The organism is uncultured Aquimarina sp., assembly GCF_947492405.1.
Lineage (GTDB): Bacteria > Bacteroidota > Bacteroidia > Flavobacteriales > Flavobacteriaceae > Aquimarina.
Genome location: NZ_CANLMP010000004.1, coordinates 57,672 through 115,342, shown reverse-complemented (window position 1 = coordinate 115,342; position 57,671 = coordinate 57,672). Strand labels below are relative to the sequence as shown.

The 57,671-nt window shown below is 33.6% G+C and carries 50 protein-coding genes (2 of these 50 cut by a window edge); 18 read left to right on the top strand and 32 right to left on the bottom strand.

The window, feature by feature from the left end; genetic code table 11:
• A protein-coding gene (locus tag Q0829_RS15150; RefSeq protein ID WP_298544592.1) for a fibronectin type III domain-containing protein crosses the window boundary here: on the top strand, positions 1 to 3,024 show its 3' portion. The gene continues 1,953 nt to the left of window position 1, outside the view; only the last 3,024 of its 4,977 coding nucleotides appear in the window; its start codon lies beyond the left edge, outside the window; its stop codon occupies positions 3,022 to 3,024.
• A gap of 1,260 nt (positions 3,025 to 4,284) precedes the next feature.
• On the opposite strand, the gene Q0829_RS15145 is transcribed toward Q0829_RS15150, so the two are convergent.
• The 6 genes from Q0829_RS15145 to Q0829_RS15120 form a co-directional block, all read right to left on the bottom strand.
• Complete coding sequence (locus Q0829_RS15145) at positions 4,285 to 5,808, bottom strand: TROVE domain-containing protein (protein ID WP_298544590.1); 1,524 nt, start codon at positions 5,806 to 5,808, stop codon at positions 4,285 to 4,287.
• Positions 5,809 to 6,045: 237 nt separating this feature from the next.
• Positions 6,046 to 6,612, bottom strand: a complete 567-nt coding sequence (locus tag Q0829_RS15140; RefSeq protein ID WP_298544588.1) for a sigma-70 family RNA polymerase sigma factor — start codon at positions 6,610 to 6,612, stop codon at positions 6,046 to 6,048.
• Between the two features lie 490 nt (positions 6,613 to 7,102).
• Positions 7,103 to 7,768, bottom strand: a complete 666-nt coding sequence (locus tag Q0829_RS15135; RefSeq protein ID WP_298544586.1) for a response regulator — start codon at positions 7,766 to 7,768, stop codon at positions 7,103 to 7,105.
• A gap of 12 nt (positions 7,769 to 7,780) precedes the next feature.
• Positions 7,781 to 9,778, bottom strand: coding sequence for a tetratricopeptide repeat-containing sensor histidine kinase (locus tag Q0829_RS15130; protein WP_298544584.1), 1,998 nt, complete (start codon positions 9,776 to 9,778; stop codon positions 7,781 to 7,783).
• Between the two features lie 121 nt (positions 9,779 to 9,899).
• Positions 9,900 to 10,058, bottom strand: coding sequence for a hypothetical protein (locus Q0829_RS15125; protein WP_298544581.1), 159 nt, complete (start codon positions 10,056 to 10,058; stop codon positions 9,900 to 9,902).
• A 471-nt stretch (positions 10,059 to 10,529) separates the two neighbouring features.
• On the bottom strand, positions 10,530 to 10,760 hold the full coding sequence (locus Q0829_RS15120) for a hypothetical protein (protein WP_298544578.1): 231 nt from the start codon (positions 10,758 to 10,760) through the stop codon (positions 10,530 to 10,532).
• A gap of 167 nt (positions 10,761 to 10,927) precedes the next feature.
• Here Q0829_RS15120 and Q0829_RS15115 point away from each other — a divergent pair, with 167 nt between their 5' ends.
• A complete protein-coding gene (locus tag Q0829_RS15115) occupies positions 10,928 to 11,938 on the top strand; it encodes a WYL domain-containing protein (RefSeq protein ID WP_298544575.1) in 1,011 nt (336 codons plus the stop codon).
• A gap of 75 nt (positions 11,939 to 12,013) precedes the next feature.
• Here Q0829_RS15115 and Q0829_RS15110 read toward each other — a convergent pair whose 3' ends face one another.
• The 13 genes from Q0829_RS15110 to Q0829_RS15050 form a co-directional block, all read right to left on the bottom strand.
• The gene (locus tag Q0829_RS15110; protein ID WP_298544572.1) at positions 12,014 to 13,255 is read right to left on the bottom strand and encodes a sodium:proton antiporter; all 1,242 of its coding nucleotides are present in this window, start codon (positions 13,253 to 13,255) and stop codon (positions 12,014 to 12,016) included.
• 2 nt (positions 13,256 to 13,257) lie between these two features.
• On the bottom strand, positions 13,258 to 13,911 hold the full coding sequence (locus tag Q0829_RS15105; protein ID WP_298544570.1) for an ion channel: 654 nt from the start codon (positions 13,909 to 13,911) through the stop codon (positions 13,258 to 13,260).
• A gap of 205 nt (positions 13,912 to 14,116) precedes the next feature.
• On the bottom strand, positions 14,117 to 14,914 hold the full coding sequence (locus Q0829_RS15100) for a hypothetical protein (protein ID WP_298544568.1): 798 nt from the start codon (positions 14,912 to 14,914) through the stop codon (positions 14,117 to 14,119).
• Between the two features lie 12 nt (positions 14,915 to 14,926).
• A complete protein-coding gene (locus Q0829_RS15095) occupies positions 14,927 to 15,958 on the bottom strand; it encodes a Rieske 2Fe-2S domain-containing protein (protein WP_298544566.1) in 1,032 nt (343 codons plus the stop codon).
• The gene (locus Q0829_RS15090) at positions 15,958 to 16,368 is read right to left on the bottom strand and encodes a hypothetical protein (RefSeq protein ID WP_298544564.1); all 411 of its coding nucleotides are present in this window, start codon (positions 16,366 to 16,368) and stop codon (positions 15,958 to 15,960) included. Before Q0829_RS15090 ends, Q0829_RS15095 begins: the two co-directional genes overlap by 1 nt.
• Complete coding sequence (locus Q0829_RS15085; protein WP_298544561.1) at positions 16,365 to 16,583, bottom strand: hypothetical protein; 219 nt, start codon at positions 16,581 to 16,583, stop codon at positions 16,365 to 16,367. The genes Q0829_RS15090 and Q0829_RS15085 overlap by 4 nt, the downstream gene beginning before the upstream one ends.
• 2 nt (positions 16,584 to 16,585) lie before the next feature.
• Complete coding sequence (locus Q0829_RS15080; RefSeq protein WP_298544558.1) at positions 16,586 to 18,541, bottom strand: thiamine pyrophosphate-dependent enzyme; 1,956 nt, start codon at positions 18,539 to 18,541, stop codon at positions 16,586 to 16,588.
• Positions 18,542 to 18,558: 17 nt separating this feature from the next.
• The gene (locus tag Q0829_RS15075) at positions 18,559 to 18,942 is read right to left on the bottom strand and encodes a DUF2721 domain-containing protein (protein WP_298544555.1); all 384 of its coding nucleotides are present in this window, start codon (positions 18,940 to 18,942) and stop codon (positions 18,559 to 18,561) included.
• 6 nt (positions 18,943 to 18,948) lie between these two features.
• Positions 18,949 to 19,695 (bottom strand): hypothetical protein, encoded by a 747-nt coding sequence (locus Q0829_RS15070; protein WP_298544554.1) that lies wholly within the window; start codon positions 19,693 to 19,695, stop codon positions 18,949 to 18,951.
• 34 nt (positions 19,696 to 19,729) lie between these two features.
• The gene (locus Q0829_RS15065) at positions 19,730 to 21,340 is read right to left on the bottom strand and encodes a glutamate synthase-related protein (RefSeq protein WP_298544551.1); all 1,611 of its coding nucleotides are present in this window, start codon (positions 21,338 to 21,340) and stop codon (positions 19,730 to 19,732) included.
• A 114-nt stretch (positions 21,341 to 21,454) separates the two neighbouring features.
• The gene (locus Q0829_RS15060) at positions 21,455 to 24,982 is read right to left on the bottom strand and encodes a metallophosphatase (RefSeq protein WP_298544548.1); all 3,528 of its coding nucleotides are present in this window, start codon (positions 24,980 to 24,982) and stop codon (positions 21,455 to 21,457) included.
• Positions 24,983 to 24,998: 16 nt separating this feature from the next.
• A complete protein-coding gene (locus tag Q0829_RS15055; protein ID WP_298544545.1) occupies positions 24,999 to 25,679 on the bottom strand; it encodes a Crp/Fnr family transcriptional regulator in 681 nt (226 codons plus the stop codon).
• Between the two features lie 341 nt (positions 25,680 to 26,020).
• Positions 26,021 to 26,353, bottom strand: a complete 333-nt coding sequence (locus Q0829_RS15050; protein ID WP_298544542.1) for a single-stranded DNA-binding protein — start codon at positions 26,351 to 26,353, stop codon at positions 26,021 to 26,023.
• A gap of 232 nt (positions 26,354 to 26,585) precedes the next feature.
• On the opposite strand from Q0829_RS15050, the gene Q0829_RS15045 reads away from it, so the two are divergent.
• The 12 genes from Q0829_RS15045 (at position 26,586) to Q0829_RS14990 (ending at position 36,936) form a co-directional block, all read left to right on the top strand.
• On the top strand, positions 26,586 to 27,041 hold the full coding sequence (locus tag Q0829_RS15045) for a DUF1572 family protein (RefSeq protein WP_298544540.1): 456 nt from the start codon (positions 26,586 to 26,588) through the stop codon (positions 27,039 to 27,041).
• 54 nt (positions 27,042 to 27,095) lie between these two features.
• A complete protein-coding gene (locus tag Q0829_RS15040) occupies positions 27,096 to 27,668 on the top strand; it encodes a hypothetical protein (RefSeq protein ID WP_298544538.1) in 573 nt (190 codons plus the stop codon).
• 58 nt (positions 27,669 to 27,726) lie between these two features.
• Entirely contained in the window at positions 27,727 to 28,317 is a 591-nt protein-coding gene (locus Q0829_RS15035; RefSeq protein ID WP_298544536.1) for a Crp/Fnr family transcriptional regulator, read from the top strand.
• A gap of 76 nt (positions 28,318 to 28,393) precedes the next feature.
• A complete protein-coding gene (locus Q0829_RS15030) occupies positions 28,394 to 29,695 on the top strand; it encodes a M20 family metallopeptidase (RefSeq protein WP_298544534.1) in 1,302 nt (433 codons plus the stop codon).
• A 95-nt stretch (positions 29,696 to 29,790) separates the two neighbouring features.
• Entirely contained in the window at positions 29,791 to 30,627 is an 837-nt protein-coding gene (locus Q0829_RS15025; RefSeq protein WP_298544532.1) for a hypothetical protein, read from the top strand.
• A gap of 28 nt (positions 30,628 to 30,655) precedes the next feature.
• Positions 30,656 to 31,093 carry a GNAT family N-acetyltransferase gene (locus Q0829_RS15020; RefSeq protein ID WP_298544530.1) on the top strand — a complete coding sequence of 146 codons (438 nt, stop codon included), beginning with the start codon at positions 30,656 to 30,658 and terminating at the stop codon, positions 31,091 to 31,093.
• A 130-nt stretch (positions 31,094 to 31,223) separates the two neighbouring features.
• Positions 31,224 to 33,503: an aminotransferase class III-fold pyridoxal phosphate-dependent enzyme gene (locus Q0829_RS15015; protein ID WP_298544528.1), complete on the top strand. Its 2,280-nt coding sequence runs from the start codon at positions 31,224 to 31,226 to the stop codon at positions 33,501 to 33,503.
• Positions 33,504 to 33,516: 13 nt separating this feature from the next.
• Complete coding sequence (modA, locus tag Q0829_RS15010; RefSeq protein WP_298544525.1) at positions 33,517 to 34,290, top strand: molybdate ABC transporter substrate-binding protein; 774 nt, start codon at positions 33,517 to 33,519, stop codon at positions 34,288 to 34,290.
• 160 nt (positions 34,291 to 34,450) lie between these two features.
• Positions 34,451 to 34,852 (top strand): tobe domain protein, encoded by a 402-nt coding sequence (locus Q0829_RS15005; RefSeq protein WP_298544523.1) that lies wholly within the window; start codon positions 34,451 to 34,453, stop codon positions 34,850 to 34,852.
• Complete coding sequence (gene modB / locus Q0829_RS15000; protein ID WP_298545640.1) at positions 34,852 to 35,523, top strand: molybdate ABC transporter permease subunit; 672 nt, start codon at positions 34,852 to 34,854, stop codon at positions 35,521 to 35,523. Before Q0829_RS15005 ends, modB begins: the two co-directional genes overlap by 1 nt.
• Positions 35,520 to 36,398 (top strand): ATP-binding cassette domain-containing protein, encoded by an 879-nt coding sequence (locus Q0829_RS14995; protein ID WP_298544520.1) that lies wholly within the window; start codon positions 35,520 to 35,522, stop codon positions 36,396 to 36,398. The genes modB and Q0829_RS14995 overlap by 4 nt, the downstream gene beginning before the upstream one ends.
• 4 nt (positions 36,399 to 36,402) lie before the next feature.
• Positions 36,403 to 36,936 carry a DUF2867 domain-containing protein gene (locus Q0829_RS14990; protein ID WP_298544518.1) on the top strand — a complete coding sequence of 178 codons (534 nt, stop codon included), beginning with the start codon at positions 36,403 to 36,405 and terminating at the stop codon, positions 36,934 to 36,936.
• Between the two features lie 4 nt (positions 36,937 to 36,940).
• Here Q0829_RS14990 and Q0829_RS14985 read toward each other — a convergent pair whose 3' ends face one another.
• From Q0829_RS14985 to Q0829_RS14970, 4 genes are all read right to left on the bottom strand, one after another.
• Positions 36,941 to 38,062, bottom strand: a complete 1,122-nt coding sequence (locus Q0829_RS14985; protein ID WP_298544516.1) for a T9SS type A sorting domain-containing protein — start codon at positions 38,060 to 38,062, stop codon at positions 36,941 to 36,943.
• Positions 38,063 to 38,156: 94 nt separating this feature from the next.
• Complete coding sequence (locus tag Q0829_RS14980; protein ID WP_298544514.1) at positions 38,157 to 38,762, bottom strand: DUF4230 domain-containing protein; 606 nt, start codon at positions 38,760 to 38,762, stop codon at positions 38,157 to 38,159.
• Between the two features lie 91 nt (positions 38,763 to 38,853).
• On the bottom strand, positions 38,854 to 39,390 hold the full coding sequence (locus Q0829_RS14975) for a DUF4136 domain-containing protein (RefSeq protein WP_298544512.1): 537 nt from the start codon (positions 39,388 to 39,390) through the stop codon (positions 38,854 to 38,856).
• 82 nt (positions 39,391 to 39,472) lie between these two features.
• Positions 39,473 to 39,643, bottom strand: coding sequence for a DUF5522 domain-containing protein (locus tag Q0829_RS14970; RefSeq protein ID WP_298545638.1), 171 nt, complete (start codon positions 39,641 to 39,643; stop codon positions 39,473 to 39,475).
• A gap of 28 nt (positions 39,644 to 39,671) precedes the next feature.
• Here Q0829_RS14970 and Q0829_RS14965 point away from each other — a divergent pair, with 28 nt between their 5' ends.
• Positions 39,672 to 39,998: a hypothetical protein gene (locus Q0829_RS14965; RefSeq protein WP_298544510.1), complete on the top strand. Its 327-nt coding sequence runs from the start codon at positions 39,672 to 39,674 to the stop codon at positions 39,996 to 39,998.
• Between the two features lie 60 nt (positions 39,999 to 40,058).
• Here the strand turns inward: Q0829_RS14965 and Q0829_RS14960 are convergent, their stop codons facing one another.
• Positions 40,059 to 40,943 carry a polysaccharide lyase family 7 protein gene (locus Q0829_RS14960; RefSeq protein WP_298544507.1) on the bottom strand — a complete coding sequence of 295 codons (885 nt, stop codon included), beginning with the start codon at positions 40,941 to 40,943 and terminating at the stop codon, positions 40,059 to 40,061.
• Between the two features lie 420 nt (positions 40,944 to 41,363).
• On the opposite strand from Q0829_RS14960, the gene Q0829_RS14955 reads away from it, so the two are divergent.
• The 3 genes from Q0829_RS14955 to hemL are packed head-to-tail and all read left to right on the top strand — an operon-like array spanning position 41,364 to position 44,475.
• On the top strand, positions 41,364 to 42,305 hold the full coding sequence (locus Q0829_RS14955; RefSeq protein ID WP_298544506.1) for a pyridoxal-phosphate dependent enzyme: 942 nt from the start codon (positions 41,364 to 41,366) through the stop codon (positions 42,303 to 42,305).
• A gap of 1 nt (position 42,306) precedes the next feature.
• Positions 42,307 to 43,182 carry a glucosaminidase domain-containing protein gene (locus tag Q0829_RS14950; protein WP_298544505.1) on the top strand — a complete coding sequence of 292 codons (876 nt, stop codon included), beginning with the start codon at positions 42,307 to 42,309 and terminating at the stop codon, positions 43,180 to 43,182.
• A gap of 6 nt (positions 43,183 to 43,188) precedes the next feature.
• Positions 43,189 to 44,475, top strand: a complete 1,287-nt coding sequence (hemL, locus tag Q0829_RS14945) for a glutamate-1-semialdehyde 2,1-aminomutase (RefSeq protein ID WP_298544503.1) — start codon at positions 43,189 to 43,191, stop codon at positions 44,473 to 44,475.
• Between the two features lie 76 nt (positions 44,476 to 44,551).
• Here the strand turns inward: hemL and Q0829_RS14940 are convergent, their stop codons facing one another.
• The 8 genes from Q0829_RS14940 to Q0829_RS14905 form a co-directional block, all read right to left on the bottom strand.
• Positions 44,552 to 46,528, bottom strand: a complete 1,977-nt coding sequence (locus Q0829_RS14940; protein WP_298544501.1) for a tetratricopeptide repeat-containing sensor histidine kinase — start codon at positions 46,526 to 46,528, stop codon at positions 44,552 to 44,554.
• Positions 46,529 to 46,813: 285 nt separating this feature from the next.
• On the bottom strand, positions 46,814 to 47,851 hold the full coding sequence (locus tag Q0829_RS14935) for a hypothetical protein (RefSeq protein ID WP_298544499.1): 1,038 nt from the start codon (positions 47,849 to 47,851) through the stop codon (positions 46,814 to 46,816).
• 119 nt (positions 47,852 to 47,970) lie between these two features.
• Positions 47,971 to 48,483: a hypothetical protein gene (locus Q0829_RS14930; protein ID WP_298544496.1), complete on the bottom strand. Its 513-nt coding sequence runs from the start codon at positions 48,481 to 48,483 to the stop codon at positions 47,971 to 47,973.
• A gap of 20 nt (positions 48,484 to 48,503) precedes the next feature.
• Complete coding sequence (locus tag Q0829_RS14925) at positions 48,504 to 48,821, bottom strand: hypothetical protein (protein ID WP_298544494.1); 318 nt, start codon at positions 48,819 to 48,821, stop codon at positions 48,504 to 48,506.
• A 199-nt stretch (positions 48,822 to 49,020) separates the two neighbouring features.
• Entirely contained in the window at positions 49,021 to 51,510 is a 2,490-nt protein-coding gene (locus Q0829_RS14920) for a zinc-dependent metalloprotease (protein WP_298544493.1), read from the bottom strand.
• A gap of 106 nt (positions 51,511 to 51,616) precedes the next feature.
• Positions 51,617 to 53,593, bottom strand: a complete 1,977-nt coding sequence (locus tag Q0829_RS14915; protein WP_298544491.1) for an OmpA family protein — start codon at positions 53,591 to 53,593, stop codon at positions 51,617 to 51,619.
• Positions 53,594 to 53,611: 18 nt separating this feature from the next.
• Positions 53,612 to 54,559, bottom strand: coding sequence for a type IX secretion system membrane protein PorP/SprF (locus Q0829_RS14910; RefSeq protein ID WP_298544489.1), 948 nt, complete (start codon positions 54,557 to 54,559; stop codon positions 53,612 to 53,614).
• Between the two features lie 56 nt (positions 54,560 to 54,615).
• A protein-coding gene (locus Q0829_RS14905) for a PKD-like domain-containing protein (RefSeq protein ID WP_298544486.1) crosses the window boundary here: on the bottom strand, positions 54,616 to 57,671 show its 3' end. The gene runs 7,393 nt beyond the window's last position; 3,056 of the gene's 10,449 nt are visible here — the last part of the coding sequence; the start codon falls outside the window, past its right edge — the gene reads right to left on this strand; it ends in the stop codon at positions 54,616 to 54,618.

Below are 57,671 nucleotides of genomic sequence, written 5' to 3'. Positions count from 1 at the left end.
ACAAATGCATCAGCAGGATCTAGTTTTGCAATTAAAACAATTAATGTGGCGGCTAATTCTAATACCAATATTACCAATGCTTTATTAACAAGCAAACCAACAGCATTAACTCCTTCTCCTTTCGAAAATAATGTTTGGTATGTGGGTACTGCTACTGGACAAATGTTACGACTAACCAATGTGGGTGTTGGTTCTGCCAACTGGTCAGAAATAGCAACGCCGTTTGTAGGATCTGTGTCTTCGGTTAGATTAGGAGAAACAGCGAATGATATTATGGTAACTATGCATAATTATGGGGTAACAAGCGTTTGGTATTCTTCTGATGCGGGAGCAAATTGGGTAAGCAAAGAAGGGGATCTACCAGATATTCCAGTAAGAGATATGTTACAAAACCCATTGGATAGAAATGAAGTAATTGTGGGAACACAATTAGGAGTATGGGTAACTACTAATTTTGATGCAGCTAACCCAACTTGGAATCAATCACAAAATGGAATGAGTGATGCTAGCGTAACTTCTTTTGATTATTGGGCTATAAATGGTGACGACAATAATAATAAAATAATAGCTTCTACTTATGGAAGAGGAGTATTTACAGGTTCGTTTACTGCAAACGGTACTTCGGATACAACAGCGCCATCCGTTCCAACTAATTTAACGGCTGCCAATACTACCCAAACGACTACAGATTTAAGTTGGACAGCGTCTACTGATAATGTAGGTGTTACCGGATATGATGTGTATCAGGATGGAGTAGTAGTTACTACAGTTACCGGAACGAGTTATAATGTAACAGGTTTGACCGCAAATACTTCATATAGTTTTGTAGTTAGAGCAAAAGATGCAGCTGGAAATGAATCTGCGGATAGTAATATAGCTGCTATTACTACATCAGGAACTACAGGCGGTGGTGGATGTTCTGGTGGAATTACAGCATTTCCGTATGATGAAGGATTCGAAGGTGGATTTGGAGACTGGACACAGGGCTCAGGAGATGATTTTGATTGGATTCGTAGATCTGGAGGAACACCATCTAATAATACAGGACCATCCGCAGCAGATGAAGGTAGCTTTTATGTATATGTAGAAACCTCTAATCCGAATAACCCGAATAGAACTACGATTTTGAATTCGCCTTGTTTTGATCTAAGTGGAGAGACAACCGCAGATTATAGTTTTAGGTATCATATGACAGGTAATGCAGTTGGAGAACTGAGACTAGAAGCGAGTAGTGATAATGGAACAACTTGGACATCTATCTGGAGTAGATCTGGTGATCAAGGAAATTCATGGAATAGCGCAGCTGTTAACCTAGATAGTTATACGGGAAGCTCTATGCAATTACGTTATGTAGGAACTTCCGGAAATTCTTGGCAAGGAGATATGGCAGTAGATCGTATTTCTTTATTTACAGGATCAACGGCAGATACTACGGCGCCGACAGCACCTACGAATTTAACAGGAACTAATACAACACAAACTACTACAGATTTAAGCTGGACAGCAGCTACAGATAATGTGGGTGTTACAGGATATGATGTCTATCAAGATGGAACTTTAGTTACTACCGTAACAACTACAAACTATACAGCAACTGGTCTGACAGCAAATACTTCTTATGCTTTTATAGTAAGAGCTAAAGATGCAGCAGGAAATGAATCTGCGGATAGTAATACTGCAAATGTCACGACTACCGGTAGTACAGGAAATGGTTGTACAGCAGGAATTACCTCATTTCCGTATAATCAAGGATTCGAAGGAGGATTCGGAGACTGGACACAAGGATCAGGAGATGATTTTGATTGGATTCGTAGATCGGGAGGAACACCATCTAACAATACAGGACCATCGTCAGCAGATGAAGGCAGTTTTTATGTATATGTAGAAACCTCTAATCCAAATAATCCGAATAGGACAACTATTTTGAATTCACCTTGTTTTGATTTAAGTGGTGAAACATCTGCAGACTATAGCTTTAGATACCATATGACTGGTAATGCGGTTGGAGTATTGAAATTAGAAGCGAGTAGTGATAATGGAACTACCTGGACTGAAGTATGGAGTAGATCTGGAACTCAAGGAAATGCCTGGAATACTGCCAATGTTAATTTAGATAGTTATGCAGGAGCTAGCTTACAATTACGTTATGTAGGAACTTCTGGAAACTCTTGGCAAGGAGATATGGCAGTAGATCGTATTTCTCTATCTACAGATGGAACTACAGCCGGTAACGGATGTACAGGCGGAATTGCTTCTTTTCCATATAACCAAGGTTTTGAAGGAGGATTTGGAAGTTGGTCGCAAGGATCAGGAGATGATTTTGATTGGATCCGTAGATCAGGAGGAACCCCATCTAATAATACAGGACCATCTTCTGCAGATGAAGGTACTTTCTATGTTTATGTAGAAACCTCTAATCCAAATAACCCGAATAGAACTACGATTTTGAATTCACCTTGTTTTGATTTAAGTAGTGCAGCATCTGCCACTTTTGGTTTTAGATACCATATGACAGGAAATGCAGTTGGTGAACTAAAATTAGAAGCAAGTAGTGATAATGGAATTACTTGGACTGAAGTATGGAGTAGATCTGGAACTCAAGGAAATGCTTGGAATACAGCTACTGTAAATTTGGATAGTTATGTCGGGGATAGTATGCAATTACGTTATGTAGGAACATCAGGAAACTCCTGGCAAGGAGATATGGCTGTTGATGCAGTGTCATTAAGTACTTCGGGAACTACTGCTGTTAATGACGAATTTACTAACTCTTCGATTGATGGATCAGAATTATTTGAGGTAACATTCTATCCAAATCCAGTTAGTGAAAACGTATTATATCTTAATACTTCTATGAAGTCTACTATAAACTATACTATTATGAGTGTAGCTGGTCAATTAGTAGATAAAGGTGTAGTATCTAATAATAGTATTAATGTACAGCGTTTACCTCAAGGGGTTTATATTATTAGGGTAGCTACCAAAAACAGCAAAGAAATTATATCTCAATTTATAAAGAGATAAGTTTATTCATTACCAATGAATGTGTTTTAATGCAGAAAACCAGGTCTTGACCTGGTTTTCTTTTTGTAAATATTTTAAGTAATAAGTAAAAAACATAATAACTAGAGCATTGTTTGTCCGGAGTCGAGCTTTGTGAGGTTTCTAAGAACTAATCCTCCCCCCTTTCTTATAAAGAAGTATGTTATTACTACGGTATTATGACTAAATTTATTTATGTTTTATTCTAAAATAGAATGGCAATAAGTGTATAATCAATTTTTTGTCGATGGGATTCGAACCCATAATTAAACTAACCAATAAGCGAAGTATGATTATAAAACGGCACACTCTTTTTTATTTTATGATGAAACAAGGCAAAAAACGATAAAAGACGTTATACGTGCTCTACCAATTGAGCTACTCTCCCTAATTATTATTGTATTTAGTGGAAGAGACGGGACTCGAACCCGCAACACCGGCATTAAAAGTGCGAAGTAACTTTTATCTACGGCACTTGTTTTTTTATTTTACTATTTTATTAAAAGAGGTAACACTCGAAAAACGACTATAACGGCGTCCTACTATTAGACGACCTCTTGCGAGGGTAGGAGTTGCACCTACATTACCGGAACCTGAATCGAAGTAACATTTTTCTACGACACTCTTTTTTATTAGTATTCTCTTTTTTAGATAAAGGTAAAAAGCGATTAGTGAATCTTGCTCACCAAATTGAGCGTAATTCCCCCATGATATTTGTTGTGTTATGATTGTGGAGGAATTAGGAGTCGAACCTGCGAAGTAACACTAGTCTACGACACTTTATTTTCCAGAGAATAAAAAATGTTTTTTAATTAAGTAAGGTAAGAAACGAAAAGTATGTTATGTATTGTGCTCTAACCTATCTGAGCTATCCGCCTGGACGGAATGGGACTCGAACCCATGACCCCAATATCCGAAAACGAAGTAGTACTTTTCTACGACACTTACTTTTTTATTTTTTTAAACAAGGCGAAAAACGAAAAGGGATATGCTCTTTATTAGAGCGCCGTTCTTATCCCGTAGGACAGTGAACCGGTGATTCGAGATCTCAGAGAGATGTGCGCATAAAATGCTTTCACCCTGCTGGTTTTTAACCCAGCTTCGCTCACACGATTGCTCGTGATACGCTACCTTAGGACCGTTATAGTTACGAAGTAACCCTTTTCTACGGCACTTGTTTTTAATAAGATTTTCAAAGAACTTTATGATAAGCTCACACCACTTTTTGATGTGAGCTTGTGCTTATAAGGATTGCTCCTTTATATATTTAATTACTGATGTTCCGTTTTCTAATGCATCTAGCACTTCGAAAACTTTATCACTCCAACCACCAATTAGATATACATCGTTTTTCTCAACTTGTAATGGTGTACTATTGTATCCCATTAGATCGAAGATATACAATTTGGCATTTGGTGCAATATTTTTATATTGCTTCCACTCAGTCTCAATATGAGCATCCGAGTTATAATGACCACTGTTCCATAATTGGCAATCTGTAAAGATCATCACCTTATCTACTTTGGTTCTTTTGTTATTCAGACTTTGAATTACTTTGTAACCATTTGTAGAATATCCAACTTCACCTTCAATTCTTTTTAGCTTCATCACATTGGATAATATGGCGCCTTTTGGTAATACATATTGTTTCCATCGATCTCCGAAAAGACCTGTGATCACATTTTTGCATTTGTTTTGCAACAACATACCTAGAACTAATCCGATATCGTAAGCTTGTATCTTACTATTCCTAGAAATAGATTGCATCATCGATCCAGATACATCACAAGCAACAACTACTTTGGTATCTAATTCAAAACCTTTCATATTAATAACACTGATTTGGATTGCTTTTTCTAAAGCATCTAAAACATATGCCGTATATGAAGATTTAGTAGCAGATAATTCTTGATACGCTGCCATAAATCTAAAAGGTAATTGTTTCGATCTTTTCACTTTACCTTCATCTGTTAGTATATCAACGATCATAGCAATATGCGCATGACTCACTTCAGCCTCAAGAATATTTCTTAAGTTTCTCATTAGCGCCATGTACCCTAATTTGTTGCTATCGATTAGTGCTTCCCACTTTGCAGTAAAAGCTTTTTGCTTTTCGATATCATTGGCAAATTTTTGCTGCCCCAAAGTAGATAATTCCACTTCCCATGTATAAGGAACTTCTAAGGTGTCATTAATCACCTTATCAAAAATTGATTGTTGTAAATCATCTTTTGGTTTTGGGTGTGTTAAAAAGATTGCATCTTTAAAAGTCACCTCTGTTTTTCTATTATACTTAGCAAACTGATATGCATCAAACTTGTTTAATGCCATTACAATACCTTTTTGAACTTGCTTAGAAAGCTTATTCAGTTTCTTAGTACCTTCTCTTTGGTTAGCAACCTGATAGTATGCTAAAAGCTCAGTAATTTCGTCAGCTCTTTGGATTACACCATTTACGGTTTTACTCACCAAATTATCACCACTATGAATCTTTGATAACTCTACTGCCAAAACAATAGGAATAGATCTTAGATACATTTTTTGTCTTGCATATATAGCAAGTTGCGCTACGAAATATGGATCGTTTTTCTGGACTAGCTTTATGATTCTCTTTAATCTGTCGTTTCCAGATTCATAATTTGTTTTTTCTAAACTAGAATTAACAACAGCTGTGTACAATTCCATTTTAGGAGATAATCTAAATGCTTTTGCACCTTGATAATTTTTTACCTCATTTTTTGATTTTGTAAATACATTAAATTTCATCTTATTCTCATTTTGTTGTTAATTACTCTGCAAATGTTTCATGCTATTACGCATTGTTTTTGCGTAGTTAAAAATAAAATGAATTTTTTCATTTTTTTTATGAAAATAGATGTGTTTCAATCGGTAAATGATTAAAAAATATTTAGTACATATGGTAGTCAAACTAAAAAACCAGATCGGAACCTGGTTTTTTAATTTTTAAATATTTGATTTTAATGAAAATAGTACTATTCATTATTATGCAGTGATTCTTAATTCACTATATAACGGATCTTTTTCAATCATAGTTAATAGTTGTTTTTTGACATCAAATTTCTTTTTTCTGGTATATCCCTCAGTATATCCGGTTATTTGGGAAATTTCTTTGGCAGATTTTCCTTCAAAATAAAGAAGCATTAAATTTTTGTTGTCACTACTTAGTTTTTGGAAGTGCTTTCTGTAGAGATGTTCTCGATCTTTGTTTTCGATTTCAATGACAATAGAATCTGTTATTTGTTCTTTATTCGATAATTTGGTTTCGTCATCAACGAGTTTTTGTTTTTTGCGTAATCGAGTTCTCCAAATATTTTTACAGATTCCATAAAAATAAGTTTTTAAAGGAACGCTTATCTTTAAAATACCTGATTTTATTTTTTGATATAAAACTACCAATGCATCTTGAAAAACATCTTCTACATCCTCAATGCTTCCATAATTTCGAAGAATATATCCCTGAATATATCTAATGTTATCACGATAAAAAACTTTTAATACCCGTTCATCCCCTTTCATAATCCCGGATATAATTGCTTGATCTGTATTCATTTTTCCCGTTACTTTTTTTGTTTATACTATTCGTTTTTTGACTAGAATATTTAAATACAATGCTACTTTTTTTTGATAGTACAAACATACTTCTGCTACGGCTGAACTCCTTACAGATTTCCGTAATCGGAGGGAATTTTTTTGAAAAAAAGTTATAAAAACAGCTTTTGATGGTTTATTTAGATCTCGTTTAGAGTGTATTATAGAAATGAAGTCATAAAATGAGCTAGATAGATTTTTTTAAGCCTCAGTTCAATCTAAAGGCTTTCGCTTCAAAACTTACTTGTCTTCAATACATCCGACTGAGGCGAACACTCTGATTAACGTAAATTTTCTTACATCGAATTCAGTTTTCAAAAGGGAGGCTTTCTAACTTCTTTCCATTGCGAGAAGGTTAGGATGAGGGGTTTTTATATAAAAACTATCACCTGAGTCTTATCTCATAACAAGACGAAACGATACTATCCAATGGATTAATTAAAAGCATATGTTACAACAACCCTAAATCTTTTACGATAGCCACTAAGTGTGTAGTGTTTTTGGCTTTGAAATCATCAAAAAGTTTACTGACTCTTTTGTCGATGGTGCTTTCGCTATTGGGAGAGATTTTTTGTTTTTTTAATTTTTGAACAATTTCTTTTTTGGTAAACCCAAGCGCCAGTTCTTCTAAAAGCATGATGTCAAAATCATCTAGATTGATGATGTTATCTTGATTTGCATCTTTTACTTCTGGAGGGAGTACAATATTTCCTTTATATACGCCTTGAATACAGTGTACTAGTTCTTTTATGGCATGCTGACCTTTGCATACATAGCCGTTTATATTGAGTTTTTGGAATAACATATTAATCTTATCAGGTCGGCTTTCTTGAGAATATACAATTATGTTGATATCAGGTTGTATTTTTCGAATATCCTGAATGAGTTCTATACCAGAAGTTCTGGTTTGTACTTTATGATTTTCTTTAAAAGAAAGATCGGTAATTAGCAACTCAAACGGTTCTTCACTCTGATGTGCTTTTCTAAATTTTAAATATGCATCATCGCAATACTGAGCTTCGTGGATGTTGTAAATTCCAACTGCATCGTTCAGTACTTTTACAATACCTTGATTGGCAATTTCATAATCTTCTGCTACCAATACTTTTGTAAACATATTTGATCCTTTTTAACACGGGATTTTAATCTCAGCTTTAAAGCCTTTGTCTTTTTCTGAGTCAAAGATAATAGTTCCATTAATAGCTTGAATACGCTTTTCCGTATTGCGGAGTCCATTTTTTGATTTTATTTCTTCTTTTTGGATACCGACGCCATTGTCAGAGTACTTTATGGTTAATTTGTTCTTTTCATTTTTAAACACAATGGCTACCAAATCTGCCTGACTATGCTTCTGCATATTAGTCATGAGTTCTTGTAAAACCCTGTAGATGGTAATTTTTAGATTTTTATCTACGGTATCCCAGGTAATTTTTTCTATACCTCTAAGAATAAGTTTGATATTGTTTTTGGTGTAATTGGTCAACATATCCGTCAATTCTTCTAGATAGGTTTCATCTACCTCGAACTCACTATTTTCTCTAGAGATATCTCTGGCTTTGGTATAAGCAGTATTAAGTTTTTTAGTGATTTGTGGATCGTGTGGATCGTTTTGATATTGCATCATCACCTGAAAAATATCATTACCTATTTCATCGTGTAAACGTTTAGAAATACGAGTTTCGGTTTCATAGGCTGTCTGGAATTCTACAATTTTATTTTGTTGTGCCAGATATCGAGTTCGTTGTCTGGAAAAGTAGATCAAAAATGCAATAAATGTAACTAGTAATAATAACCCAAGAAGATAGATGGTATTTTGGTTTTGAACGTCTTTAATCTCCTTACTTTTCTGTTCATTTTCTTTTTCCAGATTTTCACTTTCGAAACGGATACGCGCAAACTTATCTCTAAACAAATTATCTCTTTTGTTTAAACTATCATTTAACTTAATATATTTCATTGCATATTTTCGTCCTTCTTCTGGTGGAGAAACTTGCGCCAATAAATCATAGGCTTGTAGGAGTTCTACATTTTCATTTATTGTGATAGCAGCATCTTTTGCTTTTTCTGCAAAATCTTTTGATAAATTATTATCCCCTTTTGATTGATGATATTCTGCTAAATGTAGGTAGCTTGTTGATAGGCCAACTATATTGTCAATACTATCTCGTATTTTATAGGCTTTGTTAAATAAATAGAAAGCACTGTCATTAGTTTTATTAGCAAGAAATTTCGCATATCCCAGATTATCGATATAGCGAGCATATCTTTTAGGTCTACTACTTAAAAAATAATTAAATGATAAAGCTTTTTTGTAATATTCTATTGCCTTATCAAATCTCTTTTGAGATTTATAAGCTGTACCTATATTATTATATGAAATAGCTTTATATAGGGTATCTTTATTTGTGTTTCTAGCATACTCCATTGCCTTTCTGTGATATTTTATTCCATCTTCATACCTTTCTAATTGCTTTGAGATAATACCTAAATTGTTGTACGATAAAGGAATATATTCTAGGTTTTTGGATAATTTAAATTTTTGAATAGCTTTAATTGTTAGATCTTCACTATTACTATAATCTTTCACTTTTCTTGATAATTTTGCAAGTTCAATTAAAGTTGAGCCGTGATCAAAAGCATGGTTGCTACTAATATATGAACTTCCTTTATTAAAATAACTGTGAATTTTTTCTGCTTTATTGAAATAGTAATATGCACTATCAAATGTTTTTCTTAGTCTATTGTATATACCTAAATTATTATAGGATATTGCTATCCCAAATGAGTCTTTAATTTTAAGAGATAATTCAAGCATTTTTTTATTTGTAAATTCAGCTTTATCATAATCTTTAATACTAAAATAACAACCGGATATTTTACTAATTGTCTTTCTCTTAAATTTATTTTCTGGGAGTAATAGAACTAGTCTATAGGCTTCTTCAAGATATTTTTTTCTTTCTTCTTTAGATTTTGTTTTATCACTTGCTTGCGAAATTATTTTCTCAATAGAGTTTGATGTAATAACCTTAGAATTAAAGGGTTTCGAACTATGATTACAATTTGTAATGCATACTGATAAGACTAAAAGTTTTAAAAATAAGATTAAATTTCTTATCCAAATATTCATAGTGATTAATAGATTTAAATCTAAAGTAACGAATTGGTTTGAAAAAACATGAATAAAATGAAAGGAGTCTAAATTGAATTAGACTCCTTTTTTATTAACATTTAAAGTCATTTCGATGAACTTAGTTAGAGGATTGACCAACTTCTTCTTCATCATCTTCAGTGAGAGAAGTTGTCTCTACTTCCTCAACTCCAACTTCCTCTTGGAGAGTAGGAGGGTCGCAAGAAACCAAGTTTAGACCTAATAATACGGCTAATAGTAAGTATTTTAAAGTTTTCATGTTGTTAGTTGTTTGATATTCCAATTGTTGGGGTACGCCCATAGGTTGCAACCCCAGCTAGTATGTGGATACATACTTAGTACCTATGGGAAATGATCAGTAAGGTGGGAAAGTGATCCTAGTACAGTTGCGATACCTTACTTTCCCCTTTTCGGGTAGCGGCAAACTGTAGTTCGACAAGCTCAGTGTCACATATCAGATTGTTAGTTAAGACCTGATAGATGTGTTTGAGTCTTCGATAGGCTCAGATTGACAAAACGAATTTTGTAACCTTGTTTCAATAAGCGTCATAGAAATGTATACCTGGATACGTTCGATATATGGATATTGTAATCAAGCAATAAGTGATTGAAAAAGAAACATCCCTCTATATCTCCCTTCAAAGGGAGACCCTTTTAAACTCCCTTCCTTTGAAGGAAGGGTCGGGGATAGATGTTTTTCTAGAATCAGCTTATTGAAAGCCTGCAACATCTAAACTATATGCGAAGTATAGCTGTCTGTTACTAGCACTTCACGAATGTGCATACTAGTTAAATTCAAGACTGTTTCCAGTGCTGTTGTACCATTTGCATTTGGCATTTTTACTGGAGTAGTATTAACAACCGAAGTGTGTAACCCTATTCCGTCGAAGCCTGCAAATGCATCGGCTAACAGATAATTTCTGATCTCCTGCTCCTTTTTAGAAAATTGATTAAACTTCATTGTTAAATTTTTTAATTGTTAATTGAATGATACGCTGTGCAAAAAAACGAGCAATGCGTATTCGAAATTTTTATTTGTTTATTATTTATATAACAAATGTCTGGAGTGTGTACGCATTCTTTTTGCGTAGTTGAAATTATTTGTTATTTTTTCCAAAATTTTTAAAAATGGCTTCTAATAAAAATGCACTAATCCGATATAAGACAATTGATCAATGTCTACGTAATAAGTTTAAGCAGTGGGTGTTGGATGATCTTATTGAAGCCTGTTCTGACGCATTATATGAGTATGAAGGAAAAGATGTGTATGTAAGTAAAAGAACTGTGCAGTTGGATATACAGATGATGCGCAGTGATAAACTTGGGTATAATGCACCCATAGAGGTATATCAGCGTAAATATTATAGATATGCAGAAGAGGATTATAGTATTATGAATATTCCAGTGACGGATCATGATATTAAGATCATGAATGAATCCATACAGATATTAAGACAGTTTAAGGATTTTTCGCTGTTTAAAGAAATGAATGGTGTTATAGAACGATTAGAAGATTCGGTATATGCAACTCAGAAAGATAATATTCCTATTATTCATCTAGAAAAAAATGAACAACTAAAGGGGTTAGAGCATATTGATACACTGTACCATGCGATACAAAACAAACAAGTATTGAAGATTTCATATAAATCTTTTAAGGCAAGAGATGAAACTGAAATCATTATCCATCCTCAGTTATTAAAAGAGTTTAATAACCGATGGTTTTTACTAGCAATAGGACACAAACGAAAGGTGTTGACGACCTTTGCACTGGATAGAATTGTTAGTATCCATAATTCTAAGGAAGATATTGTATATATCGATCAACATATTGATGGAGACTTATATTATAAAGATGTAGTGGGAGTAACAGTTTCGGAAAATGTAGCACCAGAACTTATAACTTTTAGAATAGATAATCGTAATGCTCCGTATGTGGTGACAAAGCCATTTCATACTTCACAGGAAATTTTATCGCAAGATGAAAGAGGAGCAACTTTTAGTATTAAAGTGCAACTAAATTTTGAATTGGAGCGGTTAATTCTAGGTTTTGGAGATAGTATTGAAGTATTACAACCAGAACGTTTACGAACAAGAATTCATGGTAAATTAAAGAGAGCATTAGGAAGATATGAATAATGTTATTTTATAATATATTCTGTAGTATAAATGAAATATTGACGGATTTCAAATAAAATTCGTGATATAGAAGGTTTATTTATACAATTTCTTAACGAGTTTACCAATACTAAGTCCTTGCACGATAATAGAAAAAAATACGACTACATAGGTGATGTATAATATTACTTCGGATGAAGGGTTGTCTGCTAAACTTAATGCTAATGCCAGCGAGATACCACCTCGTAATCCTCCCCAAGTTAATATAGTTACTGTTTTTATAGGACTCATTTCTGAATGTTTTAATAAAGAATATGGTATAAGCACCGAAATAAATCTAGAGAAAAGCACTATGAAAATAGCAATAATTCCTAATGTTAAATGTCCAGTATCAAATTTTAATAGGTGTATAGCTAAACCTATCAGAACAAATAAAATACCATTAAAAACATCATCTAATACTTCCCATATATCGTTGATTAGTTTTCTTGTTGCTCCTTGATTGGATGCTACATTTAATTTATTACCAATTATCATTCCTGCAACTACCATTGCTAATGGTCCTGATACATGTATTAAGGAGGCAAATGCATATCCTCCCATTACAATAGCAAGACTGATCATGACAGATAATTGAGGATTTTCTTTTACAGACTTAATGCTTTGATATCCTAAAAAACCTAGCAATGCACCATATATAATTCCACCAACAGCTTCTTCCAGAAATAGTTTACCGATCTCTAGACCAACTGAGCTTTCTCCGTGATGTTCCCCCATTCCGGTAAGGATTAGTATTCCAGAAAATACCACAACTCCGATTCCATCATTAAACAAAGATTCGCCTTCAATTTTAATACCTAAACTTTTGGCAATGTTTGCTTTTTTTAGAATGGCCATAACAGCAATCGGATCCGTAGGAGATATTAATGCTCCAAAAAGGAGTGCATGTAAAAAAGGTAATTCAATATTAATTAATTGTGCCGCTCCAAAAGTAAGCCCGCCAACAATAAATGTAGAAATCAAAACTCCTAAAGTGGCAAACAAGATAATCGGCCATTTCTCTTTTGCTAGTTCATCAATATTTACGTGAAGTGCTCCTGCAAACAACAAGAAACTTAAAATACCATCCAATAGTAAACTTCTAAAATCAGAATTAGCAACGATATCACAAAAAAATTGGTAGAAATCAGGTGCAATACTCTTACTTAAAGTAATAATTACTACCGTTACTAAGCTCATCAGCATAAGTGCTATGGTAGCAGGCATTTTTAGCCATTTATAGTTTACAAAACTAAAAAAAGCAGCAATAGAAAAAACAATACTGAAGGACTGTAGCATAGTTATTTAGATTTTACATTAATATATTTTCCAACAAAGACAGCGATAACAATAGCTAGATAAAACTGACCAATGATATTCATAACTAAGGTAATAGATTGTGCTTGTGGAGTAAGAGGAGTAATATCCCCATAACCTACGGTAGTTATGCTAATAAAACTAAAATAATAAAATATGTATCCAGAATAATCTCCTCTTAGATGGAATGATCCTGGATCGATGAAATGAATAGTCTCAAAAAGGATTCCACCGATGATCCCTAAATAAATGAACCCCAAAATAGGGCCAAGAATAAACTGAAGGTTTATTTTATCTATTTTCCTTAATTGATGTAATAATAAAAAACAGAAGTACGAAAACAAAAGAAATGAAGATAGTAACCGGAATACATTGATCATATACATATCCGGATTAGAAAACTCTAACCATATAAATACTAAAGCTGTAATACCTAAGATATACGTTCTTATTCTGGTTTTGGTATTAGAAGCAATCAATGAACTGGCAAGAATTACCAGCGTATAATTAAGGACTACTGCGTGGGCAGGATACACCTCCGATATACTAGCGTGAATTGGAGTTAATAGAAAATTAAATACACTGATGAGCGCTATTAAGTATTTATAGGTATCTAATATTTTTAGTATTTTATTCATTACTTACAAATAGTCCTTTAACAACCTGAGTTTTGATTAATATTTAGCTCGAAACTAAGTATCCTATGATATATCTGTCAGATCGAGCGGAGTCGAGACTTAATATGTACTATCAAAAAGCAACCTCTCGATTCCGCTCGAGGTGACAGATTAGAAATGATTATTTAATTTTCTTATAATCAATGGTTTATTAATCGAATCCATGTTAATATATCCTAGAAGGCAGATTCAGTTCTTTTATACTACTAACATCAATTCGCAATTGATACCAGTCTTCAATTTTTACTACATTACCTGTTACTAACGAAGGCTTACCTACATACGGTAATATTTTTTTATTAATTGGATCTCCTTTTTGATCCGTGATCAAATAATATTCTGAGATATTATTCTCATCGGTTGTAGCTAATACAGGCGGAATCCCTCCGGAAATACATAAGACAGCACAGCTTCTATGAATCTTTCCTTTTCCAGGTTTCATTACCCCGAAATAACACTTGGGATCTACAATCTCACCAGTTAATTCCATATCGTTTACCAATGATTTGATCTTAGGTAATCGTTTAGCATTAGCTTTTTCGATGAGTGTAACTTTTTCATCGCTAGTGATCTGTAATAATGTTTTTCCGTTATAATAGATGAGATTCCCTTCAATACTCAGCATACTTCCAGATAACTCAGAAGCTTCTTCGCGTATCTTTTTTAGAAATGGATTAGCACTATATTTTCCAAAACCGATTAAAAGTATATTTTTAAAGGTGTTTTCAGCAGTTTTAACTTTCAACATAGGATATGGCATTTCATGATAAACTCCCATAATCTTCGTATTCGTTGTTAATTCAAAGGAACTATTCTTAAAAGTATTTTGTGTAAAAGCAAAAACAACAGCTATTGTTATCAGGGCTAATAAACCTAATATCACAAAGTTCTTTACTGTCTTTTTTGTTTTGGAGGAAACGTTGTCAATGTAACCAACAAAAAAATCATCTTCATTAGTATTCATAGATATTATTATTTAATAGGTGACAGGTGCTACTTCGGTTCCTTCTGCTAAGGCTTCTGGTAGTACATATATTTTGTTGTTATCATTTTTTAAACGGTATGTCGCAACTTTTTCTGTAAAAGGAGGAGGAGACTGACCATTATGAGGCAGGTATTGATATCCGTGCCATGGACATGTAACACAACCATCTATAACTTTCCCTTCACCTAATGGACCTCCTTGATGTTTACAGACATTAGAAATAGCAGATAGCTTGTTATCGTATTTAAAAACAGCGATTCGCTCTTTATCTACTATAAATATTTTAGCTCTATCCTCAGGGATTTCATCAATGTCACAAACATATTCCCAGCCGTCTTCTATAAGCTGTGTTTTGGTTTTATCTGTTTTTGTTTCTTTGAATCCAGTAATTAAGTGTAATGAAGCGATCGTTATAAAACCTAATCCTAATACCAAAAACGAAGCGATAGAAGGTTGTTGTTGAAATGCTCCAAGAAATATGTGCAAAATGATTAAAGCGTATGCAAAATATACCATCATATGTAGTCGCTTCCAGATTTTAGGAGATAAGTTTTTTAACCAGAAATCATGACTTGTAGCGGCCATTAGAAATAAAATGATTAAAGCGAAAAAACCTAATACCTGAAACGGGAAATTGGTTAGAGAACCGTAATCCATATTAGAAGTGAAAATCGCATAGATAGGATTCGTATTTCCCAGCGCATGAAACTGAAACATAGAAAACCCTCCATGAACCAAAGCTGCTAAAAACATACTAACACCAAGATGACGACGATTATATAACAAAGGTAGAAACCTGGTATTTAATCTTGCTAAAGGTCCTATAGCCAGAATAATATGCAGTAAAGCAATTGCTAAAGTTCCAAAAGCTCTTATAATCAAGGTTTCTGGACTTGTCCCACTATTGGTAATTATGGTAATACCAATGAAGCAGAGTAAATAGATAAGCATGCTAAGCCCTATCCATTTATCATAGATCTTTTTGTTTTTATTCCACAATACAGTTTGATAATTTACTCCCATTATAGTGTGATATTAATAATGTTGTTTTTCTTTATTTCATCATATATCCGAATACTCCTGGTAGACTTATCAACTTCGAATTGATATATTCCTTTCTTACTCAATGTACCTAAATAGGTTCCATCTCCATTGCTTGGTGTTAAACTATACACAATGGATGAGGCCGTTTTCAGCGGTTTTTTTAGAATAATCTGAAGTGCATTTGATGAGTTTTGCTCTTTGATACTTATATAAAAGGTGTCATTCTCTAAAACAGTACGTTGCCCTGAAATTTTTTCAGAAAGTAATACATCATTGTCTGTAAGTAAGGGCTCTTTAATACTATGAATTGAAAACATGATTAGTACAGGTACTGCAATAAGTAACAAGATCCATGTTATTTTATGAGCTTTTCGTAATCCTGAAGTCATGATTTTGTTCTTGATTTATTAATTATTTTCAAAAGGAGAACAGGCCAAAGGCCAATTGCTCCTGGAACCAACAATAATCGAACGGTCCATTTACTATCTGCTATCAGTTCATCTATTTTAAAGGCACCTTTGATAAAAAAGTAAATACCAAATAAAAAACCGATTCCAAAATAGAGACCTAAAAGACTCGTTATAATTTTAATTACTATTTCCATATTTATATAAGGTTTACATCTGTAATTATTTCCAACAATGCCGGACCATCGTGATCTCTTAGTTTTTCTAAGGCAGGAATCAGGTCTTCTTTTTTAGTGACTTTAATTCCCAAAGCGCCACAGTTTTCTGCATATTTTGCAAAACTTACATTGTGCAGTGATGTCTGCCATACGTCTACTTCTGCTGCTTTTTGTTCTTTAGAAATTTTACCTAGTTCTGAATTGTTTAACAATACGTGTTTGATGTTCATATTGTACTTCACCAATGTCATCATTTCTCCTAAATACTGACCAAAACCACCATCACCAGATACTGACCAGATAGGTCTTTCTTTTCCTTGTGCTGCCCAGGCTCCCATAGCTGCAGGTAATGAAAATCCAATAGATCCTAAGTATCCTGACATTAAAATAGATTGATTTTGAGGCTCGAAATAACGACCGAATGAGTAGGTGTTGTTTCCTACATCTACAGCAATTACAGCATTTTCTGGAGTGACTTTATTCATTGCTTCAAAAACAGCAATGGAACTGATTCCTTTATCACTTTGATCTTTTAATCTATTTGCTTTTTCTTCTTTCCAGATGTTCCATCGTTCTGCAATCTCAGATCTTCTATCAATCGTATTGATATTGTTTTCTGTTTGTTCTTCTATCAGCGATAAGGTTTCTGAGATTTCTCCCCATAAAGCTGCATCTACTTTATGAAATTTACTTAGTGCTGTTGGATCGTAATCCACCTGAATGATAGGTTTCTTCGGAGTAATCCCAGTATGATTAGAAAAAGAAGCTCCAAACACAATCAATAAATCACTTTCATTCATAAACCAGGATGCGATAGGAGTTCCACTACGCCCTAATACACCACATCCTAATTCATGGGCATCCGCTATAAGTCCTTTTCCTTTAAAGGTAGTAATTACAGGGCACTTTAATTTATCCGCAAAGGCAGTAATCGCTTCCATATGAAATCTTGCTCCATGCCCTACTATAATGGCTGGTTTTTTAGATTCCGAAATCATCGAAACTGCTTTTGCAACCATCTGTTTTGGAGGTGAAATATTCATAGGTGTGATTCTACCTTCAGGAGTTTGTGCTTCTTCACCTTTAGTTTTTGGCATAAAAGCTACTTCATCCGGAAATGTAATATGTGATACATTTCTATTTAGTAAAGCACTTTTGATAGCTAAATTCATTAATTCACTATGTTTTGAGTTTTGCTGTACTGCGTGATTAAAATCAGCTACGGTCTGGAAAGCTTTAACTAAATCTACTTCCTGAAACGCTCCGGTTCCCATCACTTGTGTATTTACTTGCCCAGAAAATGCTAGTAGTGGTGCTCTGTCTACTTTAGCGTCCCACATACCTGTAAACATATTGGTAGAACCGGGTCCTGCAATACCAAAACATACTGCGGGTTTCCCCATTAATTTCCCATAAGCAGATGCAGCAAATGCTGCGGCTCCTTCATGACGAATCCCGAAATATTGTAATTTCCCTTGCTCTTCTAATCGCATCATAGCATCTGCAACACCAAGATTGGAGTGACCCACCATCCCGAAAACGGTGTTAACATCCCAATTAACCATGGTTTGCATCATGACATCAGAAATAGTATCCTCATGTTTAGGTTCTTCCGGAATACCAACAAAAATAGCATCTCCATCTTCTTTTACTTCGAAAGTAGTAACGCCATCATCATAACCTCCTGGAGGTAATCCTGTGCAAGGATCAAAATCCCATCCGTGCCACGGACAGCGTAATAAACCATTTTCTATAGAACCTTCTCCTAGAGGACCTCCTTGATGCGGGCATCTATTATCTAAAGCAGAAAATTTACCTTTATAATGAGTCAGACAAACACCTTGATGACCAGCGGTTACGGTCTGTACTCTTCCTTCTGGAAGTCTATCTTTGTTATCCAGTACTTTATACCAAACAGTTTCTTTTTTTGAAGCCATGATTGTTTTTTAAGATGTTAGCATTTATTGAGATATTGATCTTGTCTAATTTTTACGGCCCTAAATGAATAAATAATCAGAGCTATTAAACCTAATAGGGCGCTGATAATACCAGCGATGGTAATAAAAATTGTAGCATTGAAATTGATTTTGAGACTTTTGTAAATTCCAGAAACTAATGCAGAAATCACAAAACTAGCTACAGCGACATATAAAAAAACCATTGCGCTATTTAGCAGTTTAAGTTGTCTTAGTTTTCGTTCAATTAGTTTTTCTTTTGTCGAGTCTTCTGTAATCAATGTTTTAATCTCTGTGCTTAGATTAACTAAAAGATTAGAAGTGGATAATATCAGCAGTCCAATACCTGGTATAATAGTCGCCGGTAGATACCAATGTTCCATAATTTTTTAGTTTTTATATATAGAAAGAGCTTCTTCAAAAAAAGTAATTCCATTGCTTTTATGTATACCTGTAATAGGTAAAATAGCACCTTTAAAACCTTCGTTTTTCCATTCGCCAAGAGATAGCGATTTAAAGTCTGCTGTATCTACTCCATCGTGGCCTCTGTATCCACTTATATAGAAGTAGTAATCATTATGGGCTTCATCCGGAATTGCTAAACCTAGTCCAATGGCAAGACCAGTTTCATCTTTTAACGGCGTAAAAGCTCCTGTGTCGAAATGATGAGGCCATATTCTTATTTCAGAATCTAATTTATTTCTATCCAGAAATTCTCTAATGATTTCTGACGATAATACTCTGTTTTTTTTTAATTGTTTAAGCGCCGAAACATCTTCTAATTTGAAGACATAGTCATCGTTAATTTGATATGGTAGTTCATAATGGATATCGTAAGAATACGGTTTGCTTATTTCACTATTTGCTGTCATTCTTTTTAACCATTGTAATACTTCTGCATGGGATGTGCCATCCAGTTTCAAAGTGCTTTTAGAATTAGCATCATTCCATTCTAATGTAAAAAGATCATAACTAAGAGAAAGAACAATTGGTTTATTGTCTAATTTCCTTGTGTAAAGCGTTCCTTTTTCTATTGAAAATCCAAGATTCGTGTGACTATCATCATCTTTTTTATCTACAAAACTTATTCCAGCAGCAGCCAGATATTGAGCCGCTAAGTGCATTTGAGTTGTCATATTGTTGGTTGCGTTATATGTTAATCATTGTGTTTTAAAGCACACCGGCATAATTTATACCTGTTAATTTATGCATATCCCTATCAAAAGTGGATAAATCATCTTGATTAAATTTAGATACGTCATCGTATCCGCAAGCTCTTGCAATAACTTTAATTAAGTCATTAGTAGCGTCAAAATAATTGTATAATTGCTTTGCTGAGGATTCTATAATCAATCTGCTTCTTAATGATTCTTTTTGCGTAGCAATACCAACTGGGCAATTATTGCTTCCACATGCGCGCATTCCTAAACATCCAATAGCCTGCAATGCAGAATTAGATACAGCAATAGCATCAGCACCAAGCATCATTGCTTTTGCAAAATCTTCTGCTATTCTTAACCCTCCAGTGATAATTAGGGTAACATCTGTAGCACCCACTTTATCAAGATATTTTCTGGCTCTTGCTAATGCAGGAATTGTGGGGACATTAATATTATCACGCAAAATAGTAGGCGCAGATCCCGTTCCACCACCGCGTCCGTCTAAGATGATATAATCCACACCAACATCTAAAGCAAACTGGATATCTTTTTCGATATGACTGGCTGCAATTTTAAAACCAATTGGGATTCCACCTGTTCGATCACGTACTTGTTCAGCAAATGCTTTGAAATCTTTTACACCGTGAAAGTCAGGAAAGGTCGCTGGAGAGATAGCAGTTTCTCCTTGATTTAGACCTCTAACTTCGGCAATTTCTTTACTTACTTTGTTTCCTGGTAGATGACCACCTGTACCAGTTTTTGCTCCTTGTCCTCCTTTAAAATGAAAGGCTTGTACTTTATCTAATTTATCCCAGGAAAATCCAAATTGAGCCGATGCCAACTCATAAAAATACTTGGTATTGTTTTCTTGTTCTTGTGGTAACATGCCTCCTTCTCCAGAACAAATTCCGGTTCCGGCCATTTCTGCACCTCTGGATAAAGCAATTTTAGCTTCTCTAGAGAGTGCTCCAAAACTCATATCACTTACAAACAATGGGATATCCAGGTGTAAAGGTTTCTTTGATTTAGGACCAATTACTACTTTGGTAGTTACTTCTTCGTGATCTAACAAAGGTCTACTAGCTAATTGAGCCGGTAAGAATTGAATATCATTCCATTTAGGCAATGTATTTCTATCTACACCCATAGAAGCCGAAAAACCATGATGTCCTAGATTTTTTAATCCATTTTTAGCAAGCTCCTTTATGTATCCAGTATAAGGTTCTGTGTCTTCTGGATGCGTATCTGCATAAGCTCCTAGATATTCATCTCTGTTAAAAGGTTGTGGTTGATTTGCTAAATATGCATCGATTTCTATTTCATCCACATATAAGTTGTCTCCTTCTATTTTTGTGTTGAATTTATGGAGAATCTCCTTATTGTTATATTCAGAAATACCTGTGTCAACTCTATAGTCCCATCCGTGAACTCCACAAATAAGATTATGCCCATCAACATGTCCATCAGCCATTAAGGCACCTCTATGCAAACATCTACCATATAATACAGATATTTCTTGATCAAACTTGACAATAACCAAGTCTAATCCATTTACTAAAGCGTGCGTAGGTTGTTTATTTTCTAAATTACTGATCTGGGCAATTGCTACAGGTTTTTTCATGTGATGTTTCGGTGTTTTGATGTTAGTTATTTTGAAATTTATTCTGTTAATGATCGGAATAAATATATTATTTGGTCTTAAGGTTTTAACAAAACTTTCAGTATTGTTGAATTTTTAAAAAGCAAATCCAAGAACGAATGTTATTCTGCCTCCATCAGAGCTTGCATAATACCCTAAATTAGCAGTAAAAGAGTCTAATCCACTAATCCAAAAAGATCCTCCTGCACTGTTGTGCCACTTATCAGAATTATCATTTTCTAACCAGACTCGGCCATAATCAAATCCTCCTGTAAGTCCATATTTAAGAGGAATGAAGCTTGTCTTAAATTTACCAAGTTTAAGTCGTAAATCCGTATTTTGATATGCAGCATATTTACCAACAAACCTTTCGTTTCTAAAACCGCGTAACCCTTTTACGCCACCAATCTGGGCTCCGTGATAAAATTCGAAATCATTACCCAAGATTACTTCGCCTCCAATCTCGGTAGCAAAGACCAGGTTTCCGCTTTTATTTAGTTTGTGGTCGATGTCAATTTTAGGTTCTATATACCCAAAACTATTATCGCTTCCGTCGATAGCTGTTTTATATCCTGCTGTTAGCCCTATTTCCATCCCCAAGGTAGGAAAAGCTATGTCATTTTTGTTCTCAAAGCCATAAGTAACTTCTGCTCCTACATAAGTTTGTTGATCAAAAACATCATTGGTAATAGGAATGCTATTGACAAAACGACCATTTGTATTTTCTAATTCAAAGGATTCTATCAAAGGTTTGAATTGAAAATATCCTCCATCTCTTCCTCTCCAAATCAATGAGATTGCAGCGTTCCATTTTCTAAGTCTAACACGATTAAAATCTAAATCAACAACATCTCTGTCATAATCCGTTTCATTACCAAAGCCAAAGAAATTCTGAGCAAAACTTGGACTGGTGTACAGCCCTTCAATGCCAAAATTCCAATTATGAAAGATATGAGAAAATTCACCTTTATAAGAGACGTCAAACCCTCCTGAACCTGTATAGAAAGATGTGCTAATAGAATGTTTCTGGGTAAATGGATTTCTTTGTAATCCATAATATGTGAAATTATCTAATACACCCACTCGTAGTCCATCATCCGGATTAAATGCTATTAATGGAAGTATTTGATTAAAGGAGTATTTTGTTTTTTTGTAATCATAATTATTAACATCATAATCGTCTACAAGCCATTTTTTAGAGCGTTTATTTACAATAGTGTTATTTTTATTTTTATAATCGTATAACTTTATTCTTTTTGTGTTTTTGAAGTCATACGTGTCATTTTTCTTACCTCCAATTACTTTTATATCAATTAGGTTATTTCCTTTTCCTTCTACATTAAAGGTATCATTACCATCTAATCCATATAGCCAAATTTCCTTAGTTTCTTTTTTATTAAAGGTTCTATTTAGGATACCAATATCTTTTCTTTGGATTTCTATATTGGTCTGGCCATTTGGTAATCTTTTTATATTAAAAATGTCATCTTTTTGAGTGCCTGTTATTACCTCAAAATTGTTGAGGTGTTTATAATATTTCTGGGCAATATCGACAATATTAGACCTTCTCCCTTTCAGTTTCTTTTTGATATCATCAATGGTCTCACCTTTCATTTCCTGAGGAAGATTTTCAAAAGCATTTTCTATTACTTCATCGGTAAGATTTTCCTGAATATAAGTAGCTTGTTCTTTCCATTTAGACCAGTCCGAACCATTAATAAAAGTCATATCTAATGGATATGGAGTCTGACCAAACCATTTAGGACTGCGTAGTTGGTCATCATAAGATTGCATTTTTCTTAAACCAGGTATAGCATGAGTTAAGAAGTTAACAATGGCACCATCAAAAACAGAGAATGCCTGATCTCTATCTCTTGGAATTGGTTTGCAGATTTCTGTACCATCTTCTTTTTCGAAGAAAGCCCATCTCCATTGATCTGGATGTCGATCCCAGTCACCAATTAACATATCAAATAATCGCGCTCGGATATAAGAAGGTTCATCTACTATGGATTTACCAGTTTTATGTACTTCTTGTAATACATCATTAGAACTAAGAATCTTTTTAGGTTTCCCAAAAGATGCCAAATCACTATGACTGGATTCTGCTCGTTCTTCTACTAAGTATAATTCATCTCCAAAACCGTTATTGAATTCACCAAGGGTTTCTTGTTTTGGAATATAATATAAACTTGGGTTGGTATGAAATACATCAACGGCATCTGATAATGTTGCTATAGCAAAAGGTGTATAAGGATGTGCAGTAGTGTAGAAATCTAATAAAAATCGATCAGCGTAACTATCTTGTAGATCTTCTTTTACATATTTATCAAGAAACGCTGTCGACTGAATAAATTTTGTAGCGCTTTTCCGTAGCGCACGCATTACGTATTGTTTACCGTCTTTATCGACTAATCTAAGTGAGTTGGATTGATGCCCTCCTCCTTTTCTGACAGGTGTTAAACCTCCTTTAAGAGTGTCTAAAAGAGCTACCTTGGCTTGTACTTGTTTACTATAATGTTTTCTGTAATGTTGTCCCCATAAACCTTTGTATAATTTACTTTTCTTAGTTTCGTCAAGACTATAAACAGATGAACTCTGAGTTGCTGAAAAACTAGTAATAGGCTTTAGTATATATGCAGTTTTTTCTTTTTCATTTCGTAATACAGTCGTGTTAAATAGGGGAGTTGTATTTCCATTTTCTAAAGAATAATAATGAACAGTAGTTTTACCATCGGCATAAATATCTAATTTAGCATATCCTTTTTGTGTACTTGCAAAATCTCCTTCGAGGGCTTTTTTAACCCGTTCAGTTTTTCCGATAGCACCACTTATAATTTGTGGGATTCCATATTTATTTATGTATTGTAGGTTTTTATCTTTTCCGGATACAAAGATTACATTTTCATTTTGTCGAGCAAGGGTGGTAATTCTATTTCTAAAATTGCGATATTGTTTATTTTCAAAATCTTGTATCGATGTACCTGCCGTATTGGATAATAGTCCTTGTTTAGAATAGGTATGTATTGGGTGATGAATGGCTATAATTTTGATTTTATCCTGGTTCTTTTTCAAAATACTTTCAAATTCTAGAAAAAATTGTGTTCTGTTTTTGATATCACAATCATCATTGATGTAGATGTTTTTATTCCAATTTTCTAGATACCATTGCGAATCGATTGCCACTAAGACTACATTTTTAGATATGTCTTTTTTCTTGATAGGACAGCCATCATCTGGGTAATATTTAGCTTTACTATTTTTTTGAATAAATTTTTCAATTCCTCTTACATTTTTATAACCTGCAGATTTCCATTCATTATAACCTGGAGTAAAAATAATCTCTCCATTAAAATCGGCAATGATGTCTAATTGTTTTCCAACAGATGTTTTGGAAGAACCTTTTTTAATGCTTTTAGGATCGGCAGTGTTACCGACTATTAGTAAAGTAGCATTTTTAGTTTGATTAGAAATTGATTCTATATTTCTTAAAATACTTTGATTTTCATCTTCACTGGTATTTGCCGTAATAAAAATAGAGGTTTCTATTTCTTGAGCATTAATAGATTTAATAGAAAATAAGAAGAGAATAATTAAGATGAGTTTTGATTGTGTGTGTTTCATATCTTAATAGATTAGTTTATATATTATCCTGTTGCTTTTGAGTCTTGAATAGTGAGATGTTTTGGGAGTTATAAGCTATAATGTTATTTTTTCTTAAAGAGCTTAATACATTACTGACTGTTTGTCGAGATGTATTGGTTAGATTCGCAATATCTTTATGTGACAAGAGGTTTTTGGCAATAATTCTAGTATTTTTTTCTTCGCCAAACTCTTGGATATAGTCAAAAATAAATTCTTTAATTCGCGTAGTACTATCTTTATAGAGTAAGTCCTGTAATCGTCTTTCCAATTTTTTGATACGTAAACCATAGACTTTTAGAACACCGTTTTTAAGGGATTTATGTTTCTCCATAATACTTTCCATTCGTTCAGATTCTATATAGCAGACGATGCAGTCTTCTAAGGCAATAGCTTGTTCTTCTACTGCAGCTTGTTCATTGTAAAGTGATAGTTCACCAAATATGTGTCCTTTTTTTACAATGTACTTTACATTTTTGTTAACGGTATCTATGATTTTTACAGTTCCTTTTTTAAGGAAAAAGATACTTTTTTTATCATTATTAAGTAATTGGATGGTAGTTCCTTTATCAATACTGTCCATTTCCAGGATTTCACACATGCGCATCATGGTGATTCTACCTAGTTTGTTGAAAAGGTTAAAGCCTTCTAGAAACCAGTATTTAGTATATGTATTCAATTAGATGAGGTTTGATTAGTATTGTTAAATGTAGTAAAATTTAATAGTACTGACTATGAATTAATTAGCAGAAGTTACTTCAGACGACAATCTGGTGTTATTTACAGTTTTTTACTCCAGAGGAAGGTCCTTTTATAAAATGTCATATACCTACAGATGATATCAATTTAAGTTTGTAACAAAGCCTCATAGTTGATAATCATCATAGCGGAAAAGGAGTCACTAAAAAGTACTAGCTTATATAACAAAACGTAAAGACGTATAAGGTCAAAACGGATGAGTTTGGTAAATTTTTCTAAAATGAGAAGGAGCTGTATGAAATTCATACAGCTCCTTTCTAACTATTTCCCCAGCATTAAAAACTCGTTACAAACTACTTCTGTTATGTATCTTTTATTGCCATCGTTGTCATCATAACTGCGCGATGTAAGTTTACCTTCTATGGCTACTTCCTGGCCTTTGTTTACATATTTTTCAATAATTTCTGCTGTTTTTCCCCAGGCAACAATATTATGCCATTGCGTATCCGTGATTTTATCACCTGCTTTATTGTAGTAATAATCGTTTGTGGCGATAGAGAATTTTGCAAGCTTCTTACCAGAGTCTAAATTTAGAATTTCTGGTTCTTGCCCTAGGTTTCCAATTAACTGTACTTTGTTTTTAAGTGTATTCATGATTTCAATTTTTAAAAGCCTGTCTATAACAGGTAGATTAAACAGTAAATAGTATCAAGTTCTTATGTTTCGACAATGCAAACATAGATGCAGGCTAAAAAAAGATTCGGTTAGGAAGTGTTTATTTTCGGTTGTAATCGTTTGTAGTCGTTTGAAAACGATTAATAAAAGTAGTTTTGAATAAAAAATTGATACCTTAGGAATATTAATAAAAAACAGGATATAAAAACTTATGAATGATTCAATCATAGCGGTCTTGAAAACAATTTTTGATAGAGATTTGACAAAACTGAAAGAAGAAGTGAGTGCATATTCCAAAGAAGAAAATCTATGGATCGAAACAAAAGATATCAGTAATTCTGCAGGAAATCTGTGCTTGCATCTTGTCGGTAATCTGAATACTTATATAGGTGCAGAATTTGGTAAAACGGGATATATTAGAGAAAGAGATAAAGAGTTTTCGTTAAAAAATGTGCCTAAATCACAACTGATATCTATGGTAAATGATGTGATGACGATTGTACAAGATTCATTGGATAAAGTAACGCATGAAGATCTACAAAAAGAATATCCCAGAATACTAATGGATAAGAATCCAAGTACGCTAAGGTTTTTTATACACCTTACTACACATTTAACCTACCATTTAGGACAAATAAACTATCATAGAAGAATACTAGATGTGTAATCTAGAAAAGTAACCATAGCGATGTTAAAAAAAATATTAAAAATATTATTGGTTTTGATATTACTCATAGCCATTGGTGCGGGATATCTTTATTTCAGGTTGCATAATAATATAAATAATGTTCTTGAAGCAAAAAATGATTGGCGCAGTGAAGTATTAGAATTTCCGTTAATATTTGCAGGAGATTTAGATTATGAAGGAGAAGAGCATATTCGATTTGCACCGGGTTGGGGAGAAACAAATAGTGAGGATTATTTTTCTTATGTTTTTCTATGGATCTTAGAGGAAGATCCAATGATAAATGAAGCGGCACTAGAAAACATCATGAATATTTATTTTGATGGACTTATGAATACAGGAGCCATTACGAATTTTAGTTTCTTTAAAGATATTCCTGTAACAGAATCTTCGATGCAGAAAATTGAAGATGATCGTTATAAAGGTTCTATAAAACTTTATGATGAATTTTTTGCAAAGGATATGATTACATTACGTGCAAATATTAAATATGAATACTGTAATGCTACAAAAAAACATTTAGTCTGGTTTTACTTGTCTCCTAAAGAAATAAATCATCCTATTTGGAATCAGCTTCAAGAAGTGCATTTAAATATCAATTGTCAATAAAAACAAAGCTATCTTTTGGCGTAGCACTTTGTTGAAAATATTTAAAAAACAAAAGAATTTGAAAGAAGAATACCAAGAATTTTATAATGCTTATATCAAATTATTCCCTGACTTAAACTCAGAAGAGTTGGCTTTTTTACGTTCATACCTAACTATAGAGGAGTATGATAAGAAAGAATTCTTGTTCAAGAGTGGAGAAGTTCAGAAAGAAGTTGCATTTGTGTGTAAAGGTCTTCTTAGACGATATTATGTTAACGAAAAAGGGAATAAGATAACTACAGGTTTTGTAAACGAAAATAACTATGCCACAGATTACCCGGCTTTTATTAGACAAATACCATCTAAGTATTTTATTGAGTGTTTAGAGCCATCTGTCATTATAAAGTTACCCTATGATAAAATTCAAGAAGGGTATAAAAAGTATAAGAGAAGTGAAATGTATGGGAGGTTAATTGCCGAGTATGTCTTGACTTTCCAAACTGATAGAGTAGAGAGTTTTCTATTTAAAAATGCAGAAGAAAGATACTTGGACTTTATAGCGCATAATAAAGATATTATAAATAGAATCAGTTTATCTCACTTATCAACTTATTTAGGAATAGAACGTCAATCTTTGAGCAGAATACGAAGCAAAATTGCAAAAAAATAGTTTTTGTCACATATGTGTCAGGTACATTGTTTAATTATATCACATTTTTACGGTGTAAATTTAAACACAATAAAAAATGATTACTTATAGAACAATAGTCGGCCCAACAATTTTTATATTATTTCTTTTTTTTGGTGTAATAACTTTTGGACAAGAAAGCGTTATAAAACCAGCTATTCATAAAAGCATACAACAACAAACTAATAAGATCTTTGACGACCTTGTAAAAATTCATAGAGATTTTCATATGAATCCTGAAGTTTCTGAACAGGAAAAAAGGACAGCTCATAAAATCAAGGAATATTTGCTCTCTATTGGATTAGAGGTTAAAACAAATATTGGCGGCAATGGTGTTGTTGGTATTTTAAAAGGAGCCAAAGAAGGAAAGAAAATTGCCTGGAGAGCTGATATTGATGCGATGCCTTCAGAAATACCTGATGTGGTAGATTTTAAATCAAAAACAGAGGGTGTTCGTCATATTTGTGGACATGATGTACATGCTACTATCGCATTAGGGATTGCTAATGTATTAGCAAGTCAAAAAGATCAATTAAAAGGGACGGTTTATTTCATTTTTCAACCTTCAGAAGAGAATTATAAGGGAGCACAAGCAATGATAGAAGATGGCTTATTTGATATCATCAACCCAGAAGAGATATACGCAGCTCATATAGCTCCACTACCTGCAACAATGATCTCAACCAAACCAGAATGGCTGTTTGCTGATTATAAGGTCATAGAAGTATCGTATAAAAACTCAGGAGATGATGATGCCATGATTGAGTACACTAAGACATTACTTAAAAGTTTTCAAAATGTAGAACCTGGTAGTAAGTTTTTTGATCCACAAAGTTTATTAAATCCTGCTATCGGTTTAGCTAATCCAAATACAATTTTTAAGGATTATACCACGGTATATGATAATTTTAATGTTAAAAAAACAGAGGCTCTAATATCAATTAAAACGTATGTTGGCTCTAGTATTTTTAATGAGTTGGATAGAATTTTACCTCAAGTAAAACAGAAAATTAAATCGTCAAAATATTCAACTAGTTTGGTAAATGTGTCATATTCTGGAGATCGAGCGAATCTTATGAATGATAAAAAGTTAACCAATAAGGCAATGAATGCTATTTCTACAGTTTATGGATCGCAAAGTGTAATCCGACTATATGGAGAAATGCCAGATGGGCGTGGTGATGACTTTGCATATTTCCAGGAAAAGGTACCCGGAACGTATTTTTTCTTAGGAGGTTCTAATTTCGAAAAAGGGATTATTTCGATGCCTCACGCACCAAATTTTGCGATTGATGAAATTAGTATTAAAACCGGAGTGAATTATTTTTCGTCATTAATTGTAGAGCGGTTATTTCAATAGGAGGAGTAAGTGTACAGGAACTATTACAGTCTAATCCCTGAATCTTTCAGAGGTAATTAAAATATAGTATCTTCATAACAAATCTATGATTTGTTATGAAGTCTATTTTTATATTAATGATTCTCGTTCTTTGCATTTCATGCTCGGGAGATGATAATGAAACAACTCCATCAGTTTCCTCTTTTTTATTTGAAGACGGATTTGAAACTCAAACCAATAGTATAGACGAGCTTTTTCCTGATGACGGCAGCAGATGGTCGAACATACAGCAGACGAATCCTTCAAATGAAATTACAATATCTAATACTATTTTTTCAGAAGGACAAAATGCATTGAGGTTATTTGCATTTCAATCAGACAATGTACTGTCCAAAATGGATATAGAAAAAGGAGGATTTCAGGCTTTTTCCGGAAATCAAGTAATTATTCAGGCAGATTTTTATCTTAACGCTACAGCGAATTTAGAGGAACTTTTTTTGATTGATTTAGAGTGTTGCTCCTGTTGGGATCCTTTAGTAGATGCCGATCCCTCTTCGGATGGCGATAATCAATGTCCCGGTGTTCGACTAAAAATGTCTGGCGGTAATGATTTTTTATCCTTAGAAAGAGGTAAAATTTCTGCAAGTACGCTAACGCAAACATCATTTCAGTTTCCTAGAAACGAATGGGTTTCGGTTCGATTAGAATTAACGTTATCTGATAATGATGCTGGTACGAATAAGTTACTCATCAATGGTAATGAAGTGATTAATAGTAGTGGTATGAATATGCCAAATGCACAAGTGTTTAGAGATGTTTTTGCCCAGAATGGGATTGATTTTAATTTACAGGAACCTACTTTTTACGAAAGAATACAAATCGGAGCTACAGCGAATCCAACAGCTGAAGATATAGAACTTTTTGTAGATAATTTTTCTATTCAAATTAACTAAGAACGGTATTGTTCTTAAAACATTCAGTATGATACGACCATACGAGTTGCATGATAAAAAAGAATTGGTTGCTATTTTTAAATTAAATACACCCAAATACTTTGACCCAAAAGAAGTAAAAGATTTTGAGGAATATTTAGAACAGCATAGTAACACCTATTTTACAATCGAATATAAAAACAACATAGTGGGTGGAGTAGGGTGCTATGTAAAAGAAGAAGACAAAACCGGAAGAATAACCTGGATATTTTTCCATCCGGACTATTCCGGACTTGGATTAGGAAAACAAGCAGTAACATATTGTTTGAATTCTTTTAAATCAAATGCTACTATCAAAAAAATAGTGATAACGACTTCTCAATTAGCATATCGATTTTTTGAAAAGTTTGATTTTACGTTAAAAGAAACGGAAAAGAATTATTGGGGACCTGGATTGGATTTATATTTGATGGAGCGGAAGATTTAGAGTACTTCTTAAGTAACTAAAACAATCAAATTTATAACAGATTATTTTAAAGATTACAGCGTCTAATACAGTATCTTTATCACACCATTCTAAAAACTCATTTACACATAACATACTTCTCATTGATGCTATGATGGATACACTCTTAGAAACCGAATTTACATTTCACAAGCCAGAAATTAAAAAGCTTAATGGCTATGACAACGTCAATTATCTTGTTAAAAATAAATCCGGGCGGTATATTTTTAAAACCTATGCGTATCATAAAGAGTTACTGGCTGTTCTGGAGGCAGAAAATGAAGCCCTGCTGCATCTTCAGGAAAAAGACACAGATACATCTCCTAAACCGATTCCTTTTACAGATGGTAGTTTTATAAAGGTCTTGATGATTGATGGGGTAAAAACAATTTGCAGGATGCTTTCGTTTCTGGATGGTTGGTTTTTAGGAGATATAAAAGCTTCAAAAGAGTTATTTTGTTCATTAGGTGTTTTTCTGGCAGAAATGAACCTTACATTTCAAAAATTTGATAGTTACGTACTAAAAGCCAGACAATGGGAATGGGATATCCAATATCTCCATCTAAATAAAAAGTACCTTAACGATATTCCAGACCCTCATAATAGAAGTATTGTGTACTATTTTTTTCAGCAATTCGAGGAACAGGTAGTTCCATTATTGCCAGAATTAAGAAAACAAGTAATTCATAACGATGCTAACGAGTGGAACATCTTAACGAAAAATGGCAGCGTTTCAGGAATCATTGATTTCGGAGATCTGGCATATTCACAGCTAATTAATGAAGTAGCGATTGCCATCACTTATGCGTGTTATGATAAAGAAAATCCACTGGATTGGGCACCGATAGTTCTAAAAGCGTATCATAGTATTCTCCCATTGGAAGAAAAAGAAATTAAGGTGTTGTATTATTTAATAGCTGCAAGGCTATGTACAAGTGTTTGTAATTCCGCTCATTCTCGAAAAACAGATCCTGAGAATACCTATGCTACCGTGAGTGAAAAATCTGCCTGGCAAATGTTGCACAAATGGTTAAGAATTAATCCGATTGGGGCAGAGCATTTATTCAGGAAAACAATAGGGTTGCCAGTTGATAAAATAGAAACAACCGATGAAGCGATTAGAAAGAGGTATCAGCATATAAGTTCTATTCTGTCGGTAAGTTATAAAACTCCCATTTTTATGACTCGTTCGGCTTTTCAATACATGTACGATGCTGAAGGGAATACTTTTTTAGATGCGTATAATAATATTCCACACGTTGGGCATTCACATCCAAGAGTAGTAGAAGCTGGACAAAAACAAATGGCAACATTGAATACCAATACCAGGTATCTGTATGATCTGTTACCCAAATATGCAGAAGAACTATTGTCAAAATTCTCGGATTCACTTAATAAAGTATTTTTTGTAAACTCAGGAAGCGCAGCCAGTGATTTGGCAATCCGAATGGCGTATGCACATACTCAGCATAAAAAAGTTATGGTGATGGAACATGGGTATCACGGCAACACCCAGATTTCTATTGATATTAGTGATTATAAATTCAATAGCTCAAAAGGACAAGGACAAAAAGAACACATTCTAAAAACCCAAATTCCGGATACCTATAGAGGCAAATATACTGACGAGAACGCAGGTGAATTGTATGCGGAGGAGGCGGTGAAACAAATAGAAAATTCGGATCATCCGATTGCTACTTTTATTACAGAACCCGTTGTGGGATGCGGCGGACAAGTTCCGCTGGCAAAAGGATATCTAAAAGAAGTGTATCCGGCAATAAGAAAACAAGGAGGGATCTGTATTAGTGATGAGGTTCAAACAGGTTTTGGACGTTTAGGAGATCACTTTTGGGGGTTTGAAGCACAAGAAGTTGTGCCGGATATGGTTATTGTTGGGAAACCAATAGCAAACGGACATCCAATGGGTGCTGTCATTACAACAGATGAAATAGTCGAATCTTTTAGTAAAGGAGTGGAGTTTTTTAGCTCTTTTGGAGGAAATCCAGTTTCCTGCGCCATTGGGTTATCAGTACTGGAAGTAATTGAAAATGAAAAATTACAAGAAAATGCGAAGATAGTAGGAGCCTATTATAAATCGCTCTTATCTGAACTTCAGAAAAAGTACGATTGTATTGGTGATGTGCGAGGATCCGGTTTGTTTTTGGGAATCGAAATTATAAAAGGAGAAAATCGTGAAACCAATAGAGTTCTAGCACATCATATTAAAAATGAATTACGAGATAAATTCATACTCATTAGTACGGATGGTCCTGATGATAATGTGTTGAAAACGAAACCTCCTTTATGTTTCACAAAAGAAAATGCTAAAGAAGTTGTGGATGCTATTGACAGTGTGTTAGAAAGTTATTATCAAACACAAAAAAGATTTTAAAGAAAGAATACAAATGCCTAAACCAACAATAATCATTACAATTAGTACGATAATTCTTTTATTGGTTTTAGGATGTAAACAGCCTGAAAAAGATGTGATCACGATTGCTGCAGCCGCTAATATGCAGTTTGCTATAGATGAAATTTCTAAAGCATTTACAAAACAAACCGGAACGCCTTGTGAGTTGGTAATCAGTTCTTCTGGGAAGTTAACTGCACAGATTAAAGAAGGAGCTCCGTACGATATTTTTGTTTCTGCTAATATGAAATATCCAGAAGAAATTCAAGCAAGCGATTTAACCGTTCATCCGCCTAAAATATATGCGTATGGTCAATTGGTATTGTGGTCAATGTATGATAATATCCGACCTTCTATCGAAATACTAAAAAACGAGGAAGTCAAACACATTGCTTTGGCAAACCCCAAAACGGCACCTTATGGTCAAGCAACAATTAAAGTGTTGCAGAATAACGCTATTTATGATCAAGTTAAAAGTAAATTAGTATACGGAGAAAGTATTTCGCAAACTAATCAGTTTATTACATCAAAGTCTTCGGAGATTGGCTTTACTGCAAAATCCGTGGTACTATCTCCTAAAATAAAAGGTAAAGGACATTGGATAGCTTTGGATAAAGAAACGTATCCGCTTATTAAGCAAGGAGTTGTTATGATTAAAACGGAAAATCGAGATTTTAAAAATGCTCAACAGTTTTATGATTTTCTTTTTTCAAAAGAAGCTAAGGAAATACTGGAAGATTTCGGATATTTAGTGTCTGATAGAAAATAGACGATTTTTATAATTTGAATTATTTTTGATGGAATTTTGATTTTCTTTTTTGATGTAGATGCTTTAGCATCAGACGATAAAAATAAACTAAAATTCCATCAAAAAGAAACAAATTAGTGAGCGCTGTATTTTCTATTAGAGACTATTAAGTAGCTGAATAATGAATGTTTTTTCAGGACATATATCGGATATACAGGTAAACGAAAGTTTATCAATGGTTTCGGTTCGGATAAATGAACATGTTACCCTTAAAACTATTGTAGTAGAAACTCCGGAAACGGCTTCTTACCTGAAGATAGAAAATACCGTAGAAGTTTTGTTTAAAGAAACAGAGGTGATCATCAGTAAAGAAGATGCTCTTTCGATAAGTATTCAAAATAAAATTACAGCTACTATTAAAGGAGTAAAAAAGGGAGTGTTGTTAAGTAGATTAACGTTGAAGTCAGAAATAGGTGACATAATTGCTATTATTGCTACAGAAGTTCTGAATAAGATGATGTTAGTAGAAAATCAAGAGGTAATAGCTATGATAAAAGTAAACGAAATTATGATTTCCAGATGATGGATTGGAACCCAATCATATTAACAGCTAAGCTTGCTTTGGTAACTACAATGGTTCTATTAATTATTTCGATCCCATTAGCATATTGGTTAGCACATTCTAAATCAAGAATTAAACCTGTTATAGAGACTTTAGTGAGTATGCCTTTGGTATTACCTCCAACTGTTTTAGGCTTTTATTTATTGATGACTTTTAGTCCGGGTAATGCTTTTGGAAGTTGGATCGAAGATTGGTTTGGAATCCGGTTAATTTTTTCGTTCACAGGACTAGTGATAGGATCTGTTATTTATAGTTTGCCATTTATGGTAAATCCAATTCAATCGGGTTTGGCTAGTTTACCTTCTTCGCTGACAGAGGCTTCATATATATTGGGTAAATCCAAAATAAAAACCTTGTTTAGTGTATTGCTACCTAATATAAAGCCTTCATTACTAACAGGAATTGTATTAGCTTTTGCTCATACTGTTGGAGAATTCGGCGTTGTTTTAATGATCGGAGGAAACATTCCAGAAAAAACCAAAGTGGTTTCCATTGCTATTTATGATGAGGTAGAAGCATTAAATTATAGTAATGCGCATATGTATTCCTTAATTTTGATCATTATAACTTTTATAGTATTGTTATCGGTGTATTTGATTAATGGAGGTTATCTAAAAAGGTTTTGGAAATGATAAAAGCTCATATTCATAAAACACTTAGTAATGCTAACGGAAAGATGCTTCTTGATATTCAATTGAATATTAAAAAGGGGCAATTTATTACTTTATACGGCCCTTCTGGTGCCGGAAAAACATCTACACTTAGAATTTTAGCTGGATTGTTATCCGTCGATAAAGGACAAATTATTATAGGTAATAAAACATGGTTAAATACAGAGAAAAAGATCAACATTACTCCACAAGAACGAAAGATTGGTTACGTTTTTCAGGATTATGCGCTATTTCCTAATATGACTGTGCGAAAAAATCTGGAGTTCGCTCTAGAAAAACATCAGGATAAAAGTATTGTCCAAGAATTAATTACCATCGTAGCGTTAGAGGAGTTACAAGATAGAAAACCAGAAACATTGTCTGGTGGTCAACAGCAAAGAGTTGCTTTGGCACGTGCACTGGTTCGCAAACCTGAAATCTTGTTATTAGATGAACCACTTTCTGCGTTGGATATTAAAATGCGAACTAAATTACAGGATTACATCCTAAAAGTACATAGACAGTATGAACTCACAACAATTTTAGTAAGTCACGATGTGGGTGAGATTATAAAAATGTCTGATGAAATTTATTGCCTTGAAGATGGTAAAATCAGTAAGCAAGGCAATCCGTCGGCTATTTTTACTAATGATAAACTAAGTGGTAAGTTTCAGTTTACGGGCGAAGTAATTGCTATAGCACAAGAAGAAGTGGTCTATATTGTTACTGTACTTATAGGTAATAATGTAGTAAAAATAATTGCTCAAAAATCAGAAATTATTGATTTAGGAATTGGAGATAAGGTTATCGTTGCTTCTAAAGCTTTTAATCCTGTTCTCCTAAAAATTGAGAAGTAATAGTATGAGAGTTCAAAGAGTACACTTTCCTGGTAAATCATTACTTTCTAAAAATACTTGTGATTATTCGGATAGTTTTAAAGGCAAATTTACTGATAAACAAGATACTATTGATATCATCATTATAACAAAAGCTTTCTTTTCTACTTCACCAGGATGGATTGGGAAATTATTTGTTTTAAGAAATAAAATTGTTTCGGTTTTTGGTTTGAAAACAGGAGGTAAAGTAAAAGAGAGAGAAGAAGCGTTAGATAATTTTAAAGGTGAGATAGGAGAACAAATTGGAATTTTCAAAGTATTCGAAAGAACTGAGAATGAAATCATCTTAGGCGAAGATGATGTCCATCTTAATTTTAGAGTTTCGCTATTATTAGAACCAAAGCTAGATAATCATAAAGACCTTACCATTTCTACGATCGTACATTTTAATAATTGGTTTGGAAAATTATATTTTCTTCCTGTAAAACCATTTCATAAATTGATTGTTCGAGCTATGTTAAAAAGTGTAATTAAAGAAGTAGAAAAAGTATTTCTGTAATTAATTATTGTACAACAATTTTAAGTGATTTCTTGGCACCTAAAGAATTGATAATTTTAGCGATGTATATTCCGGATCCGTAAGAAGCTATGTGTATTACTTCAGTATTGGTTACCATTCGATCATATATTTTTCTTCCTATTGTATCATATATTTCTAATTTTTCTTTTGAATTCTTTTGTGTTTCAATTCTAATATCGCCACGGGTTGGATTAGGATAAATTTTTGTTGATATGGATGCAAATTCTTCTGTACTAAGGGTATTCAAACTTTGTTCAAATAACCAATCCCACACATCTTGATTATTATATGTTTTGGTCCACGCATCATGACCACCATTTCGATATAAAGTAAATGACATTTTATCAGAAGGGCTATTTATTCCAACCCCAGATGACCAGGTTTTGTTTGTGGTATCAAATTGCATAGTATAATCATTATCCGCAACAGTACCTCCAGAACCAAATGGATATACTTCCATAACGGAACTACCTGTATTTGCAATTCGATTCATATTGTTTATAGTTTGTCCTCTTCCTACGGTTCCATCGCTAAAGTTATGATGTGCCCATATAGGAGTTTGTTGCAAAAAATCTGACGGATCTGTTACTCCTCCTGCTCCACAAATAGGTACTGCAGCTGCAATTTTAGTATGATCTGCTTTTAGCGCATTCCAGGTGCTGCCTCCACCAGCGCTTAAACCAGTAACATATACCTTATTCAGATTTATGGGATAATTTGCTATTATATAATTGTATAAATTCGTAAAATCCGAAGGACTAAAAGTACCACTGTTTTTTGGTGATTGAGCAGAAATAACTATTGCAGGAAAATCGGTTCCATTTTCTATCAATTTAGGAGGGCCATGTTTTAAAACCTTGTCTAGATTACTATTTCCGTCTCCTCTTTCTCCTTTTCCATGAAAAAATAGTACCAATGCATAAGTATTTCCAGAGCTTTGATCGAAGTTAGTAGGTAAATATTCATAATATCCATTGGGAGCGTCTGTATTATCTAAAGTAACAGCAGTATGATCGCCCGCATTACCATAAGGAGCTTGAGCAATTATCAACTGACAGAATAGTAGGAAGAAAATAAAAATGTTGGATTTGGGGATAGATTTCATGAAAATAATCGATTGGTTGATAGTACGTATTACAGCTAAATTACAAATAAAAACTACCTGTTTTCCCACCCAAAAAGGGCAGTGTTTTTTTGTGTTAGAGCAATAGCTGTTCGGAGTTAGTAATCGAATTTCCTTTGTAAACCAATTTCCAGCCTAATGAGTTTGTAAGTATATAAATTTTCTGTAGTTCACTGATTAAACGATTTTCTGCGTTCGTTTTTAAGGTAGAAGCTTCTATCTTTTTATTAAGCTGACGGATAACCTCTTTTTGGATAAGATTATGATCTTCGGGATTAAATTGATTAAAAAAATCTTCTTCGAGATCGTGATATTTAATATCAGGGTTTATATTAATTTCTGATTCCGGAATGCTAGTAATCGTAACTGTTTTACTTGATTGATCTATGGTATGCTCTATCATACTTAAATCATAAGAAACGGTTACACTGGCATTAACGACAACAATGGCTTTTTTCTTTGCCGTAAGGATGTCTAGATAATATTTTTTAGCATCTTTATAGGTGATAACTTCAGAGAAATGTCCTTCGGTAACTACTAGTTTACCGACATTTTTTATTTGATCTAAAATAAGATCGGAGGATTGTATTTCGGTTTTTTGAGTTTTAGATTGAGTGATAAAATAGTTAATCCCTAAAGCGATGAATGCGGCAATTAATGCACCTAGAAGAAAATTACGCATATTTTTATTGGTCAAGTTTACTATAAATGTACGCAAAAAAATAGCCTTTCTGTTAACAGAAAGGCCATGGTCTTATTTAGTATGGTGATAACTATTTAATTTCGGGAGGGTATTTTTCTAGTATTGCACCAACAATTTGGTTCATTTTTTCCTGCTTTTTGTCAACGTTTTTAGTTAAAGCAGCTGTTCCCATTCCTTGCCAGATCAATTCATTCTTTGATGCATCAATTAAATCAATGTATAAGGTGCCTTCTGTAGTTCTAGAAACGGTATTTTGTTGAGGTCCCCATAACCATGGATTCCATCCCCATCCCCAACCCCATCCAAAACCAAAATTATTTTGGTAGACGTTTACGTTTTCTTTGGTTTTAGTAAAGATACTAACTAGTACATCTGGATTTTGGGATTTTGTAAATCCTTTTGCAGCCATATCTGTTTCAATAGCTCTAAGGATACGTTTTTTGTCTAGGTCACTGATTTCGGCTTTATCAATTCCTGGTTTATAAAAAGCATAGCTTTTATACGTAGTGAAATTAGTTTGCTTATCATAATCAGATGCTACTCTAACACTAGAGCAGGAGCTAAGCGTTATGATAAGGATTAGTGATAAAAGAGAGTAAAATTTCATAATCCTGTATTTTGTATGTTCAACAATATTTTTTAATAAAAAAAGTCACAACAATCATACCACGAGTACTATATGAACTACTTTATGTATACTTGTTCGTCTTTTTATCATAACCGTAGGGACAATGCCTGCAGCCACTCTCACAACAATATCCTCTTTTTAGATGATATTGTTCCGTAAAACAACGGTACCCCTCAGGAGTAAGATAGAAGTCTCCTTCTTCTGGTTTTAGTATTTTTTTTGGATTGTTCATCGGTACAAAAATACTATCTTGCGGTAAGATGCCAATTGTAGTTAACAAATATTTGATAGGTCGTCATTTTGTGGGAATCGCACTTTGGCCTTTTATAGTGGTAAAAGATCACCATCTAAAGAGAGATGAAGTTTTTATAAATCACGAAAAAATTCATTTAAAGCAGCAGTTAGAACTACTGGTAATTCCATTTTATTTTGTGTATCTAACCGAGTATCTAATTCGATTAATTCAATATCGAAATTCAAAAGAAGCGTATCGTAATATTTCTTTTGAGAGAGAGGCATATGAGATGGAAACTGAACTTTCTTATCTAAAGCATCGAAAATTTTGGAGTTTCGTTAAGTATCTGTGAATAAAAAAACCTGCTAAATTTGTTTAAGCAGGTAATTTAAACGATTAATTATGAGGCCAATTAATAATGTGTAGTTTTTACTCCGTATAGTCTAACAGTAGCTGTGGCGTTATAATCTTTATTCCAGTTAAAATAGTTACCAGTTTTGAAGTAATTGTCATAAGTATAGCCATTAGCGTCATAGTCATACTGAGTAACATATCCGGTATTGATTCCTTTAGCAGAACAATATAATTTAGTACGTAACCTTCCATCTTTGATTTCAAGATAGATTGTAAATATTTCTGAACCTACATATCCAAGGTCTTTTTTTACAATGTCTTTACTAGTCCAATCTGTTCTTCCGTTGGTTGGTTTTACATAGTATTCTAGTTTAATTTTTCCATTATCCCAGGCTACTTTAACAGTTGCAGGGCTGTTACCACCGTATCCGTGTATCTGCGCTACAAATGTTCTTTTGTTACCTCCAATAGATTCTACTCTTAGTTTAGATTCCATTTTATGATAACCAGAATTCATAGACCAGTTGTCAGAAGTAGATTGATTTCCTCTCCAATACTCTCTTAACTCAGTTCTACAATATTTTTTCTTATCAAGACCATATTTTCCAGAAGTGGTATAGCCGGTAAATTTAGTTTTGAAAGTATAACTTCCATTACTATTTTTCTTAACATAATAAGACTCGTTATTAGTAAAGTTTGCATCTTCTAAGTCTTTATAGTAGATAGATGTAGCTTTTCCATTACCTCGATTGATAGGTACAGATAAATACCAGTTTTTCCAGGTGAAATCTCCTGTGGATAGTTTTTGATTAACATCATCTTTAATTTCTTCCGCTTCCAATGATAGTTCTTCTGTAAGATCATTAGTACAACTAGTAAAAGAACAAACAAAAATTAAGAAGAACAAAGAGCAACAAAATTTAGAAAGAGTACCTTTTTTCATGGTTGTATTATTTTAGGGATTGGTTGACCAATTTATGAAATAATTGCTTAAAAGTTAGTTATTTGATAAAAAAAGAATCAAAAAAATGAATATTTGACAATTTTTGTGTTATTTTTTGGGTTGATTCCTATTGTGAGATTAATTGTAAATACTGAGTTTAGGGTAACTTAACTGCGGGAAAAATGTAAAATGTTAAAAAATAGTATTTTGTGAAAATTAACCTTGATTTTATACTTCTCATCTGAATTTTCAAATCGTTTTTATCGTTTGTTCCTATAAAAAACATAAGATCCATTATATAATTTTCTTAAAATGTTCAGTTCTAGTCTGTTTTTTTATAAAAATTTAGACCTCAAAATGTAGCAGTCTTACTTAGAATTAATAATCGTAATTTTGTACAACTTCTTATAAAACGATTGCATGTATTTTTTTTCTTTGGAAGGTAGAGAATCAAAAAATGAAGAAATAGTTCATCCTATTCTAAAAGAGGCTCAAGTATCTCTATTTCTGAAACGCGAAGACTTAATTCATGAGTATGTTTCTGGTAATAAGTTCAGGAAATTAAAGTATAACCTAATAGAAGCTAAAAGCTTAGGTTTCGATACTGTTCTTACTTTTGGCGGAGCTTATAGTAACCATATTGCAGCTACAGCGGCAGCCGGAAAACTAGTTGGATTACAGACTATTGGAGTAATCAGAGGTGAGGAGTTAGCTAAAAATTTAGATCATACGTTATCGGAGAATGATACACTTAGATTAGCTTCGGATAACGGGATGAAATTGAAATTTGTTACCAGAAGCGATTACAAACAAAAAACATCGGAATACTTCTTGGAGTTGTTAAAAAAGGAATTTGGTTTGTTTTATAGTGTTCCTGAAGGAGGAACCAACGATTTAGCAGTACATGGATGTAAAGAAATTCTAACACCCAAGGATGAGATCTTCGACTATATCTGTTGTGCGATTGGAACAGGTGGGACAATTGCTGGGATTATCAATGCAAGCTTAGCACATCAGCATATTATTGGGTTTCCTGCCTTAAAAGGAGATTTCCTGTCCGATGAAATTAAAAAGTATACAGATAAAACTAATTGGAATTTAGCAGAGGATTATCATTTTGGTGGATATGGTAAAATAAATACAGCATTAATAGAGTTTATAAATACATTCAGAAAAGAACAAGGTATAGCATTAGATCCTATTTATACAGGAAAGATGATGTATGGTATTTTTGATAAGATTCTGAACGGGACTTTTACAAAAAATACTCGTATTTTAGCCATTCATACCGGAGGCTTACAGGGTATTTTGGGTATGAACAAAAAGCTAAGTAAAAAGAAGCTCCCGCTTATTACAATTTGATATGGACGTGAGGAAAATTATAATGATGTTTAGTGTTGCTACACTTTTGGTTTCTTGTGGAGGTAGTAAAAAAGCAACAACCACTAGAAAAGCTAATACTCCTTCTCCAAGAAAAACGGAGGTGCGTAGAGAAGTAAAGGAAGTAAAGGAACCGAAAAAAGAAATTAAAAAACCACTTAATGCGGTTTCTTATAAGGAAAAGGTTCAGAATTATATATTTGAATATGCAGGTATTGCTAAACATGAGATGACAGAGTATGGTATCCCGGCAAGTATCACATTAGCCCAGGGAATCTTAGAATCCGGAGCTGGTTACGGAGAACTTACAGGAAAAGCTAATAATCATTTTGGAATAAAATGCCATGACTGGACCGGAGATAGAGTATATCATGATGATGATCGCTCTCAGGAATGTTTTAGAAAATACGAAAAAGCAAGTCACTCGTTTAGAGATCATTCTTTATTTCTAAAAAACAGAAAGCGCTATGCAAAGCTTTTTACGTATAAACAAGATGATTATAAATCCTGGGCATATGGATTGCGTGCAGCTGGATATGCTACAGATAAAAAGTATCCGGCTAAACTTATAAGTATTGTAGAAAGATACAAGTTGGATAAATATGACGCTGAGGTTTTGGGAAAAGCATATGTTGCCAAAAAACCTAAGAAACCAAAAAAAACAAATAAGCCAGTAGTTTCTAAAGCAGAAAAAGGAGAATATGTTGTTCAGAAAGGAGATACCTTATATTCGATATCTAGAAGATACAATATTAAAGTTGCTGAACTTAAAGCGTATAATAATTTAAAAGATAATGCAATTGCCATCGGACAAGTTCTAAAAGTAAAAGAGCCTGATGGTGATGCCGAAGAATTTTAATCCAATATGATTTATAAAAGAAGCAGTGCTCTTTTTGCAGAGGCTCAAAAAGTAATTCCAGGAGGAGTTAACTCACCAGTTCGTGCGTTTAAGGCAGTAGGAGGAGATCCAATTTTTGTAAAAGAGGCAAAAGGAGCCTATTTGTATGATGAAGATGGAAATCGCCTGATCGATTATATTAATTCCTGGGGACCAATGATTCTAGGACATGCACATCCTCCAGTAGTGAATGCTGTCATTGAAAAAGCCAGAAAAGGTACCAGTTTTGGAATGCCAACCGAAATTGAAACTAAGATTGCAGAATTAGCGGTATCTATGGTTCCTAATATTGATAAAATACGGTTTGTTAATTCTGGTACAGAAGCCTGTATGAGCGCTGTGAGATTGGCTCGTGGTTTTACTAAAAAAGATAAGATTATCAAATTTGCAGGTTGTTATCACGGGCATAGTGATTCCTTTCTGATTCAAGCAGGTAGTGGAGCAGTAACCTTTGGTAGTCCTAATAGTCCAGGTGTTACAGAAGGAACAGCAAAAGACACATTGTTAGCAAGATATAATGATCTAGAAAATGTAGAAAGTATTATCAAATCTAATAAAGGAGAGATTGCTTGTATTATAATAGAACCTGTAGCTGGTAATATGGGATGTATTCCACCTGTTAAAGGTTTTTTAGAAGGTTTAAGATCTCTTTGTGATGCTCACAATATTTTATTGATTTTTGATGAGGTAATGACAGGATTTAGATTAGCAAAAGGTGGTGTACAGGAATTATTAGGAGTGGACGCTGATATTGTAACTTTTGGTAAAGTAATCGGAGGAGGGCTTCCTGTTGGTGCTTTTGCAGCAAGAGAAGAGATTATGAATCATTTAGCACCCTTAGGTCCGGTTTATCAAGCGGGAACATTAAGTGGTAATCCTTTGGCCATGGCTGCAGGTTTAGCGATGCTGACCGAGCTAAATGATAATGCAGAGATTTTTAATAGTATTGATAAAAAGACTGAATATTTACATAAAGGAATACAAAAGGTTTTAGAAGATAAAAATATAATACATACTATCAATAGAATTGGATCTATGATTTCAGTTCATTTCTCTGAAAATCCCGTTGTTGATTTCGAAAGTGCTGCAGAAGGTAATAATGAAATATTTAAAAAATTCTTTCATGGAATGCTTGATCAAGGAGTTTATATTGCACCAAGTGCTTTTGAGACCTGGTTTATTACTGAGGCGCTTACCTATGAAGATCTTGACGAAACGATAAAAGCTGTTTCTATCACTGCAAAAAACTTATAAAAAGTAAAAGCCGATCTGACTGGATCGGCTTTTTTTATTCTTTTCCGATGATAATAAAGCTATTGAACTTTTCTATTTAGGATGCTTTTGGTAATGTTATGCAAAAAGTACTTCCTTCTCCAAGAATGCTTTTTACTTTAATTTTACCTTTGTTAAGTTCTATTAGTTCTTTGCAAATTTTCAATCCAAGTCCGGTCCCCGTTTCTTGTTGGGTACCCTCTGTGGTAAAAGTATCTTCGGCAAAAAGCTTACTTAGATTTTCTTTGGGTATGCCAACTCCCGTATCCTGAAAACAAATCTCATAATGCTCTTCCTTTTCTTCAGAATGTAGGGTAATTGAATCTCCAGGTTTACAAAATTTAATAGCATTGGCTATTAGGTTTTGAGATACTATAGAAAACATGTCTTTGTCTGCAAATACCATGGTAGAATCTAATTGATTCTCTAGTTTAATATCTTTAAGCTCCGCTTTAGGTTCAAAAAAGGTGAACTTACTATGGATTACATCTTTGATATTAAATTCGGTAGGTTTAGCATTTAGTTCTTTCATTTGCGATTTAGACCAGTTTAGCAAATTATTAAGCATAATAGAAGTTTGATGCGTCTTATTAGCAAGTAAAGGAATGATTTCCTGAAACTCTTCTATAGAAATAGCATCTTCTTTTAATAAATTTAACGTACCATCGAGACCGTGGATTTCATTTTTAAGATCATGTGAGATGATAGAGAACAGTTTGTTTTTTACCTGATTAGACTCATTTAGTTCTTTTATATATCTTTTTCTTTCTTTACGTGTTTTTATAATGAATATTAAAAAGACAAATATGAGGATCGAAACCCCTAAACTTATAAAAGTGAATATTCTATATTTGAATAATTCTCCTTGGGTTTTTAATTCCTGTTTTTCTTTTTCTTCAAGAAGTTTAAGTTGTTCTAATTCAGATTTGAAACGAATTTCCGCCTTTGAGATTCTTTCGGTAGCTTCATCGTTAGAACTTTGATCCGCAATTTGTTGATATTTTTTTTGCCAGATAAACGCAGATGTAAAGTTGTTTCTAGCAGAATCTAAGGATGCAGAATAATTGTAATTGGTTAAAAGCAATGGAGAAATGTTCAATTTTAGCAATTCTGTCCTAGCATCTTTCAATAACGCTTCAGCTTTTTCATAATTTTTCAGTTGGGTTTCTATAAAGCCTAACTGTTGTTTTATATTAGCGGTTACTCTATAGTTTTGAGCTTTTAAAGCGTTAGAATAAGAAGAATCATAATATTTTTTAGATTTTTCATATTCTTTGTTTTCCCTAAAAAGATCTGCTAATCTGCTATAAGCCATTGCTTTGTCTAGCGTGTTGTTCTTTTTTTTACTGATCTCTAGGGCCTGATTGATTAACTCCTCTGCTTCGTCGATTTTACCTTGCTCAATGTAGATAAGTGCAAGATTGTTTAATGCAGAACCTATTTTTTCTGGCCTGAACTTTTTCTTTAAAGTGATAGATTTTTGATAATATTCCTCAGCAAGTTCATATTTATTAATGTCTGAATAAATATTTGCCAGGTTATTATAAGTACTTGATAGCACTATACTATCGTTTATACGTTCAAAATATAAATTGGCTTCCAATATATAGTCAATGGCTTTTTCAGAATTACCCCGCCCTTGTTCGATGGTAGATTTATTGTTGTTAATAATGGCTAAACCTCTTTGATGATTTGCTATCTTATAATATATAACTGCTTTATCATAGTTATGAAATGCTTTTATATGTTTTTGTGTATGGTTATAAATGTTTCCAATTTGGGTGTATACATCTCCAATACCTCTGTTATGATGTATTTTTTTGGAAATGGATAATAGTTTATCTTCATAGGATAATGCTATTTCAAATTTTCCTTGTACCCAAAGCTGTTTGAAGTGTTTCATAGCATTATCAAAAACAACAGAGTCCTTTTGCGTTTTGATTGTAGGAAGTATACTATCCAAAGATTGTTTTTGCGAAAAGCCATAATAACTTAACAGCATAAGTAGGCCGATAATAAGAGTAGTTTTTTTCATACATTCTATTTTGGGGAAACAGATTAAATGCAATTTAGGACTGCAAAATACAAAAAAATTAAATGTTAACTATTTATTTGTAGTATTATTCTTTCAAATAATTATTGTTTTACCGTATTTTTAACATAATCATCGTGCTTTTTTTGATTTTAGACCAAAAAAGGAGGCTATTGCAATGTGAGAAATAGAATAATTCATTGATAGTGAAGTGTTAATTTCTGAAACAGTAATGAATTCTATTGGAAAACTTATTGCGATAAGTTATCTATAGGTCGTTATAGTTTTCTAAAGATGTTCCTTAAAAAAGCTAAGTGCTAGTTCTAATGTTTTTTTGTGTATCTCTTTTCTATCAACATTTGGGTTGTCAATTGTTATTGTTGGTGCGACTTTTTTTCCAAATTCTGTTGGTTCATTTAAGAAGACATAGTGTCCTACATTTTCATCGTACAGATGAATTTTGCTACTTTCGATTAAATTATGATAGTTTAAAGCATTGTTTTTTATTCTAGTATTCGTATCTCCTTTTCCAGCAACAATAAAAACAGGAGCAGTAATTTTTTCTGTTTGCTCTTTAGAATGGAATCCAAATCCAATTGCTGGTGCCATCACGAAAAAAGCCTTGATTCTATTATCTTTTACTTGATTTTTGTATAAATGGTATGATGAAACAATAAGGCTATCATTTTCAAAATCTATGATTTCATCTGTTTTCGGAAATTCGGCAGGCATTTTTCTATCTTCTTCTTTTTCATTTTCTCTAACGGTTCTATCTACATAACCTCCAGCTAAGGCAATATTTGTATAACCTCCTAAAGAAAAACCAACTCCACCAATTTTCGAGATATCTATTTTTGTACCTATTTCATGATTATCAAGAATACTTGTGAGTACGAATTGCACATCAATTGCTCTTTCCCACCATTTCACGAATTCTCTCGGTATTTTATTGAAAGTTGAATTTCCATAATGGTCAAGTGAAACTACGACATAACCTTCTTTTACCATTTTTTCTATGAACCAGGTCAACGAAAATCTATTACCGCCAGTTCCATGTGAGATTAATAATAGAGGAAATTTTTTATTTGGAATTGAAGCGTTCGGAATTGTTTCGATAGTTTTGAAAAGCTTCTTTTTATTTTCCTTGGATTCTTTTTGAGGCAAACTATCTAATGTAGGATACCATATTTCGGTTGGTAAGGGACGATTTCTTGTCTCATCAACAAATGTTACTGATTTTTGCCCAATGTTAAAAGACTTGTTCTCTGGCTGGGTACAGGAAAGAAATAGGAGTAATGTAACTATAATTATAGCGGTGTTTTTCATGATTGATAGGTTTGTGAATGCCACAACCTATAGACAAATGAAAAAAATAATTGTTACAGTGTTTTCTAAAATTTTTGAGTAACATCTTACATGTATAGGATCATTACAAAAAGGAAAAATTAGTTAGACATTACATCGTTCTGATATTGTTTTTTAGTAAATAGAAACCTTTCTCCAGTATCTGGATCTCCTATAAAGTACCAAATCACTAATTTATCATTTTGTATATATAGATCATATGAAGTCGACATTCCGTTTTTGTATAATTCACTTTTTTTGAAACTCATATATAACACCCATTTTTTTCCTTTAAAGTCTTTTCCGATTTCCCAACTGCCTGTTGTATGTATTCGCTTTTGATAGGACTTCTGCGATACGTTTATAAAATCGGGTAAGTTTTTCGCTTCAAAAGTTCCATCATTTTTAATTTCTAGTACTACTTTTTGATTTCTGTAGCCACGCTTTCTAATTAAGTCATAGCTATAGCTGTCTACTTCCCAAAGTCCAACCATATCTTTTGAAGAAGGTTTTTGGTTGAGATTTTTGGTTGTGATTCCGTTTACAGGACTTATATTGAAATATCTACAGCTAGTTAGCGTCAAAAACATCAAGAGGTAAAAAATGCTTTTCATTATAGAAGTTCATTTTTTGTTTATGCATCATTAATACAGTAATTCAATAATATTTCAGCAAGCTTTTCGTTAGTCAAATTTTTGTTTTTAGAGTCTTCTATGAAATCAAGAAAATAATAGAAGTCTATAAGGTTATAATATTTAATGTTTTCCACTTCATACTCAACTTTTCCCTGTGTCTTTTCTATTTCAAAGAGTGCTATTTTGTTTTTAGTATTGAAAGGTTTTTCCATATAGATTTCGATAACTTCGGATGCTAAATCCAGAGAATTATTTTTATAAAATTCATCTTGATTTCCATTTATTTTAAAATAATGGATTAGTTCTATTAAAGTCATTTTCGGGAATTGTTGATCTTAAGCTAAGATACCCAATTGTATATGTTTCTATTATGTTTTTGTTAGCATAATTGTTTCTTTTATAATTATCAGTGTAATCTATCTCTAGCATTTCTTAAAACAACTAAAAATTCCTTATATGAAAAACTACGACAGTAATGTCGTGGTTTTTACAACTATATAATGGTTTATGAATCTTTTATTTTTTGGGATCTAGTATTAATGAGATTCTTTCTGTAGCATCTTGTAAGTGGTAACGAGTCATTCGATCAGCTGTTCTACCTATAGCATTCCTAATATCTCTTTGTAGATTTTTTAACTCTGCTCTCACAATCGGTCTGATATCACTTTGTGATACATCTACATTAGTGCGTCTTACAAAACGTCTAAAATTAGCAGGGATTGGTTGTTGTTCTTTAGTCATTAAAAACTCTAATCGTTCCAGATATGCACGCTGGAGATTACGACGATACACATCAATAGTAGCTCCTCTTCTCAGTTCACTCCATATACCTGATCGTAGCTCGGTCATCATATCTATTAACGTATAGGCATTGGTAGTGTTCAAAGCTTCGTTTTCTATTAATCGAGACATTCTTCCTTGATCCAATAAATTATTTAGTGTTCTTGTTTGAAATCCACGCATACGTTCTACACTTCCTGCGGATTCTATTTTATTAAAAATAGTAGTATCTAATAACCAATCTGGAGTAGCGAATAATTGTTCTTGCAAAAATTTCATTGCTCGTTTCTGGTTCTCCTTGGTAACATGAGTATACACGGCTCCATCCTGATCATATGTTTTGTAATATTCATATACACCTCCGATATTAGAAGCAACGTGTCCCATATATCTATTAAACTGACTAAGAACTTGCCCGTACATAGTTTGCAGGTCATCGTAATTCTTACCATCTTCTGCAGTCCATTGTATAAGATTAGGTATGATTCTTTTTAGGTTTGCAATACCATACGTACTTGCATTGACAGCATCATCACCAAGATCTTCTGTCTGTGAACTAGGATCAATCACGCCGAATTGTTGTCTTCCGAAACGGTATTTAGGATCATCAGCATGTTTCAATATCCAGTTGTCTAAGGTTTTCTTTTCCTCTTCTGCTGTTGTGCCAGGAATTGGTCTATATCCCCATCTAATCGCATGCTTATCATAAATTCCTATTTCTGGCATCAATGCCACATCCCCATCACCTGGTTGAGCGATATAATTAAAACGGGCATAGTCCATAATAGATGGTGCTGTTCCGTATTTTTTAGTAAATGCAGGATCACGAAGTGATTCTACAGGATAAGCAACACTACTCCCCATATTATGAGGCAATCCTAAAGTATGACCTACTTCATGCGCAGAAACAAATCTGATGAGTCGTCCCATAACTTCATCTTTAAAAGCAACTCCTTGAGCATTTGGATTAATGGCAGCAGTCTGTACAAAAAACCAATTGCGTAATAATGTCATTACATTATGATACCAATTGATATCGCTTTCCAGAATTTCACCAGATCTGGGATCACTTACATGAGGTCCATTAGCATTTGGTATAGGAGATGCTAAATAACGAACAACGGAGTAACGTGCATCTTCGGGACTCCAATCTGGATCTTCTTCTTTGGTTGGTGGATCTTTTGCGATTATTGCATCTTTAAATCCAGCTTCTTCAAAAGCTACTTGCCAATCTTCTATTCCTTGTTTGATATATTTTCTCCATTTTTTGGGAGTTGCGCGATCAATGTAGTATACAATTTGTTTTTTCGGAACTACCAATTCTCCTTTGTTGAATTTCTCAAGATCTTCATCTTTTATTTCCAGTCTCCATCGATCCAGGTAACGTATCGTTTTACTTTCTTGTGCTTCTAATCCATAATCTGTTTGTCCTCTTGCAAACCATCCCACACGTTGATCAAACATTCTACGTTTCATAGGCGTTTCGGGTAGTAGAATCATAGAGTTACTCATTTCTAAAGAGATAGTTCCTGTACTGGCATTAGAAGGTGGTTCGCCAGCGCTGTACGTTTTCACATGTCTTGTTTCGATATTAATCGGGTAACTCCTGATAGAATCTATGTATGAAAGACTTGCGTCTAATCGGGTGATCTTATATTGTTTTCTTCTTGATGCAGGAAAACCGAGGGCCTTTACATCTTTTTTAAATAATTCTGTAACATCAATCACAGTGGCATTGTTTACAGAATCTTTATGAAATGCTTTGATCGGAAAAGAAAACAAAACAGGTTCGAAATTAGAGTTCTCAACAGCTTCGTGAATTGGTAAAGAATCTGCCGCATATATCTGATGAGATACTACGCGAAGCAATACTTGTTTGTTTTTTCTTTGCCATCTAAGTACTTGTGTGTTTTGCTTACCGCCACCAAATCCAATACCTGTAGCGGTTTTAGCAATTCTGGTAACCATTAACATTTCTCTGTTGAACAAAGAATCTGGTATTTCATAAAAGTATTTTTCTTCTATATTATGAACGGTAAAGAGTCCTGGGTCACTTTTTGCTTTTTTGGTAATGACTTCACTATACGGTTTAATCGCATTTTTATCTTTGCCAGGTTTTTTGGCAGTTGCAGTAGAAGAAGCTTTTCCTTTTTTGTTTTGAAATGCAGAACAACTAGAAAGTGTTACTGTTAGTATCAGTAATAGATACAGAGTATTTTTGCGCATGAGTTATTTTTTTATCGGCCGAAGATAAAGAAATACCTATGTGTTATTAGTGAAAGGAAAGTTAAAACCTAGAGCGTCTGGGTTTTATGATTAGGATATTTATGTATTAGTTTTCTGTTACAATAAATTCGCTTCTTCTGTTTTGCTGATGTTGTTCTTTAGTACAAGGAACACCATTACTACATTTGTTTTGCAACAAAGTTTCTCCATAGCCTCTACTTTTTACTCGATCTGGGGCGATTCCTTTACTGATTATATAGTTAGCTGTTGAAGTAGCTCTTTTAGAAGATAACTTTAGGTTATATGCATCACTACCTTTGCTATCAGTATGTGATCCTATTTCTATTTTAAGTGTAGTATACTCCTTCATGTAAGAGACAATTTTGTCTAATTCTAACGCCGATTTTCCAAGCAATAGGGATTTGTTAGATGCAAAATAAATTGGCTTCAGATTTAATAGTTTGGCTAAGTCTATTCCTGTATTGGGAACATCTTTTTCCAGAAATAATTCTTTGTTTACTTCCGTACTATCTCTATTGGTAGTAATGGAGAGTGTTATTGTTTTATAGTTTTCTTTTTTTGCTTGAATAGTATAATTTTTATTATCACAATCCACTTGTGCAGAAAAGGCTCCTATCATATCTGTCACATCTGTGTGAATAACTTCGTCATTTTGATTGCTAATTGTTATTTGGGTATCAATTAAAAGTGCGTTTGTCTTTTTGTCCAGAATCACTCCATTAATAGAGCCAAAACATTTTGTTACTAAAGGTTTGGTTTCAGTAAAGCTATAGATGTCATCATCACCACGACCACCTAATCTATTGGAAGCAAAGTATCCTTTTTTGGTGTCTTCATTGATTATGAAAGTAACATCATCAAAATTACTATTTATAGGTTTTCCAAGGTTGTAGATCTTTTTTTCATCTTCTTTTGTGTCTACCACGAAAATATCCAACCCTCCTAATCCTAAATGTCCATCTGAAGAGAAGTATAACATTCCAGTTTTACTAATAAATGGGAAAGTGTCTCTACCTTCGGTATTAATTGCCGATCCGAGGTTCTGTGGTGTTCCAAAACTTCCATCTTCGTGTATGTCTACAACGTATAAATCTGAAGCTCCATATCCACCGGGCATATCAGAAGCAAAATATATTTTTTTTTCATCAAAACTTAAAGCAGGATGTGCTACAGAATATTGATCATTGTTAAAAGGAAGTTCTTGTGGTTTTGACCATTTTTGCTTTTCACCTAGTATCGCTTTGTATATTTTAAGACGATTAATTCCTATAGAATCGTTTTTGGATTTTCCCTTATCTATATTGTTTCTAGTGAAATAAATTGTAGAACCATCTTTGGTAAATGCAGAGGTAGATTCGTGTAGACGTGAACCTAGTTCTTTGGAAAATTCTTTTGTAAAAGAAATGTTTAGAGAGTCATTGGAAACTACATTAAATAATCCTAAATAAGATTGCTGATTCCAACGATTTTGTTTTGAAGCATACTTGCTTTTTCCACGAGAAGAAGAAAATACTAGCTGGTTTTGATATATTGAAGGGGCAAAATCGGTAAACGCTGAGTTACCTGAAAAATTAAGCACTTCATATCTTCCGGATTGTAATTCGATTTCTTTAAGGTAATTCGGGTTTTCTTTGAAACGTTTTACTCTTGAATCAAGAGTGTCAAGATTTTTGACATATTCCATTAACTCGTCGGCTTGATCATATAATTCCAAATGCTTATAGCATTGTATTGTTCTATAATAATATTCTGGTTGTAGTTCTTCAACGACAGTACTATCTTCAATTTGCTCGATACGATATTCGATCATGCGCTGATACCATTTCCCAGCATTTTTTAAATCAGCATTGTAATAATATGCATCCGCTAGTTTCTGGTATACTTCTATAGAACCATTTCCCTTGGTTATGATATCCTCGTAGGAATCAATAGCATCAACATATGCCAGACTTTCAAAATTTTTATTGGCCTTTTGTAATGATTTATCTTGTGCAAATAAAAGTATAGGTAGCATCAAGATAATCGTAAGGATTAGTTGAGATGTATTATAGAAAAATTTCATAGTTAACTTTTATTTTGATTAGAAAAATCTAGGATATAAAACACGTTCTTTTTTCTTAAAGATCTCATACCGCAGGAAAAATTCATATGATCCAGAATTAAACTCGGTATTTCCTAAAGCTGTTGTTTCCCAATCATAGGCAAAACCAAGCATCATATTATCTGAAATTTGAAATCCAGCCAAAGCGCTTAGTGCAGCACTCCATCTATAGGCTAAACCTAATGATAGTTTATCATATAATAAGAAATTAGCGGAAACATCGACTTGCAAAGGTGATCCAGAAACTATTTTTCCTAATACTGCTGGTTTTAGTTTTAAGTATTCATTAATATCGAATACATATCCTAAAATCATATAATAATTGATTCGTTCTACTGCCAGAAAGGATGAGGCTGTATTGTCATTTGATGACTCATTAAAATGTTTCGTTTGCAGTAGATTAGGTGCAGAAATACCAGCATAAAATTTCGAGGTATAGTAATAAGCACCAATCCCTACATTGGGTGAAAATTTATTGTCAATATTAGTGTCTAATAATATATCTGAAGTGGCATATTGATTTAATCTATTAAAATCGATATCTAATAAATGTCCTCCTGCTTTTATTCCAAAAGATAACTTAGCTTTATCAGAAGTATTGATGGTATATGAAAAATCAATATCAATGTATGTTTCTTGAGTTGGCCCAATTTTATCATTGATAATGGATAATCCAAGTCCAACTTTTTCATTGGGACCAATAGGCGAATGAATATTTAGCGTTTGAGTTACTGGTGCTCCATCAATACCTACCCATTGATTTCTGTATAATCCAGTGATGCTAATGGCATTTCTGGATCCTGCATAGGCTGGATTAACACTTATTGTATTATACATGTATTGTGTATACTGAGCATCTTGTTGAGCTTGTGTGCATACAATAGATATTAAAAACAAAATAATACTTAATTGATATGTTTTTTTCATAAGATTATTATTTCTGAAAAGAATAATAAAGTTGTTTGTTGATTACTTTAATAGCTTTATCTATTGATATAAAGATAACCGGATCTTGTTTTCGATTCTCCTTCATTATTCTTATACGCGAGTACATAGAAATAAGTACCTACTGGTAGTTGACGTTCTTGATTAACAGTTACTCTACCATTAGATTCTCCTCGGAAATATTCTTGATTTTGACCATATCCGATAGCTTCGTATACAAGTACACCCCATCGATTGAATATTTTCAATTCATTATCAGGGAAGTTTTCAATATTACGTATAATGAATACATCGTTATTGCCATCCCCATTAGGCGTTACTGCGTTAAATATCTCAAGATCATCCTCGGCTGTAGCATCTGAATTGTTTGGCTCTAAATAATCGGGGATTCCATCTCCATCAGAATCAAAAGCATCATCAGGAACCATGTCTCCATCAGGATCTGGGTTTTCATCTTCTGTAAGTATTCCGTCATTATCATCATCGATATCTTGGAAATCATCGATTCCATCACCATCTGTATCTTGAGGATCGTAATTTACTTCTCCAGTATCGGGATCATCTTGTACTTGATCAGGAATACCATCGTCTCCGTAAGGTCCATCAATAGTTCCATCTCCATCACTATCAATACCATCGTGTCCAGCTTCGATGTAATCGTAGATCCCGTCTCCATCAGCGTCTAGATCTAAACTGTCAATAATCCCATCACCATCTGTATCTAATAAAGGATCTCCGTTTTGCTCTTCGATATCGGTAATGCCATCATTGTCATCATCTAAGTCAGTAATGTTAGGAATTCCGTCACCATCGGTATCTAAGTAGCTTATCGTAGGATCATCCGGATCTCCATCATTATCACTATCCACATCATTCGGATCATTAGGGTCATCAGAATCTTCGGTAATCGTCATTGTAGAATTAGGAAGCGAAGCATTTACAAAAGCAGTATTTGCTACAAAACCATTAATAATATCATCTTCTACAATAATATGTCCTGCGGTTATAGAAAACGTTTCTCCTGGTGCTAAAGATGCAATTGTAGAAGGACTTGTAAATACAGCATTAGGATCTGTTATATTTACGTTTAATAGGGTGACATTCCCAGTATTAGTTACCGTAATTGTATAGTTCAGGATGTCATCAATTTCGGTATAAGTAGTTGTATCTACTGTTTTAAGTATCGAAATAGTAGCTAATTGAGGAGTAAAGGTGATTGTTGGATCATCTGGCTCTCCATCTCCATTATTGTCATTATCAGTTGGATTATTAGGATCGTCAGAATCATCTATAACCATTCCTCCATTAGTGTCCTCGGCAGTCACAGAAGCTATGTTAGTAACAGAGGCTGTGTCTAAGTCTTGCTGGGTTATTGTATGTGCGGCAATCACAGTAATTGTTTCTCTTGGCAGTAATGTTGTTATGCTTGCAGGAGAAATACTTCCTGGATCTGCATTTGAATCAGAAATATTGATATTACTTAAAGTAACATTCCCACTATTAGTTACTTCTAAAGTATAGGTAATAATTTCTCCTACAGTATCCCATAATCCATCGGGAGCAGTATCTGCCGCCTTTGTCAATTGAATGGAAGGGTTCTGGTCAAGAGGGGTAATCGTGTTATCATCAGGAGTAGCTGTTGTTGGGTCATCTGATATGTCGGAAACTGCAGTTCCACAGGGGTCAACACCCATTGCTGTTGCACTATTGATTACTTGCCCTGAGTCTAAATCGTTTTGGGTAATAGTATGTGTTGCGGTAACGGTTACAGAGTTCATCGCTGGTATTGTTGCAATTGTGGCAGGTGAAATACTTCCTGGGTCTGCATTAGAATCAGTAATATTTACGTTGCTTATTTCAACATCATTTATGTTTTGAACAATTATTTCATATCGAATAACTTCTCCAACGGTATCATAGTTTCCATCAGTTGCAGGTAAAAATGATTTAGTTAATACGATTTCAGCTTCAGGACTTACGGTTACAGTATAGGTATATGGGTTTCCTAGACATCCATCTGGACTTGTTGGAGTAATTGTATAAACGACTGTTTGGATATTCCCACTGGTATTCACTAATGTATCTGTTATTAATATTGAAGTATCTGGAGTAGTTGTTTCTCCAGTAACATTTACATTATCAGCTGCAAACCAAGAGAAAGTAGTGCCTGGAATATCTACATCAGCACTTAAATCGTGATTTAGAGAAATACTACTACAAGTAGAATCAGTTGGAGCTATATTGTTAAAAGGTTCAGGTAATACTGTAACGGTAACGGTAAATGTGTTTCCAATACATCCATTACTATTAAAAGGTGTAATCGTATATATAATATCCTCATTACTTCCTGAAATATTTTGTATTGTGTCGGGAATTATAGTTCCATTGCCATCTACGGCTCCGTTAACATTCGGATTTGGAGTAACTATCCAATCAAATGTAACACCAGAAAGAGTTGTTAAGTTTGATAAGTTAAATCCAAGAGAGTTATTGCTACAAATAGAGGTTGAGGTATCTGAAATCTCTAGTGTGGCCGTAACATCAATGGTATACGTGAAATTGTATACACTACTGTTTCCTGCACAATCTGTATAAGTAAACGTATATGTTTTAATACCATCACAAGTTGGATCTGTACTTTCCGTAATTATTGGAACGATATTATTTCCACATACATCAGTCACGATTGGCGCTGTAGGTTGTATAGCATCAACTATATCATTTACAGTTGCCGTCCCATCAGCAGGTACTATCGGAAGTGTCGTTACCTCAATAGTATAGGTGAAGGTGTATACAGATACATTCCCAGCACAATCGGTATAGGTGTAGGTATATATTTTATCTCCTTCACAAGTTGGGTCTGTATTTTCAGTAATAACTGGAACGATATTATTTCCACAGACATCGGTCACGATTGGTGCAGCAGGTTGAGTAGCATCCGCAATGCATTCTACGATTGTAGTGCCATCGACAGGTACCACTGGCAGTGTTGTCACATCCAAAGTATAGGTGAAAGTATATACAGATACATTCCCAGCACAATCAGTGTAGGTATAGGTGTATATTTTATCTCCTTCACAGGTTGGATCTGTGT

Coding starts and splice junctions, on each gene's coding strand:
- Q0829_RS15145 (WP_298544590.1), bottom strand. CDS start 5,808: ATGAAATTTAATGTATTTACAAAATCAAAAAATGAGGTAAAAAATTAT.
- Q0829_RS15140 (WP_298544588.1), bottom strand. CDS start 6,612: ATGAATACAGATCAAGCAATTATATCCGGGATTATGAAAGGGGATGAA.
- Q0829_RS15135 (WP_298544586.1), bottom strand. CDS start 7,768: ATGTTTACAAAAGTATTGGTAGCAGAAGATTATGAAATTGCCAATCAA.
- Q0829_RS15130 (WP_298544584.1), bottom strand. CDS start 9,778: ATGAATATTTGGATAAGAAATTTAATCTTATTTTTAAAACTTTTAGTC.
- Q0829_RS15125 (WP_298544581.1), bottom strand. CDS start 10,058: ATGAAAACTTTAAAATACTTACTATTAGCCGTATTATTAGGTCTAAAC.
- Q0829_RS15120 (WP_298544578.1), bottom strand. CDS start 10,760: ATGAAGTTTAATCAATTTTCTAAAAAGGAGCAGGAGATCAGAAATTAT.
- Q0829_RS15115 (WP_298544575.1), top strand. CDS start 10,928: ATGGCTTCTAATAAAAATGCACTAATCCGATATAAGACAATTGATCAA.
- Q0829_RS15110 (WP_298544572.1), bottom strand. CDS start 13,255: ATGCTACAGTCCTTCAGTATTGTTTTTTCTATTGCTGCTTTTTTTAGT.
- Q0829_RS15105 (WP_298544570.1), bottom strand. CDS start 13,911: ATGAATAAAATACTAAAAATATTAGATACCTATAAATACTTAATAGCG.
- Q0829_RS15100 (WP_298544568.1), bottom strand. CDS start 14,914: ATGAATACTAATGAAGATGATTTTTTTGTTGGTTACATTGACAACGTT.
- Q0829_RS15095 (WP_298544566.1), bottom strand. CDS start 15,958: ATGGGAGTAAATTATCAAACTGTATTGTGGAATAAAAACAAAAAGATC.
- Q0829_RS15090 (WP_298544564.1), bottom strand. CDS start 16,368: ATGACTTCAGGATTACGAAAAGCTCATAAAATAACATGGATCTTGTTA.
- Q0829_RS15085 (WP_298544561.1), bottom strand. CDS start 16,583: ATGGAAATAGTAATTAAAATTATAACGAGTCTTTTAGGTCTCTATTTT.
- Q0829_RS15080 (WP_298544558.1), bottom strand. CDS start 18,541: ATGGCTTCAAAAAAAGAAACTGTTTGGTATAAAGTACTGGATAACAAA.
- Q0829_RS15075 (WP_298544555.1), bottom strand. CDS start 18,942: ATGGAACATTGGTATCTACCGGCGACTATTATACCAGGTATTGGACTG.
- Q0829_RS15070 (WP_298544554.1), bottom strand. CDS start 19,695: ATGACAACTCAAATGCACTTAGCGGCTCAATATCTGGCTGCTGCTGGA.
- Q0829_RS15065 (WP_298544551.1), bottom strand. CDS start 21,340: ATGAAAAAACCTGTAGCAATTGCCCAGATCAGTAATTTAGAAAATAAA.
- Q0829_RS15060 (WP_298544548.1), bottom strand. CDS start 24,982: ATGAAACACACACAATCAAAACTCATCTTAATTATTCTCTTCTTATTT.
- Q0829_RS15050 (WP_298544542.1), bottom strand. CDS start 26,353: ATGAATACACTTAAAAACAAAGTACAGTTAATTGGAAACCTAGGGCAA.
- Q0829_RS15045 (WP_298544540.1), top strand. CDS start 26,586: ATGAATGATTCAATCATAGCGGTCTTGAAAACAATTTTTGATAGAGAT.
- Q0829_RS15030 (WP_298544534.1), top strand. CDS start 28,394: ATGATTACTTATAGAACAATAGTCGGCCCAACAATTTTTATATTATTT.
- Q0829_RS15025 (WP_298544532.1), top strand. CDS start 29,791: ATGAAGTCTATTTTTATATTAATGATTCTCGTTCTTTGCATTTCATGC.
- Q0829_RS15020 (WP_298544530.1), top strand. CDS start 30,656: ATGATACGACCATACGAGTTGCATGATAAAAAAGAATTGGTTGCTATT.
- Q0829_RS15015 (WP_298544528.1), top strand. CDS start 31,224: ATGATGGATACACTCTTAGAAACCGAATTTACATTTCACAAGCCAGAA.
- modA (WP_298544525.1), top strand. CDS start 33,517: ATGCCTAAACCAACAATAATCATTACAATTAGTACGATAATTCTTTTA.
- Q0829_RS15005 (WP_298544523.1), top strand. CDS start 34,451: ATGAATGTTTTTTCAGGACATATATCGGATATACAGGTAAACGAAAGT.
- modB (WP_298545640.1), top strand. CDS start 34,852: ATGGATTGGAACCCAATCATATTAACAGCTAAGCTTGCTTTGGTAACT.
- Q0829_RS14995 (WP_298544520.1), top strand. CDS start 35,520: ATGATAAAAGCTCATATTCATAAAACACTTAGTAATGCTAACGGAAAG.
- Q0829_RS14990 (WP_298544518.1), top strand. CDS start 36,403: ATGAGAGTTCAAAGAGTACACTTTCCTGGTAAATCATTACTTTCTAAA.
- Q0829_RS14985 (WP_298544516.1), bottom strand. CDS start 38,062: ATGAAATCTATCCCCAAATCCAACATTTTTATTTTCTTCCTACTATTC.
- Q0829_RS14980 (WP_298544514.1), bottom strand. CDS start 38,762: ATGCGTAATTTTCTTCTAGGTGCATTAATTGCCGCATTCATCGCTTTA.
- Q0829_RS14975 (WP_298544512.1), bottom strand. CDS start 39,390: ATGAAATTTTACTCTCTTTTATCACTAATCCTTATCATAACGCTTAGC.
- Q0829_RS14970 (WP_298545638.1), bottom strand. CDS start 39,643: ATGAACAATCCAAAAAAAATACTAAAACCAGAAGAAGGAGACTTCTAT.
- Q0829_RS14965 (WP_298544510.1), top strand. CDS start 39,672: ATGCCAATTGTAGTTAACAAATATTTGATAGGTCGTCATTTTGTGGGA.
- Q0829_RS14960 (WP_298544507.1), bottom strand. CDS start 40,943: ATGAAAAAAGGTACTCTTTCTAAATTTTGTTGCTCTTTGTTCTTCTTA.
- Q0829_RS14955 (WP_298544506.1), top strand. CDS start 41,364: ATGTATTTTTTTTCTTTGGAAGGTAGAGAATCAAAAAATGAAGAAATA.
- Q0829_RS14950 (WP_298544505.1), top strand. CDS start 42,307: ATGGACGTGAGGAAAATTATAATGATGTTTAGTGTTGCTACACTTTTG.
- hemL (WP_298544503.1), top strand. CDS start 43,189: ATGATTTATAAAAGAAGCAGTGCTCTTTTTGCAGAGGCTCAAAAAGTA.
- Q0829_RS14940 (WP_298544501.1), bottom strand. CDS start 46,528: ATGAAAAAAACTACTCTTATTATCGGCCTACTTATGCTGTTAAGTTAT.
- Q0829_RS14935 (WP_298544499.1), bottom strand. CDS start 47,851: ATGAAAAACACCGCTATAATTATAGTTACATTACTCCTATTTCTTTCC.
- Q0829_RS14930 (WP_298544496.1), bottom strand. CDS start 48,483: ATGAAAAGCATTTTTTACCTCTTGATGTTTTTGACGCTAACTAGCTGT.
- Q0829_RS14925 (WP_298544494.1), bottom strand. CDS start 48,821: ATGACTTTAATAGAACTAATCCATTATTTTAAAATAAATGGAAATCAA.
- Q0829_RS14920 (WP_298544493.1), bottom strand. CDS start 51,510: ATGCGCAAAAATACTCTGTATCTATTACTGATACTAACAGTAACACTT.
- Q0829_RS14915 (WP_298544491.1), bottom strand. CDS start 53,593: ATGAAATTTTTCTATAATACATCTCAACTAATCCTTACGATTATCTTG.
- Q0829_RS14910 (WP_298544489.1), bottom strand. CDS start 54,559: ATGAAAAAAACATATCAATTAAGTATTATTTTGTTTTTAATATCTATT.